Below are 57,528 nucleotides of genomic sequence, written 5' to 3'. Positions count from 1 at the left end.
CCCGACTTTTATCAAAATGGTGTGACGCGGAACATATTGACGCGTAGGCCAGTAGATTCGCGTGCTCCGGGAAGAAATTGCCGCACTAAGGGGGTGGGGTTCGGGGTGGGCGGTTAGATTGATTTTCATGAGCCCGTACATCCGCACTGTGCGCACCGCCTCCGGGGCGACTGCCGTGCAGGTCGTCTACTCGGAAAAGCGTGGCTCTAAGAGCATGAAGCACCTCGGCTCGGCGCACACCGACGAAGATCTTGCCCTGTTGAAGACCCAGGCCCGACGCCTGGTCGACGGCGACCAGATGAGCCTGGCTCTTGGTGTGGACACCACACCTTCCGGCAGCGGGTCGGTGGATGCGCCGGTCCCGATCACCTCGGAACGCGCTGGTCACCTCCTCGACGTCATCCACCATGCCTACACCGAACTGGGTTTGGATACAGCCACCGGCGGTGACCAGGTGTTCCGGGATCTGCTCATCGCCCGGATCGTGCAGCCAGGCTCAGTATTCGACAGCATCGAAACCCTCGCGGCACTCGGCGTGGCCTCCGCCAGCTATCCCACCATCAACCGGCGGCTACCGGCCTACGCGACCGGTGGCTTCAGGGATGCTCTCACCCGGGCCTGCGCCACGCATGCCGGTATCGGCCCCGGAGTCCTGGTTCTTTTTGATGTCACCACCTTGTATTTCGAAACCGACGAAGGTGATGACTTCCGCAAACCAGGCTTTTCCAAGGAACGCCGACTCGAACCGCAGATCACCGTCGGCCTGCTCTCCGATGCCCACGGCTTCCCGCTGGCCGTGGGTGCGTTTGAAGGGAACATGGCCGAAACCCGCACGATGCTGCCCATGATCAGAAACTTCCAGGATGCCTACGGCGTGGAGGATGTCACCGTCGTCGCGGACGCTGGGATGTTCTCTGCCGGTAACAAGGCCGCGATCATCGAGGCCGGCCTGCACTACATCCTCGGTGTGAAATTCAAAGACATCCCCTACCCGGTGGCGCAGTGGCGTAAACACCATCCCGGCCAGGACTACGAGGACAAACAGATCTGGACCTACGCCGACCGGACAGGGCGTGGCCCCGACGGCGTGCCGCACTCGGTTACCTACTACCAGTACTCCTGGGACAGGGCACGCCGCACGCTCAAGGGTATTGATGAGCAGGTCGCCAAAGCGGAGAAGGCCGTGGCCGGCAAGCTGCCAGTCAAGCGCAACCGGTTCGTGGATCTCAAGGCACCGAACAAACAGGTCAACTGGACGTTGGTGGACAAGAACAAAGCCCTGGCAGGGATCAAGGGGTACGAGACCTCCCGGGTGGACCTGCCCGCGGAACAGGTCATCCACGCCTACCGGCAGCTGCTCAAGATCGAGAAGGCTTTCCGGATGTCGAAGTCCGATCTCAAGGCCCGGCCGATCTACCACCACAAACGAGAATCCATCGAGGCACACCTGAGCGTGGTGATGGCCGCGATGGCTGTGGGCCATCTGCTGGAGGAACGCTCGGGGTTGTCGTTGAAGCGGCTGGTGCGGACGTTGAGGAAGTACCGGACCTTCCAGGTGCAGGTCGCGGGGCAGACGATCCACGCGGCGTCACCGGTGCCCACAGACATTGCCGAACTGATCGCCGGGATCCAGGGCGACTGACTTCCGCACTAATTTGATAAAAGTCGGGTAGTCTGACCGACAGTGCGCACCGCCCGCCGCCCCCTCGGGGTCGGCGGGCGTCGTCGTGTCCGCGGAAATCCGCTACAACGTCTGACACCGGCCCCGAATCCGTGGTGGATTCGGGGCCGGTGTCAGACGCTACTGCTGGTGGTGTCTCGTCGATCCCTAGTTGATCGGGGTGCGCTCCACCTTCCACACCTCGGTGGCGTAGTCGTTGATCGTGCGGTCGGAGGAGAACCGGCCCGACTCGCAGATGTTGACCCAGCACATCCGGGCCCAGTGGCGACGGTCTGCGACATAGTCGGCGGCCATCCGGTCCCGGGTCTCGCGGAAGTCGGCGAAGTCACCGAGGACGTAGTAGACGTCCGGGGTCTCGTAGCCGCCGCCGTCGAGCAGCGAGGACCGCAAATCGTGGAACAGGCCGGTGCCGTTGTCGTCCAGGGTGCCGTCGACGAGGGCGTCGATGGCGCGCTTGAGTCCCGGCACCGTCTCGTAGACCTGCCACGGGTTGTAGGAGGCTCGCAGGTCGGGCAGCTCCTCCTCGCGGGCACCGAAGATGTAGGCGTTGTCGTCGCCGACGGAGTCGTGGATCTCCACGTTCGCGCCGTCCATGGTGCCCAGGGTCAGGGCGCCGTTCATCATGAACTTCATGTTGCCGGTGCCGGAGGCCTCCTTGCCGGCGGTGGAGATCTGCTCGGAGATGTCGGTGGCCGGGATGATGTGCTCGGCGGGGGAGACGTTGTAGTTCTCCACGAACACGACGCGGAGGGTGTCGTTGACGTCCTCGTCGTTGTTGACCACGGCGGCGATCTCGTTGATGAGCTTGATGATCGCCTTCGCACGGACGTAGCCCGGGGCGGCCTTGGCACCGAAGATGAAGGTGCGCTTGGGCACATCCGTGAGACCGTCGTGCTTCATGCGCAGGTACAGGTCGAGGATGTACAGGGCGTTGAGCAGCTGACGCTTGTACTCGTGGAGGCGCTTGATCTGGGTGTCGAAGATGGACTCCGGGTCCACGGAGATACCCTGGCGGGCCTCGATCCACTCGGCGAAGTCGGCCTTGTTGGCGGCCTTGATGTCCATGAGCTCGTCCATGACGGCGTCATCGTCGAGGTGGGGCAGCAGGTCCTTGAGCTTGTCCATGTCGGTGACCCACTCGTCGGAGCCGACGAGGCGGTCGAGCAGGTCGGACAGGCGCGGGTTGCACATCCGCAGCCAGCGGCGCGGGGTCACACCGTTGGTCTTGTTGTTGAACTTCTCCGGCCACACCTCGTGCCACTCGCCGAGGGTGTCGCGCTTGATGATCTCGGTGTGCAGCGCCGCGACACCGTTGATCGAGTATGCGGCGTAGCAGGCGATCCACGCCATGTGGACGTGACCGTCCTGTACCGGGGCCATGTAGTTGATGCGCCCCTCGTCGAGGCCCGTGCCCCGCATCTCCTCGCGGAAGCGGCGGTCGATCTCCACGATGATCTCGAAGACGCGGTGGAACAGCTGCTGGAAGATGGAGACGTTCCACTGCTCCAGGGCCTCGGCCAGGACGGTGTGGTTGGTGTAGGCGAAGGTCCGGGTGACGATGTCCCAGGCCTCCTCCCAGCCCATGCCGTGCTCGTCGAGCAGCAGGCGCATGAGCTCCGGGATGGCCAGCACCGGGTGGGTGTCGTTGAGCTGGATGCAGTTGTACTCAGCGAAGGAGTCCAGGGAGCCGTGGTGCTCGAGATGGGACTCGATCATGGCCTGCAGGGAGGCGGAGACGAAGAAGTACTGCTGACGCACGCGCAGCACCTTGCCGGCGTAGGTGGTGTCGTTCGGGTAGAGCACGCGGCACAGGTCCATGACGGCCTCGCGCTCGACGATGGCGTCGGTGAAGCGCTGGGAGTTGAATGCGTCGTAGTCGAACTCCTCCAGCGGCTCCGCCTTCCACAGGCGCAGGGTGCCCACGTTGTCGGTGCCGTAGCCGGTGATCGGCATGTCGTAGGGCACCGCGGAGACGGTCATGTCGTCGAAGTGGACGGTGCGTGCCTGGTTCTCGCGGCGGATGTAGAAGGGGTAGCCGTCCTCCTTCCAGGCGTCCGGGTGCTCGGTCTGGAAACCGTTCTCGAAGGTCTGCTTGAACAGGCCGTAGCGGTAGAGGATGCCGTAGCCGGTGACCGGCAGGTCCTGGGTGGCGCAGGAGTCGAGGAAGCAGGCGGCGAGACGGCCGAGGCCACCGTTGCCCAGGGCGGCGTCATTCTCTGCCTCGAGGGTGTCCACCATGTTGTGGCCGAGTGCCTCGACGGCGGCCGCGGCCTCGTCGACGAGCCCGAGGTTGGTGAGGTTGTTCAGCAGGGCTCGGCCCATGAGGAACTCGGCGGAGAAGTAGTGCTGCTGGCGGGTGCCGGCGTAGGCCTCGGTGGTGGCCTGCCAGTTGTCGGCGATCCTCTCCATGATGCTGTGGGACAGTCCGAACCAGAATTTGCGGTCGGTGGCCGACTGCGGGGTGGATCCGGCGGCAGCACGGACGTGCCCTCCGACGGTCTGGCTCAGGGCGGGTGCCTGGTCACTCATGGGGGTAGCTCCTGATTGATAGAGGGGCACAGAAATGGGCGACGTCGTGGACTACCGCGACGCGCCGTCCCTGCCAGCATATCCGGGCCTGTGCCAATCGGCGCGACTGGCGCACACCTGCGCGTTGTCAAGTGTCGGGTCAGGTGCCCAGGTACGTCAGGACCGCCGCGGCGGCGGCCTTCGTCGCGGCGTCGACGGTGGGCTCGTAGTCGGGGAGGAAGGTGTTCATGTGGTTGACGGGCACATCCTCCTTGACCCGTTTCTCGGCCACCGCCTTGTCCCACACCTCGTGCGGGGTGCAGCCGACGACCCAGAAGAGGTAGGGCACGCCGAAGGCGCGGGGGATGTTGGCGAAGTCCTCGGACACGGTCGTGCGCTGGGCGTCGACGGACTCGTCGCCGAAGACGGCGTCGAAGGTCTCGCGCACCTCGCCGAACACGGTGGGATCATTGTCGATGAGCTCGCCGTGGGCGAAGAACTCGAAGGAGGGTTCGCCGTCGGCGCCGCTGGCCTGGCACTCGGCGACGACGACGCGCTTGATGGCGGCGTAGACGCGCCGCTTGACGGATTCGTCGTAGAAGCGGCAGTTGAGCACCAGTTCGGCGGAGGCGGGGATGATGTTGTTCGTCGAGCCGGAGCGCAGGGTGCCCACGGAGATGACGGCGAAGTCGTTGGGGTTGACCTCCCGGCCGACGATGCCCTGCAGGCGGATGACCACCATGGCGGCGGTGTAGGTCGGGTCGATCGCGTTGTGCGGCATGGAGCCGTGGGCGCTGCGGCCGGGGATGGTGATGCGGATGGAGTCGCAGGCGGCGAACTGGGGGCCGGCGGTGGTCTGGACCTCACCGGCGCGTCCGGGCATGACGTGCTGGCCCAGGCACACGTCGGGGCGGGGAATGCGGGTGAGCAGCCCGTCGGCGACCATCGCGTTCGCGCCCATGGCGTTTTCCTCCGAGGGCTGGAACAGGGCGAGGAAGGTGCCGTGCCAGGCGTCGCGGTGGGCGTCGAGAAGCGCGCAGGCGCCCAACAGTGCGGTGGTGTGCATGTCGTGCCCGCAGGCGTGCATGACGCTGGTCTGGACGCCGTCGGCGCCGGGGCGCAGGCGGGTGGAGGCGAAGGGGACGCCCGTCTCCTCCTTGATGGGCAGGGCGTCGAAGTCGGCGCGGAACAGGGCGGTGGGGCCGTCGCCGTTGCGGAAGACGGCGACGATGCCGAAGCCGCCGATGGGGGAGATCACCTCACAGTCGAAACGCTCGAGCATCGACAGGATCGTCGCGGACGTCTCCTGCTCGTGGCCGGACAGTTCCGGATGCTCGTGCAGATCCTCGTAGCAGGCGCGCTGCCAGGACAGATCGGCGTGGTGGTGGGCGAGCAGTCGAGCGATGTCGCTCATCGTGTGGGGTCACTCCTTGTGTGATTCGGGTGACCCCACCTTATAACGCCCGCCCGGGCCGTCAGGTGAGGAACGGATTGTACTTCAGGGAGTTGCGCTCCGCGCGGCACTCCATGGCGATGCGGATGTCCTCGGCGATGAGGCCCTCGTCGCGCAGGTCGTACATGGCGGAGACCATCCGGTCGCGGACGTTGACGGGGGAGAGGGTGTTGACGTAGATCTTCGACCCGCCCTCGAAACCCGCCAGGGTGGACACCCGCCACTTGATGTTCACCCGCCACGGCATCGGCAGGTCCAGGTCGACGGGCTTGTGGTGCCACTCCTCGTTGGCGGCCACGTCCGGGCCGGTGGCGGCGTGGCAGGCGTGGATGAGGTCACTCATCGCGCGGACCTCCTCGGGTGTCTGCCGCCAGGGTTCGGGGGTCGGGGACTTGGAGTAGATGGTGAGGGTGGGGTAGCGGTGCCCGTAGCCGGCGCACACGACCGCATGGTCGTTCTCCGCGATGATGAGGTTGTGGTAGCCGGCGTAGTCCACGCCCCACTCGTTGTACATGTTGATGTTGGTGCGCAGCCGGGAGATCTCCAGCTCGGCCTGGACGGAGCGTTCGTCGATGGCCACCAGCTGCTTGTGCAGGTGGTCGAAGGAGGCGCCGGCGGGTTTGAGCCAGTTCTGGAACGCCACCACGTACGGCGCGTAGCGGTTGCGGCGGTAGAGGTCCTCGATGGCGTCGATGGTCAGCAGCGTCATCCCGTGGTGCTCGTCGGGGGTGAGGGTGCCGGAGGAGGCGAGCTGGTTGTCGTAGCGGGCGCCGTCGACGAAGTGTCGGCGGCCGATGATGACGTCATGCCCGCCGGCGAAGTAGGCCCCGGCCATGTCCAGCAGTTCCTCCTCGGGCAGGTCCGCGTCGCGGCCGCCGGCGCGCAGGCGGGTGCGCACGATGTCGAGCACGTGCGCGCGGCCCGCCGGGTCGGCGAGGTAGGTGGCCATCCGCTCGGCGGTCTCCACGTCCATCTCGAAGCCGTAGTTCTGCCGCCAGTAGTCGTAGGAGATGATCTCGAAGAGGTTGGGCACCCGGCGGAACTCGGCGACCGTCTCGTCGAGCTGTTCGGGCAGCAGGCCACGCAGGATCTCCCACTCCCCGTCGTCACCGCGGACGATGCGCGCCTTCTCCGGCGGGGTGGCCAGGGGAGTGGCCGCGCAGAAGGCGCAGCGGTTGTCCAGGTCGTGCTCGCCCAGCGGGGTCGGGTCGGCCACGGGGGTGGACAGCGGCCGGTTACCGCGGCCGGGCACCGTCCACACCTCGGTGCCGGAGAAGGGGTTGACCTGCTTGATCGTCCCGTCGGACATGGTGGTGATGGGGTCGCGGTGGGCGTGCACGGGAAGGCTCATGGCTTCCAGATTAGACGCCTGCCCCATTGGCTAGGCTTGGCTCATGCCCGCGATCCTCTTCGATGTCCTCATCCCGCCCACGCCCGCCCGCCAACTGGAATCCGCCTTCGACGACGCGCTGACCCGCCTCGTGGCGGCCGGCAAACTCACCGGCGGCACCGTCACCGTCGACGAGAACCCGCCCCTGCAGGACGGGGTGGAGGAGGCACTGCGTCAGTCCTACCGCGACGAGCACGAGGACCTCGACCTCGAGGGCGCCTCCGTCATCCGCTACGCCCTGCGCGTCGAGGGCGCGACCGGCTCCATTAACCAGCTGACCATGGTCCTGTCCCGGTTCATGACCCCGCAGGCGACCCTCCCGGCCGACGCCGTCCTCCTCGAGGACGAGGTCTCCCACGAGGTCCCCGCGACCTACCCCTGGGCCGTGGAGATCCGCAGGTAGTCCGCGGCGATGCGCGCTCCCGCATCGAACAGCTGCTTATCGACGCCCCCGTCCCCCAGCTCCGCCGCAATCACCCCGTCACCGGGGTCGGCGTCCATCCGCCCGGCGGCGACGGCCAGCGTCGCCGGAGTGCCGGCCACCAGCTCGGCGACCGTGCCCACGACCTTGCCGGTCCGGGACTGATCGTCGAACGCCCCCTCCCCGGTGATGACCAGGTCCGCCTGCGGAATCGCCTCCGGCAGGCCGAGCGCGTCGGCGACGACCGGCGCGCCGGGCAGCACGTGGACGAAGGAGTCACTGCCGTGGAGCATCGTCGACAGCCAGTGAATGCTCACCGGGACCGCGCCGGCCGCCCCGTAGCCGGGGGTGGCGGGGTCGACGTCGAGGATGTCGCAGGTGTGGGCCAGGGCGGCGTCGAGAAGCGCGACCTCCTCGGGGGAGGCACCCTTCTGGGGGCCGAACACGTGGGCCGCACCCTGCGGGCCGGTGACCGGGGCGGTGACGTCCGTGAGCAGCACCCACTCCACCGCCGCCGCCGGAATGTTGAGCTGCGCCGTGTCGAACCCCGCCAGCTCACCCAACTGCCCGCCGCCCTTGCGCAGTCCCAGACCCTGCTCATTGTGGGGATTCGCCCCCAGGGCCACGAGAATGCCCGTGCCCGCGTCCACCGTCGCGGACCCACCCAGACACAGCACGATCCGCTCCGCCCCGCGGGTCTGGGCGTCCGCGATGAGCACCCCCGTGCCGTAGGTGTCCCCGCTGGTGGGCACCGGATCATCGGCCACCGCGGGCAGACCGGAGGCGGCCGCGATGTCGATGTAGGCCGTCTTCCCGGCGGCGTCGAACACATAGGAGGCCTCGGTCAGGCGACCGGCGGCGTCCGTCGTGGGAAGCGTCACCGTCTCGCCGCCGAACGTCGCCGCCGTGCCCTCCCCGCCGTCGGCCATGGGGGCGAGGGTGATGTCCGCGTCCCGGATGACGGAACGGACACCCTCCCCGAGCAGGCGGGCAGCCTCCGGGGCGGTGGCGGTGCCTTTGAAAGAATCGGGCGCGATGATGACGGAAACCATGAGCCACAGCATAGAACGGCGGGCGCAGGGGGTGGCGTGGGTGACATATCCAACAACCCGTTAACTTGCACCCGCGCCCTCCGGCGTGAAAACTGCTACTGGATAGAAATGTACGGACCCGGCGCTCCGGGACGAAAGGACTTACATGACTGTTGATGAGCAGGTCTCGACCTACTACAACATGCTCCTCAAGCGGAACGCCGGCGAGCCCGAGTTCCACCAGGCGGTCTCCGAGGTGCTGGACTCCCTCAAGATCGTCCTGGAGAAGGATCCGCACTACGCGGACTACGGACTCATCCAGCGTCTCTGCGAGCCCGAGCGCCAGCTCATCTTCCGCGTCCCGTGGGTCGACGACAACGGCGTCGTCCAGGTCAACCGTGGCTTCCGCGTCCAGTTCAACTCCGCCCTCGGCCCGTACAAGGGCGGCCTGCGTTTCCACCCGTCGGTCAACCTCGGCATCGTCAAGTTCCTCGGCTTCGAGCAGATCTTCAAGAACTCCCTGACCGGCCTGCCCATCGGCGGCGGCAAGGGCGGCTCCGACTTCGACCCCAAGGGCAAGTCCGACGCCGAGGTCATGCGCTTCTGCCAGTCCTTCATGACCGAACTCCACCGCCACATCGGCGAGTACCGTGACGTCCCCGCCGGTGACATCGGCGTCGGCGGCCGCGAGATCGGCTACCTCTTCGGCCAGTACCGTCGCCTGGCCAACCAGCACGAATCCGGCGTCCTCACCGGCAAGGGCCTGACCTGGGGCGGCTCCCTCGTCCGCACCGAGGCCACCGGCTACGGCTGCGTCTACCTCACCCAGGAAATGATGAAGGCCAACGGCGACGAACTCTCCGGCGCCGACGTCATCGTCTCCGGCTCCGGCAACGTCGCCATCTACGCCATCGAGAAGGCCCAGGAACTCGGCGCCAACGTCGTCGGCTTCTCCGACTCCTCCGGCTGGGTGGAAACCCCCAACGGCGTCGACATCGAACTGCTCCGCGACATCAAGGAGAAGCGCCGCGAACGCGTCTCCTGCTACGCCGAGGAGGCCGAGGGCGCCACCTTCCACGAGGACGGCTCCATCTGGGACCTCAAGGCCGACGTCGCCCTCCCGTGCGCCACCCAGAACGAGCTCACCGGCGACCACGCCACCACCCTCGCCGCCAACGGCATCCGCTACGTCGCCGAAGGCGCCAACATGCCCTCCACCCCGGAGGCCATCGAGGTCTTCCGCGACAAGGGCATCCGCTTCGCCCCCGGCAAGGCAGCCAACGCCGGCGGTGTGGCCACCTCCGCCCTCGAGATGCAGCAGAACGCCTCCCGCGACTCCTGGACCTTCGAGTACACCGACGAGCGACTGCACAAGATCATGTCCAAGATCTTCAAGAACATGTCCTCCACCGCCGCCGAGTACGGCCACGAGAACAACTACGTCGTCGGCGCCAACATCGCCGGCTTCAAGAAGGTCGCCGACGCCATGCTCGCGCAGGGCGTCATCTAGGTCGGTTCAGACAGTCGGTTCACTTACCGGGCAGCCCCCGGCCGCGCAGTCGTGCGGTCGGGGGCTGATCCGATTCTGGGGGTGGGTTCGGGGGGTCGGGGTATTCCGGTACGGGCATTCGAGCAGGGGCATTCATCGGGTGGCCGTGTCGAGAGTCCCGATGAATGCCCGTACTCGAATGCCCCTACTCATCTGCCCCTGCCCAGCGCCAGCCGTGGACACCAATTCGAGAAGACCAATTCCAGATCACCAATCAATCGAGTGGCTCGGATCGCGCACTCGATTCATTGGGGTTCTCGAATTGGGGTTTCACGGGGCTATTACTGGGCGGGCTCAACTTCCCCTGTATGGTCCTCGACCACCGGGGCCGGGGAGGTGGCGGAGGTGGAGTCCAGGCGTCCGAACACTGCTGGGTCCAACCGCTCGTGCCGTCCGTGAAGAAGGTGGTGCCCCGCTGGTGAATGTCTCCGCCGCACGATGCGATGGTCTTGTTGAGGGGGCGGGGAGTGTCGTGGCCGGGTGCTCCGGTCATGCCGATGACCGTGCCAGGCTGTTGGGTCGGTGCCGGGGCCGGGGCCGGAGGTGTTACCGGTGCGGGGGTCACTTCAGGCACCGGTTCGGGCGCAGCAGGGGTGGCGGGTTCGTCGACCTGTGAAGCCTCCGGAATGGATGACGTGGATGAGGACGACGTTGAGGTGGAACTGGACGCGCTCGATGAGGTCAAGGAGGTGGTCTCCTCGGTATCAGTCGGCTCAACCGGGGTGGTGCACCCCGAAAGTGTGAGCATCCCCGAAGCGAGGAGGGCCAGGGCAGTTCGAGAATTCATGGGGGAGTCCTTCGGACGGTGTAGCGGGAGAGGCGCAACAGCTCGCCTGTGACCCATCATCGCTGACCAGCGTCAGCTGTGGGTTGGTTTCCGGAAACCAGAGTGCCCCGTGCCCCCAACCTCAAGGTGACACGCCTACCTGCAATAACGGCACCTGAGCAGGTACGCCAGTACGCTGAATTTCATGTATCGCGTCTTTGAGGCACTAGATGAACTCGTCCAGACCGTGGAGCAGGCCTATGGCGTGCCCATGACCTCCAACTGCATGGTCCCGCGCAACGACATGCTGGCGTTGCTCGATGATCTGCGCAACGCGCTGCCCATCGAGATTGATGATGCCCAGGATGTCCTGGACAAGCAGGAACACATTCTGCGTGGTGCGGAGGATCGTGCCCGGGAGATGGTGACGGATGCGGAGGCGCAGGCGTCGGGGATCGTGGGGCAGGCGCAGGATCAGTCGGATGCCATGCTGGCGGATGCGCAGCAGCGGGCGACCGGCCTGGTGGCCAAGGCTGAGGATGACGCGGACCATATTGTCGGGTCGGCTCGTCGGGAGGCGGATGAGACCGTGGGTCGGGCGCAGTCTGAGGCGGATCGTCTCATCGCGGACGGCAACGAGTCCTACCGTCGGTCCGTTGATGAGGGCATGGCGGAGCAGGAGCGTCTGGTGTCCGAGTCGGAGGTCGTGCGTCGGGCGAATGAGGAGGCGCACCGGATCGTTGATTCGGCACATGCGGACTCGAACCGTCTGCGCAGTGAGTGTGATGATTTCGTGGACAGCAAGCTCGGTGAGTTCGAGGAGACTCTGACGGGTGTGCTGCGGACGGTGGGTCGGGATCGTCAGGCGTTGCGTCGTGGCGCCGGTGCGGCTGGTGCCGGTCCGGCGGGGGCCCCCGTGGCGGGTGACTACCCGCTGCGTCGCCGCCCCGAATAAGCCCCGAGTGGACCCCGAATACCTCTCCGGTATGTCAGGAATGAGAGATCAGGCAGACGCGGAGTAGACTCAGGCAGCGATATGACTTCACCGTTTGTGTTCAACATTGCCCGGCTCGCTGACTTTGATCAGCGCACTCAGACCGGCCCCACCCCGCTGCGCATCGGACCCGAGATGATCGGGATTCCGGAGGGTGGCGAGGTCACCGTCGACGCCACTCTCTCCGATCTCGGTGGGGGTGTGCTCGTCAATGCGGACGTCCGTGGCACCCTCTCCGGTCAGTGCGTGCGCTGCCTGCGGGAACTGCATCCGGAGATGGATCTGCGGGTCAGCCAGGTCTATGCCACCACCCCGGATTTCATCACGGGTGAGGAGGATGACGGGGAGGGGTCCGGTGATGATGTGCCGGTGGTGACCGGTGATGAGCTGGACATCATTCAGGCGGTCATCGATGAAGCGGGCCTGAATCTGCCGTTCAACCCGACCTGTGAGGGTGGGTGTGATGACGCGGAGACGCCGGCCCCGGACGGGGTGTCGGGTGAGGATGAGGGCAAGCTCCTTGATCCGCGGTGGGCTGACCTGGAGAAGTTCCTGTGAGTCGCAAGCGTCGGCCGACGGGGGAGGAGGCCCTGGACACGGCGTTCCGCGCCGTTGATCACGCTCCGCTGCTCAGGGCTCTCGGGGTGGAGCTCAGTGAGGAGAGTCTGCGCCTGGCGTTGACGCACCGCAGTTTCGCCAACGAGAACGGCAGTCTGCCGAACAATGAGCGTCTCGAGTTTCTCGGTGACGCCGTCCTCGGTCTGTCCGTGGCCACCCGCCTGTACCTGCAGTACCCGTCGCGGCCGGAGTCGGGCATCTCGAAGATGCGGGCGTCGATAGTCTCGCGTTACGGTCTGGCGGACATCGCCCGGGAGATCGACCTCGGTGCCCATCTGCTGCTCGGCCGTGGTGAGCTGGTGACGGAGGGGCGGAGCAAGGACTCCATCCTCGCGGACACCACGGAGGCGCTGCTCGGCGCGATCTACCTCGAGCACGGCTTCGAGGTCGCCCGGGACGTGGTGCTGCGCCTGTTCAAGGAGAAGATCGACTCGGCCTCGGCGGACAGTCTGCACCGGGACTGGAAGACGGCCCTGCAGGAGCGGGTCGCGGAGCTCAAGCTGCCGATGCCGGTGTATGCGGCGACGTCGACCGGCCCGGAGCATGAGCTCGTGTTCACGGCGACGGTCACGGTCAACGGCGTGGAGCTGGGGTCCGGTGAGGGGCAGAGCAAGAAGCTCGCCGAGCAGGAGTCCGCGCACCGCGCCTTCCGTGTCCTGCGCGAGAATCCGTTGGCCGCGAACGCGTAATGCCGGAACTGCCCGAGGTCGAGGTCGTCCGCCGGGGTCTCGCAGAGCACCTCTCCGGCGCGGTCTTCCAGGACGTCGATGTCCGCCATCCCCGCGCCAACCGTGGCCAGGACGCCCCGTTGCCGGACCTGCTCACCGGCGCGACCATCGTGGACATCCGCCGGCGCGGCAAATACCTGTGGCTCACCCTCGATGAGGCGTCGGCCCTGTTCGTCCACCTCGGCATGAGCGGCCAGATGCTCGTCGGCGATCCCGGCACGTGCACGTCACCGCATCTGCGCATCCGCGCCCTGCTTATCGACGCCGCCGGCTCACCCAGGAGCTCGCCTTCGTCGACCAGCGCACCTTCGGGCGCTGGCTGCACACCCCCACGGTCGACGGTATTCCCGCCCCGGTCACCCACATCGCGCTTGACCCGTTGGAGGCCGGGTTCGATCCGGTGGCGGTGGCCCGGCGGATCCGGACGAAGAAGTCGCCGATCAAGTCGGTGCTGCTCGACCAGACCGTGGTCAGCGGCATCGGCAACATCTACGCCGATGAGGCGTTGTGGGAGGCGGGGATCCTGCCGACGCGGCGGGCAGCCAGCCTGCGGCAACGGGACGTCGTCACGCTCCTGGCGGCGGCGGCGAACGTGATGCGGCGCGCATTGGCCGCGGGAGGGACGAGTTTCGACGCCCTCTACGTCAACGTCAACGGCGCCTCCGGCTACTTCTCCCGCTCGCTCAACGCCTACGGGCAGGAGGGTCGGCCCTGCCCGCGCTGCGGCACACCGATCCGGCGGGTGGCGTTCCAGAACCGGTCGACGCATTTCTGCCCCGCCTGTCAGACCATCTGAGACACGTACGCCACTGTTGTGACGCAGGGCACCCGAGGCGCTACGTTTAGAACATGGAAACTTTCGAGTCGTTCGTCACCGGGACGATCAACGACAACCTCTGGACCGTCGTGCCGTGGGTGCTCATCGCCGCCGGCATCTATTTCGGTGTCCGCACCCTGGTGGTCCAGGTGCGCATGCTGCCGGACATGTTCAAGGCGGTGGTGGAGAAGCCCGGCGGTGCCGGCAAGGACCATGACGCCGACTACGGCGGCATCTCCGCCTTCCAGGCGTTCACCATCTCCGCGGCCTCCCGCGTGGGCACCGGCAACGTCGCCGGTGTGGCCGTCGCCATCTCCCTCGGCGGCCCGGGCGCGGTGTTCTGGATGTGGATGATCGCCATCATCGGTGGCGCCACCTCCTTCATCGAGTCCACCCTGGCCCAGCTGTGGAAGACCCGCGACAAGGACGGCAACTACCACGGTGGCCCGGCGTACTACATGACCCGCGGCCTCAACGCCCGCTGGCTGGCGGTCATCTTCGCCGTCTTCATCTCCATCACCTACGGCTTCGTCTACAACGCCATCCAGACCAACTCCATCGTCGAGTCCGTCGGTGGTTCCCTCGAGCAGGACTCCCTCGGCTTCAAGATGATCGTCGGCGGCGTCCTCGCCCTGCTCACCGCGTCCATCATCTTCGGTGGCGTGCGCCGTATCGCCAACGCCACCCAGCTCATCGTGCCGTTCATGGCGGTGGCCTACATCGTCGTCGCCATCATCGTCGTCGCCCTGCGCATCGAGGAGGTCCCGGGTGTCATCGCCGACATCGTCGGCCACGCCCTCGGCTTCAAGGAGATCGCCGGTGCCGCCGTCGGTGCCGCGTTCATGAACGGCATGCGCCGTGGCCTGTTCTCCAACGAGGCCGGCATGGGCTCCGCCCCGAACGCCGCCGCCACCGCCACCGTCTCCCACCCGGTCAAGCAGGGTCTGGTGCAGACCCTCGGCGTGTACTTCGACACCCTGGTCGTCTGTTCCATCACCGCCTTCATCATTCTCCTGGGCAGCCAGGACATGAACTACGGCGAGGAGGTCCAGGGCGCATCGCTGACGCAGGCGGCCCTGGCCAGCGAGGTCGGAGCCTGGGGCACCCACTTCGTCACCTTCATCCTCTTCTTCCTCGCCTTCTCCTCCATCCTGGGCAACTACTACCTCGCCCAGGCCAACATCGAGTACCTGACCAAGTCCGGGGTGTGGCTCAACGTCTTCCGCGTCGCCGTCATCGCCTTCGTCTTCTTCGGCGCCGTCGGCTCCCTGCCGCTGGTCTGGGCCCTGGGCGACACCTTCGCCGCCACCATGGTCTTCATCAACCTCATCGCCATCGTCCCGCTCGGCGGCGTGGCCATCAAGCTGCTCAAGAACTACAACGAACAGCGCAGGAAGGGTGTGGACCCGGTCTTCCACCGCGACATGCTGCCCGAGCTCAAGAACGTCGAGGTGTGGGACGGCTCTGACCCGGTCACCCGCCGCAGCATCGAGGACCGCCAGACCCTCGAGGACCGCTCCTGATGAGCACCCGACTCACCGCCTTCGTCCACGGCCACGTCCAGGGCGTCGGCTTCCGCTGGTGGACCCGCTCCCAGGCCCTGGAACTGGGCCTGGCCGGCTCCGCCACCAATCGTGACGACGGCCGCGTCTGCGTCGTCGCAGAGGGTGACACCACCCAGGTCGAGGCGTTGCTCGCCCGCCTGGAGGAACAGCCCTCCCGCCACGGCCGCCCCGGCACCGTGGACACCGTGATCACCCAGTGGGGCGAGCCCAAGGGAGAATCGGGCTTCCGCGAGCGGTAGGCCGCTCTACAACCAACCCCGGTCCTCGGCTGACGCGGAAATGTCACGATGCGCCCCACCTGCGGTGATAATCTTGCCCGGTGCACCTGAAATCGCTGACGCTTCGAGGATTCAAGTCCTTCGCGTCTGCGACGACCCTGAAATTCGAGCCCGGTATCTGTGCGGTGGTCGGGCCGAACGGGTCGGGTAAGTCGAATGTCGTTGACGCGCTCGCCTGGGTGATGGGTGAGCAGGGGGCGAAGACGCTGCGTGGTGGGAAGATGCAGGACGTCATCTTCGCCGGTGCGGGCGACCGGAAGCCGTTGGGCCGGGCGGAGGTGACGTTGACCATCGACAACTCGGACGGCGCGTTGCCGATCGAGTACACCGAGGTCTCCATCACCCGCCGGATGTTCCGCGACGGGGCGAGCGAGTACGAGATCAACGGGTCGAAGGCCCGGCTCATGGACATCCAGGAGCTGTTGTCTGATTCGGGTATCGGCCGGGAGATGCACGTCATCGTCGGTCAGGGCCGGCTGGCGCAGATCCTCGAGTCGCGGCCGGAGGAGCGTCGCGCCTACATCGAGGAGGCGGCGGGTGTGCTCAAGCACCGGCGTCGCAAGGAGAAGGCGCAGCGCAAGCTGCTGGGCATGCAGGCCAACCTCGACCGCCTCACCGACCTGACAGATGAGCTGCGCCGCCAGCTCAAACCGCTGGCCCGGCAGGCTGAGGCGGCACAGCGTGCGGCGACGGTCCAGGCCACGCTTCGTGACGCCCGCCTCCGCCTCGCCGGCGACCGCGTCCACCGTCTGCGCCGCGAGTTCGAGGACACCGACCGTCGCGCCCGCCTCCTGGCCGAACAGGTGGAGGAGGTCACCGAACAGCTCGAGGAGGCCAGCGAGGTTCAGCTGGATCTGGAGGGTCGGCTCGAGGACCTCACCCCGCGCGCTGAGGCCGCCCAGCAGTTGTGGTTCTCCCTGTCCACGCTGACCGAGCGGGTGTCGGCGACCTCGCGCATCGCGGCTGAACGTGCCAGCAATGCCGGGGCACAGGTCGCCTACACCGGGCCTGATCCCGAGCAGCTGGAGCGCCGCGCTGAACAGGCGGAGACGGAGTTCGCCGAGCTCACCGAGGCTGTCGAGATCGCCCGCGAGCGCCTCGAGTCCATCCGGGAGGAGGTCGCCGACCGGGAGGAGGCGCGCCGGGAGGCGGAGGCCGAGCATCTCGCCCAGGTCCGCGCCATCGCCGACCGCCGGGAGGGCACCGTCCGGCTCATCGCCGCCGAGGAGTCCCTGGCAGGGCAGGTCGCCGCGGCCGAGGCGGAGATCGACCGGCAGTCGGAGACCCTCGCCGAGACCCTGGCCCGGACGAAGGCCGCGGAGGCCGAGTCCCGCGAGGTCACCGAGAAGATCGCCGCCCTGACCGCCGAGCGTGGCCCCCGGGAGGAGGCCCACGTCCGGGCCGCCAGTGAGGCCGGTGCCGCCGACAAACGCCTCGACCATCTGCGTGATGCCCAGCGCGAGCGGGAGCGGGCGGTGTACTCGCTGCAGGCACGCATCGACACGCTGCGTCAGAACGCCCCGACCACCAGCGCGGGAGAGCAGCTGGGGGAGTGGGACCCGCTCGCCGACCTGGTCACCACCGACCGGGAGCACGCCACCGCGCTGGCCGCCGCCCTCGGCGCCCACGCGGAGGCACTCGCCGGCCAGCTCTCACCGGCGCTCATCGACGAGCTGCGCGGCGCCACCCGCACCGTCCTCGTCGACACCACCGATTCGACCGCCCCCTGGCGTCTCGACGCGACCCTGCCCGACGGGGTGACCTGGCTGCTCGACCACGTCACCGTCGACCCGCGCGTCTCCGTGGCACTGACCCGCCTGCTCGCCGACGTCGCGGTGACCGCCACCGTGGACACCGCCCGCACCGTCGTCGCCGAGGACCCCCGCCTGCGGGTGGTCACCCTCGACGGAGTCCTGTGCGGGCAGGGCTGGGTCGCCGTGGGCACCGGCGCTGCGTCCCCGGTCGAGGTCAGTGCCCAGATCGCCGAGGCGGAGGAGGAGCTTGTCGACGCCCGCGCCGACCTCGACGAGCTCTCCGGCACCCTCGAGGGCGCCCGCATCGCCGCCGACGAGGCGCGTGTCGACGCCGCCGCCCGCAAGGCCGCACTCCGCGAACACGACCAGGCCATCACCGCCTGGCAACGCGACGCCGCGCGCCTGACCAGGCAGTACGAGGCGAACAAGGCCGAGCACCAGCGCGCCGCCGAACGCGCCACGGGCGCAGACGCCCGCCTCGCCGGCCTGCGCGACCAGCTCGCCGAGGCCCGCGACCGCCTCGCCCGCGTGGAGGACACCGACGCTCCCGAGGAACCGTCGACCGTCGCCCGCGATGAGGCCGCCACCGCGCTGACCCAGGTCAAGGCGATGGAGATGGAGGCCAACCTCTCGCTGCGCACCGCCGAGGAACGGGCGAATCAGGCCGCGGGGCGCGGTGAGGGGCTGCGCCGCCAGGCGGCGCACGAACGTCAGGCGAAGGCGCGGCACGACGAGGTGATGGCGCGGCGTCGAGAAGCAGCCGAACTCGCGGTGACGGTGGAAAAACATGCCCGCGACCTCGCCGCTCGCGTGGCGGACGCCACCGCCCGCGCCGCCACCGACCGCGACGACCTCGTCCGGCAGCGCACCGAGGTCTCCGCCCTGCTGGGACGGGCCAAGGACCGCGTCAACGCCGCCCGCACCCAGCTCAACCGGCTCACCGACAACGCCCACGCCGGCGAGATCGCCCGCTCGCAGGCACAGGTGCGCATCGACGAAGCCGAGGCCAAGATCGTCGAACAGCTCGGCCTGCCCATCGCCGACCTCATGGCCGACTACACCCCCGGCGAGGACTTCAACCGCCCCGAGGAGGAGAAACGCCTCAGACAGGCGGAGAAGGACCTCACCGCCCTGGGCAAGGTCAACCCGCTCGCCCTCGAGGAGTTCAAGGCACTCGAGGAACGCTACGAATTCCTCTCCACCCAGCTCGACGACGTCATCCAGGCCCGCGAGGACCTCTCCGGCGTGATCGAGGACGTCGACGCCCAGATCCTCCAGCTGTTCACCGACGCCTGGCACGACGTCGAGGCCGAGTTCCCCAAGGTGTTCACCACCCTGTTCCCCGGCGGCGAGGGCAGACTCATCCTCACCGACCCCGACGATCTTCTCACCACCGGCATCGAGGTCGAGGCCCGGCCCCCGGGCAAGAAGGTCAAGCGACTGTCCCTGCTGTCCGGCGGCGAGAAATCACTCACCGCCCTGGCCATGCTCGTCGCCATCTTCCGCGCCCGCCCCAGCCCCTTCTACGTCATGGACGAGGTCGAGGCCGCCCTCGACGACGTCAACCTGCGTCGCCTGATCAACCTCTTCGAGGAACTGCGGCAGGACTCGCAGCTCATCGTCATCACCCACCAGAAACCCACGATGGACGTGGCCAACGTCCTCTACGGCGTGACCATGCGTGGCGACGGCGTCACCCGCGTCATCAGCCAACGCATGAGCCCCGCCCAGTAGCCGCCTGATCTGGGCTGGTGCCGGACCTCCGCCGGGTTTCAGTCGTTCCGCCGGGATCAATCCCGGCGGAGCAACTCAGAGTAGGCGGGTCAATCAATCACTGAGCGTGAATATTGGCCCGGGTACTGACACTATGGAGTCCATGAACACCACGTATCTCATCATCGGCATAGCGGTCGTCGTCCTCCTGCTGATCATCCTGCTCATCGTCTTCGGGCTCAAGCGCAAGAAGGCGAAGACCGTCAGCTTCGAGAAGAAGGACGACGAGGCCCCCAAGGAACTGACCCGCGAGGAGAAGTCCGGCAACTACCAGGCCACCGGCGGCTTCAACTTCGCCCCCGCCAAGCAGACCGAGAAGGAACCCGACCTGCTGCCCGGCCAGGAACTCGGCTCCACCCCGGCCACTCCGCCGGTACAGCCCACCCGCGCTGCTGAGCCGGCGAAGTCCGCTGAGCCGGTGAATCCGCAGCCCACGCCGACCGTGGGGGAGACCGTCGGACACCCCGAGTCCGAGCCCGTTGCTGAGCCCGCCGCTGAGTCGAAGCAGCCGCGTGAGTTCGTCGATCCGGTGTCGCAGGGCATCGCCGAGCGTGACGTGCCGGTGGAGAATGAGACCCACCAGGTGATCGGGGAGCAGGACCCGGTCGTGCCGGGTGCTCCCGAGTCTGGGCAGCCGCGCGGGTTCGTCGATCCGGTGTCCGAGGGCATCGCCGAGCGTGACGAGCCGGTGGAGAACGAGACCCACCAGGTGATCGAGGAGCAGGACCCGGTCGCGGTCGAGGACGAGTCTGCGGTGGAGATCATCGAGGAGCAGGACCCGGTCGCGGTCGAGGACGAGTCTGCGGTGGAGATCATCGAGGAGCAGGAGCCCGTCGAGGTCGTCCATCCGGGCGCCCGCGTCGACGCGCAGGCTGCGTCTGCCGCCGCCGAGCCGGTCGTCGAGGAGGAGATCCTCCGGGAGGAGACCGTCGGTGAGACCCCCGCCGAGGACGCGGAGTTCGACCCCTCCACGGTGATCGTGGATGAGGAGGTCGCCGCCACCATTGAGGACAGCGTCGACCACACCCCGCAGCGTCCGGACGAGTTCGAGGCGGACCCGGCCGAGCCGGTCGATGAGGCACAGTTCGTGGCACCGGTCGAACCGGAGCAGGAGGCGGTGGAGGATCACGAGGCCGTCGAGGAGGAGGCCGAGGAGGCCGCCGCCGCAGCTCACGTCACCGCCGGAGCGGTCGAGGCCGCCCTGGAGCAGACCCCGGTGCCGGACGAGGTCGTCGAAACGGCCCCGGCTGCCGCACCGGTGGAGGACATCGCCCCGGCCTCGGGCCGGATCGGCCGCCTGCGTGGTCGGCTGTCGCGTTCGCAGAACGTCATCGGGCAGGGTGTGCTCGGTATTCTCTCCGCCGGTGATCTCGACGAGGACGCCTGGGAGGAGATCGAGGACACGCTCATCATGGCGGACCTCGGAACCGCGGTGACCATGCGTGTGGTGGAGTCGCTGCGCGAGAAGATCGCCGATCGGGGAGTGTCCAGTGAGGCGGAGGCCCGCGCCATGCTGCGGGAGACCCTCATCGAGGTCGGCCGTCCCGAGCTGGACCGCTCCATCAAGGCGATGCCGTACGAGGGCAAGCCCGCCGTCGTGCTTGTCGTCGGTGTCAACGGCACCGGTAAGACGACGACCACCGGCAAGCTCGCCCGGGTGCTCGTCTCCATGGGGCACAAGGTGCTTCTCGGTGCCGCCGACACCTTCCGTGCCGCCGCCGCCGATCAGCTGGAGACGTGGGGCCGTCGCGTGGGCGCCACCACGGTCCGCGGTGCGGAGGGTGCGGACCCCGCGTCCGTCGCCTTCGACGCGGTGGCCACGGGTATCGAGGAGCAGGCGGATGTGGTCATCATCGACACCGCCGGCCGACTGCACACCTCGACCGGCCTCATGGATCAGCTGGGCAAGGTCAAGCGGGTGGTGGAGAAGAAGGCCGTCGTCGACGAGGTGCTGCTGGTCCTCGACGCGACCGTCGGCCAGAACGGCCTCACCCAGGCCCGGGTGTTCCGCGATGTCGTGGACATCACCGGCGTGGTCCTGACCAAGCTGGACGGCACCGCCAAGGGTGGCATCGTCTTCCAGGTGCAGGAGGAGCTCGAAGTCCCGGTCAAGCTCGTCGGCCTCGGCGAGGGTGCGGATGACCTGGCCCCGTTCGAGATCGAGGGCTTCGTCGACGCATTGCTCGGTTAGCCACAGCGCAGACCGTCAGGCACCTGCTCCCGGTTCCGGGGCGGGTGCCTGTTCTGATTCGCGGCAGGACCGGATCCGCGCATCCTTGATTCGTCGTACCATTCTGAACTGCGAAAACGCCGGCACCGTCCGCCAGATGTGCGGACCCGGCGCCGCCGAACCCCGCGGGGGTGCGCCACCACCCCCGCGCTTACCTGTCGGACTATCGAAAGAGTTTCTATAGCTCTATAGTCAACGGTGTCGAACGAAAACGGTCGGCCAATAGAAAACCAGAGCCCGGGATCCACCGGCCCGGGCCCACAACACAAGGAGGCCCGCACATGAACGCGGAAGAAGTCGTGATGGCGTCCGGAAATGCGAGCTGGATGCTCATGTCGGCATCCCTCGTGCTGCTGATGACGCCCGCCCTGGCGTTGTTCTACGGAGGCATGACGGGACGGCGCTCGGCGCTGAACATGATGATGATGTCGTTCGGCACGCTCGGTGTCGTCAGCGTCGTCTACATCCTGTGGGGCTGGTCGATGTCCTACGGGGCCCAGTCCCTCGGCGGTATCGTCGCCAACCCCTTCGAGTTCTTCGGGCTGCGGAACTCGATCGTCGATGACGCCGGCAACTACATCGCCGGGGCCTCCGGGTACGCCAACATCATCGACGTCGCCTTCCAGCTCACCTTCGCGGTCATCTCCACCGCCCTCATCTCGGGTGCGCTGGCCGGGCGCGTGAAGTTCGGCACCTGGCTGGTGTTCTCCGGGCTGTGGGCCACCCTGGTCTACTTCCCGCTGGCGCACATGGTGTGGGGTGGGGGCCTGCTGTCGCACTCCGAGACCGGCATCGCGGCGCGGATGTTCGGCGTCACCGACGGGGAGGCCACCATTGCTCCGGTCGACTTCGCCGGCGGCACGGTCGTCCACATCTCCGCCGGTACCGCGGCACTGGTCCTGGCACTGCTCATCGGCCGCCGCCGGGACTTCCTCACCGCGGCGCAGCGGCCGCACAACCTGCCCTTCGTCATGCTCGGTGCCGCACTGCTGTGGTTCGGCTGGTTCGGTTTCAACGGCGGGTCGGCCTTCGCCGCCGACGGTGCGGCGGGTCTGGCGTGGCTCAACACCACCGCGGCCACCGCGGCCGCGATGCTCGGCTGGCTGCTGACCGAGCGCCTGCGAGACGGTAACCCGACGTCCCTCGGCGCCGCCTCCGGTGTTGTCGCCGGTCTGGTGACCATCACCCCGGCCGCGGGCGTGCTCACCCCGGCGACCTCCCTCATCCTCGGTGCCGTCGGTGGTGTCCTGGCCTGCCTGGGCGTGGGCCTGAAGTACCGCTTCGGTTACGACGACTCCCTCGACGTCGTCGGCGTCCACCTCGTCGCCGGCCTGTGGGGCACCGTGGGCCTGGCCTTCGTGGCCACGGACACCGGCGTGTTCACCGGCGGCGGGGTCGACGGCCTCAAGCTGCTCGTCGTGCAGATCGTCATCGCCCTGGTGGCCATGATTTTCGCGGGCGTGGTCACCCTCATCCTCGGTCTGCTGCTGCGCTCGACGATGGGCTGGCGCATCGACGACGACGCCGAGTCCACCGGCATCGACTACCACCAGCACCGTGAGTCCGCCTACGACGACCTGGTCGGCTCCGAGCCGCGCCCCATGGCAGTAGGATCTGCCACAGAGCGTCCGGAGCGCCCGTACCCCGGAACCTCGACCGCCACCGCCCCCACCGCCCCGACCTCCCAGGAGTAGAACCGATGAAACTCGTGACAGCCGTAGTCAAGCCCTTCACCCTCGGTGACGTGCGTGAGGCGCTGGAGTCGGTCGGTGTGCACGGCATGACCGTGACGGAGGCCCAGGGGTACGGCCAGCAGCGTGGCCACACGGAGGTCTACCGGGGTGCGGAGTACGCCACGGAGTTCGTGCCCAAGGTCAAGCTCGAGGTCGTCATCGCCGACAACCTGCTCGATGATGTCCTCGACGCCATCACCCGGGCCGCCTACACGGGTAAGACGGGGGATGGGAAGTTGTGGGTGACCTCCGTCGAGCACGTCATCCGGGTGCGGACGGGCGAGCGCAACGACGATGCCGTCTGATCGGACTGATCCCCACCGGATCAGGGCCGGGGCCGTCGCGCGGGCCCTCGACCTGATCGACTCACTGCCGGTGCCCGAGGGTTGTGCCCTCGTGGCCACCGGCTCTCTCGCGCGGGAGGACATGACCGCCTACTCCGATCTGGACCTGGTGCTGCTGCACCCGGCCGGGACGGAGCCGGGGGAGCCGGGGGACGTCGACAAGCTCTGGTACCCGATCTGGGACGCGAAGTTCCACCTCGACCACGCCGTGCGGACCCCGGAGGAGTGCGCGGACATGGTCGCCGCGGACTCGACGGCGGGGCTGGCACTGCTGGAGATGCGGCACCTGCGCGGGGACGCGGAGCTCAGCGAGCGGGCGACGGCGTTGGTGCGGCGGCGCTGGCGGGAGCAGATCTCCCGGAACTTCGACGCGGTGGTCGCCACCGCCGCGACCCGCTGGCGTCGCGCCGGGTCGGTGGTCACCATGACGCATCCGGATCTCAAGCACGGCCGCGGGGGCCTGCGCGACGCGGAGCTGCTCCGCGCGCTGGCGATGGCCAACCTCTGCGACGCCCCGCCATTGCACGCGCAGCGGCGGCTGCTTCTCGACGTCCGCACCCTCCTACATGCGCAGGCGCGGCGGCGTCGTGACGTTCTCGACCCCGAATTCGCGGGGGACATCGCCGAACTGGTCGGCATGGGGGACCGGTACGAGCTCTCCGCCGCCATCGCCGACGCCGCCCGCGCCATCGACCAGGCGCTGACCGTCGGCCTGGCCACCGCCCGCAGCGTGCTGGCGAGGTCGACCCCGCGGACCACTCGTCGCCCTCTCGACCTCGACGTCGTCGAATCCGGCGGGGAGATCGTCCTGTCGCGGAGCCCCGACCTCGGCGACCCCGCCCTGCTACTGCGCGTGGCCGCCGCGAGCGCGCGTACCGGGCTGCCCGTCTCGGAGCACACCTGGGCCCGGCTCGCGCAGCTGCCCGACCTGCCCGAGGTGTGGCAGCCGGCCGCCGCGGACGACTTCTTCTCCCTGCTGGCCCACCCCAACCACACAAGTGAGGTCATCGACGCCATGGACCGGCACGGCCTGTGGACCCGGCTCGTGCCCGAGTGGGACCACATCCGCGGCCGGATGCCCCGCGAACGCACCCACATCCACACCATCGACGCCCACTCCCTGGTCACCGTCGCCCACTGCGCCGCCGCCACCGTCCGGGTCGCCCGGCCGGACCTGCTGCTGCTCGGGGCGCTGTTCCATGACATCGGCAAGGGCTACGGCCGCCCGCACGAGCAGGTCGGCGCCGAGTTCGTCGCCCGTATGGCCCGCCGCCTGGGCCTCAACCTGCCCGACCGTTCCCGCGTGCAGACCCTCGTCGCCGAGCACACCACCGTCGCCCGGCTCTCCGCCACGCGCGACCCGCAGGCCGACGAGACCCGCGACGCGCTTCTCGACGCCCTCCACTACGACCTCATCACCGTCAACCTGCTCGAGGCCCTCACCGAGGCCGACGCGAAGGCCACCGGCCCCGGCGTGTGGAACCGGCGCCTGGAGACCGGCCTGCGGCAGCTGTCCACGCGCGCCCGCCGGGCCCTGACCGACCTGTCACCGGTGCGCCCCCTCGTCCACGCTCCGGACGACCTCGGCCTGCGTGCCAACGTGGAGGACGAGACGATCACCGTCTGGTGGCGGGGCACCTACCAGCGGGAGATCATCCGCATCCTCGCCGTCGCCGCCGCCAAGGCGTGGAGGATCGTCGCCGCCCGGCTGGCCACCGCCGACGACGGCACCATCCACCTCGAACTGGACATCCGGCCCACCCTCCAGACCCTCGACGAGGCCGCCGACGCCACCGCCCTCGCCCACGCCTACCACTCCGGCGTGTACTCCGCGGTCCCGCCGGCCGAGCCCGCCCCGACAGCCACGTACTGGAACGGCAACGTCCTCGAGGTGCGCACCACCCACCGGCCGGGCACCTTCGCCACCCTGCTCAGCGCCCTGCCGGACGTGACCTGGTTGAGCGCCCGGACCCCGGGCGCGACGATGATCGTGCAGGTCGCGGTGTCCGGCGGTGTCGACCGGTCGAAGGTGGGGCGGGATGTGACCCGCGTGCTGACGACCGGCTAGCATGGGGGAGTTAGAAAATCCCCTACCACCAGGGAGAGTGCCCCAGTGTTTGAGTCTCTGTCCGATCGCCTCCAAGGCGCGCTCACCGGGCTGCGCGGAAAAGGCAGGCTGACCGAGGCGGACATCAACGCCACCGCCCGGGAGATCCGCCTGGCGCTGCTCGAGGCGGATGTGTCGCTGACCGTTGTCCGGGGCTTCATCAAGCGGATCAAGGAGCGGGCCGCCGGCGCCGAGGTGTCCGAGGCTCTCAACCCCGCCCAGCAGGTGGTCAAGATCGTCAACGAGGAACTCGTCGACATCCTCGGCGGCGAGACCCGACGACTCCAGCTGGCCAAGAACCCGCCCACCGTCATCATGCTCGCCGGCCTCCAGGGTGCCGGTAAGACCACCCTCGCCGGCAAGTTGGCCAAGCACCTGACCAAGCAGGGCCACACCCCCATGCTCGTGGCCTGTGACCTGCAGCGCCCAGGCGCTGTCCAGCAGCTGCAGATCGTCGGCGAGCGCGCCGGTGTGCCCACCTTCGCGCCCGACCCCGGCACCTCCATCGACTCCCACGAGCACGAGATGGGGACCTCGCACGGTGACCCGGTGGACGTCGCGAAGCGGGGTATCGACGAAGCCCGCCGCACCCAGCACGACGTCGTCATCGTCGACACCGCGGGCCGTCTCGGCATCGACGAGACGCTGATGACCCAGGCACGCAACATCCGCGACGCCGTCAACCCCGACGAGGTCCTCTTCGTCATCGACGCCATGATCGGCCAGGACGCGGTCACCACCGCCGAGGCCTTCCGCGACGGCGTCGACTTCACCGGTGTCGTCCTGACCAAGCTCGACGGCGACGCCCGCGGTGGCGCCGCCCTGTCGATCCGTGAGGTCACCGGCAAGCCGATCATGTTCGCCTCCACCGGTGAGAAGCTCGAGGACTTCGACGTCTTCCACCCCGAGCGCATGGCCAGCCGCATCCTCGGCATGGGCGACGTCCTCAGCCTCATCGAGCAGGCCGAGGGCATCCTCGACCAGCAGAAGGCCGAGGAGACCGCCATGAAGCTCGGCTCCGGTGAGCTGACGCTGGAGGACTTCCTCGACCAGATGCTCATGATCCGACGCATGGGGCCGATCGGCAACCTGCTGAAGATGCTGCCCGGCGGCAAGCAGATGAACGAGATGGCCGACATGGTCGACGAGAAGCAGCTCGACCGCATCCAGGCCATCATCCGCGGCATGACCCCCGCCGAGCGCGAGGACCCGAAGATCCTCAACGCCTCCCGCCGCAAGCGCATCGCTGCCGGCTCCGGTGTGGCCGTCAGCGACGTCAACCAGCTCGTCGAGCGCTTCTTCGAGGCCAAGAAGATGATGGGCAAGATGGCCGGCCAGTTCGGCATGCCCGGCGGCGGCATGAACCGCTCCGCCACGAAGAAGAAGCCCAAGGGCCGCAAGGGCAAGGGCGGCAAGCGCAAGCCGGTGAAGAACAAGCCGACCCAGCCGCAGCTGCCCGGTGGTATGCCGGGCATGCCGGGCGGGGGCATGCCCGACATGGCCCAGCTGCAGAAGCTCCAGGAGCAGATGGGTGGCGCCGGCGGCGGCATGCCGGGAATGCCGAAGATCCCGGGCATGCCGAAGATGCCCAAGGGATTTGAGAACATCGACCTGGACAACCTCGACTTCGGTCAGGGCGGAAAGAAGTAGCCCGGACCGGGGGAGAGCGGAGTGTGGACGAGGCAGACGCTGACCGGGGTGGTCCTCGGGTTGCTCAGCGCCGCCCTCTTCACCTGGCTCGTCGGCTCCGTCATCCTGCCCGCACCGGCCCCGGTGACGGCGGCCACGTCGGCGATGACCATCACCCTGACGGTGGTGGTCATCCTGGCGCTGTGGACCGGGGCGGACACGGCGCACCGCCGGTGGGGGCATCGGCCCCTGGTGGCCCACGGACTGCGGATTCTCGCACTGCAGGTGGCGGCCACCCTCCCGTTGGCCGCCCAGCTCCGCGGGACCGGACGCTATCTCAACGGCACGCAGGGGGACCAGTCCTTCCGCCTGGCCCTGGCCGAGAAGTACTCCGCCTACTGGACCCCGGTGGACACCTACTTCTCGGATCTGCCGTCCTACTACCCCGGGCTGTGGTTCTGGGGGCTGGGCCGACTGTCCGCCGTCACCGGGTACGAGGTCATCGACCTGTACGCCTTCTACAACCTGGCCACCATGGCGGTGGCGGTCACGGTCAACTACCTGTTGTGGATCGCAGCCCGGGTCGAGCGGCCCGGCATCCACGCCCTCACCACCGCCGTCGTGGGGACCGCCTTCGCCGCCTATGAGCCGTACTCCTGGGTGCTCCTGGCCCAGTCGCTGCCGCTGATCCTGCTGCTGTTCCGGGTGCTGGATGACCACCACACCCACACCCGCCGCCAGCTCATCGTCGTCGGCCTCCTCGCGGGGCTCATCGCCGGCGTCGCGCTGTCCATGTACACGTTGGCCGCTCTCTTCGCGGCCCTCGTGGTGGTCATCGCCCTGCTCCTGCATCACGGGCGGATCCACTGGCGTTCCGCGGCCGTGGTGACGGCCGTCGGCGCGGTGGCCGCCGCCGTCATCGCCGCGCCGTGGTGGTGGGGCTTTCTCACCTATGACGGTGCCGGGGCGGGGCACGGAAATGCCGCGGCCGGGTACAACCCGATGGTCGGTGCCTCCCTGGCCACCGCCCTCCAGCAGCCCGTGCCCTGGATGATGCTCGCGGCCGCCGGACTCGTCGCCATCGCCCTGCTCCATGACCGCCATCCGGTGATGAAGGCGGCGTTCGTGGCGGTGGCCGCCGTGGCCGCCTGGTACGTGCTCAGTGCGGTGGTCCACCTGGCCACCGACCCCACGCTGCTGGCGTTCCGGGGAATCCCGGTGCTCTTCCTGGCCCTGGCCGCCGCGGCGGTCCACGGTGCCGGCACCCTGCCGGCAGCCGGGGGGCAGGCCCGGGTCGACGCCGGCCGGCATGCGGTGGCGGAGACCGGCCCCGGGGCGGGGAGCAGGTGGAGTGTCCCGGCCGTCATCACGGCGATCATCGGCACGGTCCTGCTGCAGGCGGTGCCGGGGGAACTGGCGACGGAGATCGAGGGGGCCAAGGCGAGTGCCGGGGCAGGTCACACGCGTGAGGTGGTGCGCTGTCTGCAGGAGGGGACCGGCGACGATGATCTGGCCGGATTGACGGTGGCGTCCACGGACATGCTGCTGGCGGCGTAGGCACCGGTGTGGACGGTGTCGGCACCGGTGGTCGAGTACACCAACCCGCACCGTGATCTGGCGGTGCAGAAGGAGTTCATCGACGTGCTCGCCCGGGACGGCGTGGACGCGGCAGCCCGGGAGTTCGGAGTGGATGCCTTCGTGTTCACCCGCTCCGGAGACCAGGCGGACGTGCTGACGATGTGGCTCGTGCAGGAGGGCAATGAGCCGTACGGGACCGACCTGCCCCGGTCGGCGATCCCCGCGGACTGGTGGACGGCCGACGACTGCGGCGGGTTCATCGTGACGGTCGTGCCGTGACCTCCCCGGGCACTGCCGAGACGGCGGATTTCGGATCGGGCGGACCAGCCGGTATAGTTGTCCGGGTTCCTGCGTAGCGCCGCCACCGACCACGGTCGACCGGACACGTCACACGCAGGTGAAACCAAGGGTTGAACCGGCCCGCCGGCACAAGGCGGGTGACTGAACTGCCCAGTGACTCACATGAAGGAGCCAACATGGCTGTCAAGATCAAGCTCCAGCGCCTCGGCAAGATCCGTACCCCGCACTACCGCGTGGTTATCGCCGACGCCCGCACCCGCCGCGACGGCAAGGTCATCGAGAACATCGGCATCTACGAGCCGAAGCAGGAGCCGTCCCTGATCAAGATCGACTCCGAGCGTGCCCAGCACTGGCTGTCCGTCGGCGCCCAGCCGACCGAGCCCGTCCTGGCCCTGCTCAAGGTGACCGGCGACTGGCAGAAGTTCAAGGGCATCGACGGTGCCGAGGGCACCCTCAAGGTGGCCGAGGAGAAGCCGTCCAAGCTCGACCTGTTCAACCAGGCTCTCGCCGAGGCCAACGACGGCCCGTCCGTCGAGGACATCACCGAGAAGAAGCGCAAGGCCAAGGAAGAGGCCGAGGCCAAGGCCCAGGCTGAGAAGGAGGCCGCCGAGAAGGCTGCCGCCGAAGAGGCCAAGGCTGCCGAGGCCGCTGAGGCTGCCGAGGCTGCCGAGGCTGACGCCGCAGAGGCCACCGAGGACGCCGCCGAGACCGAGTCCGAGGAGAAGGCTGCGGAGTAATTTCCGGGTCTGAGGAAACCGCACCCCACCGGGTGCGGTTTTTTTTTCGTGTCCGGGGCCTGGGCGCTGCTAGGATTCCGGACATGGATAGTAGAGATGAGCAGGCACTTCGAGCGGCGAAGCTCTACTACGAGTCGGAGATGAGCCAGGCGGAGGTCGCCGCGGAGATCGGGGTGTCCCGGCCGACGGCCGCGAAACTGCTCCAGCACGCCCGCGAACGTGGCTATGTCACCGTGGAGATCCACGATCCGCGGGAGATGGGCGGCGAGCTGGCGGAACGACTGAGATCGCGCTACTCCTCCTTCGGGCTCGTCGAGGTACGCGTGGTCGAGGTCGCCCGCAAGCGGGACGATGATCTGCTCCGTGAGCTCGGTCGCATGGGGGCGATGATCCTGGAGGAGCACGTCCAGGACGGTCAGCTGGTCGGGGTGTCCTGGGGCAACACCATGTACTCGGTGGCCAAGTCGCTGCACCACCGGGCGCATCAGGGGGTGGAGATCGTCCAGCTCAAGGGAGGTCTGAGCTACACGCAGTCCTCGACGAACGACATCGAGACGATCAACCTGTTCTGCCGTGCCTTCGACGCCTATGCGCGGACCCTGCCGCTGCCGGTCATCTTCGACAACGTGGCGGCCAAGCGCATCGTCGAGCAGGACCGTCACATCGCCCACCTGCTGGAACTGGGCCGGCGCACGGACGTGGTCATCTTCACCGTCGGTGCCACCACCCGGGAGTCGCTGCCGCTGACCATGGGGTACCTCTCCGAGGAGGAGACCGCCCAGCTGGTGGACCGGGCGGTGGGGGATGCGTGTTCGCGCTTTTTCACCCGCGACGGTGAGGTGGCGCTGCCGAGTGTCAACGACCGGACGGTGGGCATCTCCCTGACCGAGCTGGCTAGCCGGCCCACCCGGATCCTCGTGGCCGGGGGAGTGGACAAGGCCGAGGCCATCGACACCGCTCTGCGGATGGGCCTGGCCTCGCACCTGGTCATCGACGCGGACACGGCGCGCACGATCCTCGAGGGCTGAGAACGACGAGACCCCCGGACCGTGGGGTCCGGGGGCGTCGATAAGCGAGGGGTCAGAAGGCGACCACGCCGACGATGGCGGCGTTGAGCATGTTGGTGAGGAAGCCGGCGAACAGGGCCCGGAGGCCGAGCTGCGCGACATCCGACCGCCGCTCGGGGACCAGCGAACCGAAGGCGCCGATCTGGATGGCGATGGAGGAGAAGTTGGCGAAGCCCGCGAGCGCGAAGGTGGAGATCATCACGGCCTTCGGGCTGAGGGTGTCCACGTACTCGGAAAAGGACGTGTAGCCGACGAACTCGTTGAGGATCGTCTTCTGGCCGATGAAGTTACCGACCAGGTTGGCCTCCTCCCACGGCACGCCGAGAGCCCAGGCGAGCGGGGAGAAGATGAGGCCGAACAGGCCCTCGAGCGACCAGTTCTCCTGGCCGAAGATGTTGCCGATGCCGCCGAGCATCGCCGAGAGCATGGCGATCAGCGCGACGAAGGCGATGAGCATCGCGGCGACGGTGACGGCGATGCGGCCACCGGCCATGGCGCCGGAACCGAGGGCGTCGATGATGTTCTTGTTCTCCTCGTCGCGCACGTGGCGCACGTCCGCGGAGGCGACGGAGACCTCGGTTTCCGGGATGAGCGCCTTGGCCATGATGAGCGAGCCGGGGGCGTTCATGACGGAGGCGGCGAGCAGGAACGGCAGCGGGGCGCCGAGCAGCGAGTAGCCGATGAGGGTGGAGCCGGCGACGGAGGCGAAGCCACCGGTCATGCAGGCGTAGAGCTCGGAACGGGTGAGCTTGGGCAGCCACGGGCGGATGACCAGCGGCGCCTCGGACTGGCCGAGGAAGATGACCGTCGACGCCCACACCGACTCGACCTTGGAGGTGCCCAGCAGTTTGTTGAGCACCGTGCCGACGATCTCCACGAACCACTGCAGGATGCGCAGGTAGTACAGGGCGCCGATGATCGCACCGAGGAAGATGATGACGGGCAGCACGTTGAGGGCGAAGACGAAGCCGATGTTCTCACCGAACAGCGGGCCGAAGACGAAGGACGTGCCCTCGGCGGTGAAGTCGATGAGCTTCTGGATGACGTCCGCGGTCCAGCGCAGCGCCTGGAAGCCGGGCTCCCATTTGAGCACGAGGAGGGCGAAGGCGATCTGCATGAGCAGGCCCACGCCGAGGGTGCGCCAGTTGATCTTCTTGCGGTGCTCGGAGAGCAGGATGACCACCGCGAAGATGAGCGCGATACCGATGAGTCCCTGGAATCTGTCCATGACGGCTACCTCGCCTCGAGTGCGTCGGGGCCGAAGGAGTTCGGCAGGATCTGGTCGAAGGGCAGGCTGACGGGCTGGCCGTCCTCGCCTTCGACGATGACGCGGTCGCAGTGGAACTCGCGCAGCACCTGGCGGCAGGCGCCGCAGGGCCAGCAGGGGGCGGCCTTGAGTCCGATGACGGCGACGGTGGCCACCTTCGGGGATTCACCTGCGGCGATCATCGTGGTCACGGCGTTGCGTTCGGCGCAGATGGCCTCACCGTACGCGGCGTTCTCGACGTTGCAGCCAGTGAAGAGGGTGCCGTCGTCGGTGAGGACGGCGGCGCCGACGGGGAATGAGCTGTACGGCACGTAGGCGTGCTCGGCGGCGCGGCGGGCGGCGTCGAGAAGCTCAGTGTCACTGAGTGTGGTCATGGCCGGGTCCTTTCTTGAGGGGCAACCATGAGGCGGGAACAAAAGAAAAAATGTTGGTTGACAATTGTTCTACCCGTGATGATAATCGGGTCATAGGATCCAGTGCAAGTAGCCCAGATCACACACTGTCACACACTGTCACACACATTCATCCCGATCATAGGAGAACCCCGTGGCCCCCGAATCCTTCGACGCCGTCGACGTCATCCGCACCAAACGCGACGGGGGTGAACTCTCCCACGCCCAGATCGACTGGATCATCGACGCCTACACCCGCGGACAGGTCGGCGACGAACAGATGGCCGCCCTCAACATGGCCATCTTCCTCAACGGCATGACCCGCGCCGAGATCGCCCGGTGGACGCAGGCGATGATCGACTCCGGCGAGACCATGAGCTTCGCCACCCTGTCCAAACCCACCACCGACAAGCACTCCACCGGTGGGGTGGGCGACAAGATCACCCTGCCGCTCGGCCCGCTCGTCTCCGCCTTCGGCGTCGCCGTCCCGCAGCTCTCCGGCCGCGGACTCGGCCACACCGGCGGCACCCTGGACAAACTCGAGGCCATCCCCGGCTGGCAGGCCGACGTCCCCAACGACCGCATGATGCAGATCCTCGAGGACTCCGGCGCCGTCGTCGCCGCCGCGGGCGCCGGCCTGGCCCCCGCCGACAAGAAGCTCTACGCCCTGCGCGACATCACCTCCACCGTCGACAGCATCCCGCTCATCGCCAGCTCGATCATGTCCAAGAAGATCGCCGAGGGCACCGCCGCCCTCGTCCTCGACGTCAAGGTCGGCTCCGGCGCCTTCATGAAGGATCTCGACACCGCCCGCGAACTCGCCCGCACCATGGTCGACCTGGGCACCGACGCCGGCGTGAACACCCGGGCCCTGATCACCGACATGACCACCCCGCTCGGCCGCTGCATCGGCAACTCACTCGAGGTCCGCGAATCCGTCGAGGTCCTCGCCGGCGGTGGTCCCGCCGACATCATCGAGCTCACCTGCGAACTCGCCCGGAACATGCTCGACCTCGCCGGGGTCCACGACGCCGACGTCGAAGCCGCCCTCAAGGACGGCCGCGCCATGGACTCGTGGAAGAAGATGATCGCCGCCCAGGGAGGCGACCCGGACGCCCCGCTGCCCGTCGCCCCGCACACCCATGACGTCCTCGCCGAACACGACGGCTACCTCACCGAGCTCGACGCCCTCGCCGTCGGCGTCGGCTCCTGGCGCCTCGGTGCCGGCCGCGCCCGCAAGGAGGACCCCGTGCAGGCCACCGCCGGCATCGAACTCCACGCCGTCCTCGGCGACAAGGTGACCAGGGGCCAGAAGCTCATGACCCTGCACACCGAGACCCCCGAGCGCTTCGACCGCGCCCTCGAATCCGTCCTCCCCGGCATCACCATCGGCGAGACCGCCCCCGCAGCCCGCACCCTCATCCACGACCGCATCAGCTAGAAGGACCCACCATGAACCGCACTGAACTGGCCCAGACCATCGACCACACCCTGCTCAAGCCCGAGTCCACCCCCGAACAGGTCGCCGACCTCATCGCCGAGGCCGCCGACCTGGGCACCTACTCCGTCTGCGTCTCCCCGTCCCTCCTGCCGGTCTCCGCGCCCGAGAGTGTCAAGGTCGCCACCGTCTGCGGCTTCCCCTCCGGAGCCGTCCAGCCCGAGATCAAGGCCGCCGAGGCCGCCCTCTCCGCCCGACAGGGAGCGGATGAGGTGGACATGGTCATCAACATCGCCAATGCCGTGCGCGACGACTTCGACGCCGTCGAGGCCGACATTCGCGCCGTCCGCGACGCCATCCCGGACACCCTGCTCAAGGTCATCCTCGAGACCGCCGCCCTGTCCGACGAGCAGATCACCCAGTGCTGCCTCGCCGCCGAGCGCGCCGGCGCCGACTACGTCAAGACCTCCACCGGCTTCCACCCGGCCGGCGGCGCCTCCGTCCACGCCATCACCCTCATGCACGAGGCCGTCGGCGGTCGCCTGGGCATCAAGGCCTCCGGCGGCATCCGCGACACCGACACGGCCCTGGCCATGCTCGACGCCGGCGCCACCCGCCTCGGCTGCTCCTCCTCCGCGGCCGTCCTGGAGGGCGTGAAGTGAACCCACAGGACTGGGTGGACCACGACCCCGATCCGACCACCCGCGCCGAGATCCAGGAGCTTATCGACGCCGCGTCCCCCGCCCTCGCCGAACGCTTCGCCGGCCCCCTCGAGTTCGGCACCGCCGGCCTGCGCGGCCCCATCGCCGGCGGCGAATCCGCGATGAACATCGCCACCGTCACCCGCGCCTCCGCCGGGCTGGGGGCCTGGCTGCTGTCCAAGGTCTCCCGGCCGAAGGTGGTCGTCAGCTGCGACGCCCGCCACCGCTCCGCCGACTTCCAGCGCGCCACCGCCGAGGTGCTCGCCGCCGCCGGCTGCGAGGTCATCCTCCTGCCGGCCCAGCTGCCCACCCCGGTCACCGCGTTCGCCGTGCGCCACCTGGGCGCCGACGCCGGCGTCATGGTCACCGCCTCCCACAACCCGCCCCAGGACAACGGCTACAAGGTCTACCTCGGCGGCCGGGTCGTGGCAGGGGACAACGAGGCCGGTGTCCAGCTCATCTCCCCGGCTGACAAGGAGATCGCGGCGCTCATCGCCGAGGCCGGCTGGGCCGACGAGGTCCCCAGGTCGACCGACGGCGTCACGCCCGTCGACGTCCTCGACGACTATCTCGCGCGCGCCGTGTCCCTGGTGCCGTCTGAGGATCGGGATCTGCCGATCGTCATCACCGCCATGCACGGCGTCGGCGGTGAGGTCCTGCGCACCGTCCTCGAACGCGCCGGCTTCACCCGCGTCATCCCCGTGGCCGAGCAGTTCGCCCCTGACCCCGACTTCCCGACCGTCGCCTTCCCCAACCCCGAGGAGGACGGCGCCCTCGACCTGGCCATCGCCACCGCCGAACGTGAAGGGGCCCGGCTCATCCTGGCACTGGACCCGGACGCCGACCGCTGCTCCGTCGCCGTCCCGATCGATGGCCGCTGGGTCCAGCTGACCGGCGACCAGGTCGGCGGCCTCCTCGGTGAGGACGCCGCCCGACGGCATGACGCCGGAACCCTGGCCAGCTCCATCGTCTCCTCCCGGCTGCTGGCCCGCATCGCCGAGCACCACGGCCTGGACTTCCAGCCCACCCTCACCGGCTTCAAGTGGATCGGCCGCACCCCGGGCCTGATCTTCGGTTACGAGGAGGCTCTCGGCTACTGCACCGACCCGGAGTTCGTCCGCGACAAGGACGGCATCACCGCCTGCCTGCGCGTCGCCGACCTCGCGGCCCGGATCGACCTGGGGGAGTTCCTCGCCGAGATCGGCAGGCAGTACGGCTGGTACGTCACCGCCCCGCTGACCATCCGGATGGCGGACCCGGCCGACATCGCCGCCGCACTGGAGCGCCTGGCCGCCGAGGCGCCGAAGCAGTTCGCCGGCTCGAACGTCTTCCGTATCGACGACCTCTCCCTCGGTTACCTCGGCCTGCCCGGCACCCCGGGACTGGCCATGGTCACCGACGCCGACGACCGGATCATCGCCCGCCCCTCCGGCACTGAGCCGAAGCTCAAGTGCTACCTCGAGGTCGTCGCCTCCTCGCAGGAGGAGGGCCGTGCCCGCCTCGAGGTGATCACGCGCGAGCTCGCGGAGGCACTGGGCGTGTAACCGGGTGCCAGATTCGCGCATCTGTCCGCGGCCGCCCGGTATCACCGCAGGTGGCCGCGGGCCGGGTCTGCCAGATGCGCGGATCCGGCACGGGCAACGTACAGATCCGCGCATCTTGCCGGCGGCCCGAAATCTGACCTGCGGATTCACGGAGGTCGCTGCGCAGATGCGCGGATCCGGCACAGTCCGGCGAGGGTCAGTGGCGTTCGCCGGTGAGCATCGTCACCAGGAGGACGTTCGCCTCGTCCGGGGCGTCGGCGGGACAGTCCACCCGGTGGGTGATGTGCTCCCGCAGATGGATGACCACACCCGGATCCAACGGAGCGGTCTGGTCCCCGCAGGTGAACTCGAGGGATCCGGACAGGCACTGCACGGTGATGGGGTGCGCGGCCCGGTGGTCCGGCAGGGACTGGCCCGGGGCGAAGGTGAACACGATGAGGTTGGCGCCGTCCCCCTGCAGCAGGCGCTGCACCGCCGGGCGGGGTCGCTGCGGGGCGGGGGAGGGGGCGATGTCGAGAAGCGAGAGGGTGGTCATCGCATCGGAATCGTGCACCTCGGCCTCGCCGAAGGTGGCGGGGGAGTTGACGGGGACGTGGGCATCGCTCATGGCCTCGAGGCTACCGGCTAGCATCGGGTGCGTGACTGAGAATGATGTGCAGATCGGGCGGGTGATCAAGCCCCACGGCGTGCGCGGCGAGATCGTCGTCGACCCCACCACAGATGACCCGACCGGGCGTTTCGCCGTCGGCGAGGTGCTCACCGGGAAGCAGACCGGCAAGACGCTGACCCTGACCGTGACGGCCGTGCGCCCGCACCAGGGGCGTCTGCTGGTCACCTTCGAGGAGATCCCCGGCCGCACGGAGGCCGAGTCGCTGCGTGGCGTGCGATTCTTCGCCCCGCCGGTGGTCGACGAGGACGAGGACGCCTACTACGACCATGAGCTCGTCGGCCTGCGCGTGCTCAACGTCGGTGACGTCACCGAGGAGGAGGCGCACGCGCGAGCCTACGAGGGGGCGCAGCCGGAACCCGAGGACATCGGTGAGATCATCGGCGTCGTCCGCGGCCCGGCGCAGCGGCTGCTCGAGGTCGCACTGGACAACGGCGGTCAGGCGCTGGTGCCGTTCGTCCACGCCATCGTGCCGATCGTCGACGTGGACAATGAGGCGATCGTGATCACGCCGCCGGAAGGACTGCTGGACCTGTGAGACTCGACGTCGTCACCATCTTCCCCGAGTACCTCGACCCGCTGCGCCACGCCCTGCTGGGCAAGGCCATCGAGCAGGGCATCCTCACCGTCGGCGTCCACGACCTGCGCGGCTGGGCCACCGACGTGCACAAGTCCGTCGACGATTCCCCCTACGGCGGTGGACCCGGCATGGTGATGAAGCCCGAGGTCTGGGGCCCGGCGCTTGACGACGTCGCCGCCGGCACCGCCGAAGGCCAGGTCCTGGACAGCTCCCTCCCGCACCTGGCCAAACCCCGCCACGATGACATCGAGGGCGTGGCTGCCCGGACCTATGAATCGGGGGAGGACTCCGACCTTCCCCTGCTCATTGTCCCCACCCCGGCCGGACAGCCCTTCACCCAGGCGGACGCCCAGGCCTGGTCGAACGAGGAGCACATCGTCTTCGCCTGCGGGCGCTACGAAGGTATTGACCAGCGCGTCGTCGACGACGCCGCCCAGCGCTACCGGGTCCGCGAGGTCTCCATCGGCGACTACGTCCTCATCGGCGGGGAAGTCGCCGTGCTCGTCATCGCCGAGGCCATCGTCCGCCTCATCCCGGGCGTCCTGGGCAACCGGCGCAGCCACGAGGAGGACAGCTTCTCCGACGGCCTGCTCGAGGGACCCTCGTACACCAAACCCCGGGTGTGGCGCGGGCTCGAGGTCCCGCCGGTGCTGTTCTCCGGCAACCACGCACTCGTCGACCGGTGGCGCCGCGATCAGGCCCTGCTGCGCACGCAGGCCGTCCGCCCCGAGCTGCTCAACCACGTCGCCCTGACCCCGCAGGACCAGGCGGTGTTGGACTCGGGCAGGTGAGGACGGGCATTCGGGTACGGGTATCAACCAGGTGGCCCGGTGCGGCCTCCCGATTCATCCCCCTGCTCGAATGCCCCTGAGCCCGCGTACCGTGGTGCCATGACCCCCGCGACGACCCCCGCGCCCCGTACCATCTCCACCGACCTCAACCTGCTCATCCGCCCCGCGGAGTGGCAGCAGCTCGCGCACGGACTGCCGGCCGCCCTGGCCGCGTCCGGGTACACCGTCACCAGCATCCACGGTGACGTCGTCGACCTCACCTGCGAGCCCGACAACATGCTGGTCACCCAGTTCGAGCAGGTCGAGGGGCATCAGCCGGTGGTGGAGGCGCTGCACCGGGTGATCATCAACGGCACCTCTGGCCTGCCGCTGCGGGAGGCGACCCAGGCCGTGGTGGCCGCGCTGCCGGACAACTCGTACTGGTACGGCACCTCATCGGAGGGGCCGACCGAGCCCGGGGTCTCTGCCGCCTGCGCCTGGCAGGACCGTTCCTGACCATGGCTGTCTACGACCCGGCATCGGCAGCCTCCAGCCTCATGAAGCACCCAGGGAGTATCCGATGAAACGACTCATCAGCGCCGACACCTCCGAGGTGCTCGGCTGGACGGCCGCGCAGCTCGCCCAGGCCATCCAGGCCAGCGAGGGGCGGGTGGTGCTCTCGGAGAACATCGCCCCCAAGCCGCCGATCATCGACGACATCACCAGCTCCGAGATCGCCCGCGCCTTCGGTGCCGACCTCGTCCTGCTCAACGGTGTCGACGTGTTCGACCCCGCGGTCCACGGCCTGGTCAGCGGGGAGGACATCATCCGGCGGCTCCGGCAGCTCATCGGCTGTCCCGTCGGCGTCAACCTCGAACCCGTGGACACGGATGCCGCGATGCTCGAGGACCGTCTCGACATCGCGCCCGGCCGCCAGGCCGGCGCGGAGACCGCCCGGCGCGCCGCCGAGCTCGGCGTCGACTTCCTGTGTCTGACCGGCAACCCGGGCACCGGGGTGTCCAACGCCCGCATCGCCGAGGCCGTCGGGGAGGTGTCCGAGGTGTTCGACGGTCTGCTCATCGCCGGGAAGATGCATGGTGCGGGCGTGGGGGAGAGGGTCGTCGACAAGCAGACGGCCGAGGCGTTCCTCGACGCGGGGGCGGACGTCCTGCTCGTGCCCGCCGTCGGCACCGTCCCCGGATTCAGTGCCGCCGAACTCACCGACATCATCCGGGCGGTGCACGCGCGGGGCAGGCTGGTGATGACGACCATCGGCACCAGCCAGGAGACCTCCGACCCCGCGACCGTCCGCCGCATCGCCCACGACAACAAGATCTGCGGCGCCGACATCCAGCACATCGGCGACGCCGGCCCCGGTGGCCTGGCGGACCCGATGAACATCGTCACCCTCAGTGAGACGATCCGCGGCCGACGACATACCATCTCCCGCATGGCACGATCGGTGAACAGATGACGCAGACCCACGACGAGACCGGCGGGTCCACGAGGGCGGACACGACGGGGAACCCGGAGGACAACCTCCCACGCTTCATCACCCACCCCGAGAAAGCCGACAAGTGGCTGCTGTTCGCCCTGTTCGCCATGGGCGCGTTCTCCCTGGCGATGATCCCGCTGCGCGCCTGGATGCTCTCCCACCCGGCGGTGTACACCCTCGCCGTCGGCGGCTACACCAGTGCCGTCGTCTCCGGCGCCAACGCCTCCGTGGGCAACGGTCACTGGCTGATCTTCCTGCTGGGCACCGTCATCGGCGCCACCAAGTTCCTGCCCATCTACTGGCTCATGGGCAAGCGCTGGGGCATGGAGTTCATCGACATGTCCCTGCAGTACATGCCCCGCGCCCACCGCTTCTTCCACCGCGCCGTGGAGAAGGAGACCGGGAAGACGAGGGCTCTGACACTGTCCCTCATCCCCCTGGGGTTCGCGCCGGGCCCGGTGCCGGGCACCATCGTCAACGCCGTCGCCGGCCTGCTCCGCATCAGGTTCTGGCTGGTCATGCTCATCAACGTGATCAGCGTCCTGGTGATCAACGGCATCATGATGTGGCTGGGCTTCCGTTACGGGGACGCGGTCCTCGACGTCGTCGAGGTGGTCAACCGCTACCTGCTGTGGATCACCCTCGGACTGCTGGCCCTGGTGTTCTTCCGGGCGTGGCGGCAGAACCGGAAGAAGCCGGCGTGACGGGACGGCGCGGTGAACGGAGACGACGTGAACCGTTGACCGAGGAACAGTGGCAGGCGCGCCGGGCTCGGCGCCGTGCCGACGACTACGCCCTCCTCGACCCGGACCGGGAGCCCTCCCTGCAGGACCACGATGTCGAGGACACGGGCCGTTCAGTGCGGGCACGGAACGGCGGCCTGCCGGGGACGGGGAGACGGCGCCGTTGAGGGTCAGTGCTGCCGGTAGGCTGAGGACGAAACTTCACGAATCGGGGGATTCTTATGGGGGCTACGATGCCCGTGTGGGGTGCGGTCGCACTCGCACTAGGGGTGGCACTGGTGACACAGATTGGCGCGCTGCTCCTGCAATGGCAACGACATGCACATGAGTGTGAAGTGAAGCGAGCGGAGGAGTGGCACCGCAATCTGAGATGGGGGACCGATCACATCGTCGCCGGTGGTGACGTCGGTCTGCTTGTCGGGGTCAGTGTTCTGGATGCTCTTGACGATGAACCCGACCTGCCGAAGAGTGATTCTGCTCTGATCGATTCGATCCTGGCAGGCGTGTTCCCCGACACCAGTGACTCCGGGGCCGAGGAGAATTACAATCACCAGCAGGAAGAAGGAGGTGCACCAGATGACCCAGACCACTAAGGCCGCCGACAAACCGCGCCGGTTCCGCACGCCCACGAAGGGGAAGTGGCTGCCGCCCGCCTCATCCTCAAGCGCGACCGCGAAGGCCGGGGACAGGTGCGCATCACCCCGCGCATGCGCGAGTACGCGGCGTACAACGGCTACGACGACTGACTCGCAGGTCCCGGGCACCGGCGGGGTCTCATGTTGTCCCCGCGTAGACTGTCCCGAATGATCGTCACCACCATCGCCCGTGAACTCGGCGTGCGCGAGGACCAGATCCGCGCCGTCCTCGACCTGCTCGCAGAGGGCAACACCGTCCCGTTCATCGCCCGGTACCGCAAGGAGGCCACCGGCGGCCTCGACGACGCGCAGCTGCGCACCATCGAGGAGCGCGTCACCTACCTGCGGGAACTCGAGGAGCGCAAGCAGGCTGTCCTCGACGCGATCGACGAGCAGGGCAAGCTCACCGATGATCTCCGGGCGCTGATCCTCGCGTGCGAGACCAAGGCCCGCCTGGAGGATCTCTACCTGCCGTTCAAGAAGCGCCGCCGCACGAAGGCCGACATCGCGCGCGAGGCAGGCCTGGAGCCGCTCACCGATGCGCTTATCGACGACCCCGCCGCCTCACCGCAGGCCCTCGCCGCACGGTTTGTCACCGAGGGCGTCGGTGATGAGGCGGCGGCCCTGGAAGGTGCCCGCCACATCCTCATCGACCGCTTCGCCCTCGACGCCGACCTTGTCGGTGAGGTGCGCGAGCGCATGTACTCCACCGGATCCATGACCGCCTCGGTGGTCGCCGGTAAGGAGACGGAAGGGGCCAAGTTCAAGGACTACTTCGAGTTCTCCGAGCCTTTCCACAAGCTCCCGTCCCACCGCATCCTCGCGCTCCTGCGTGGCGAGTCGGAGGGCATCCTCCACCTCGACCTCGACGCCGGCGACGACACCATCTACGAGGGCATGATCGCCGACCGCTTCGACCTGGCCACCCACGCCTCCACCTGGCTCGCCGACGCCGTCCGCCGCGGCTGGCGCACCAAACTCGCCGTCTCCTCCGGCCTCGACGTCCGCATGCGCCTCAAGGAGAAGGCCGAGGAAGGTGCCCTGCAGGTCTTCGCCACCAACCTCCGCGACGTCCTGCTGGCCGCCCCGGCGGGCCAGCGTGCCACCCTCGGCCTGGACCCGGGCTTCCGCAACGGCGTCAAGTGCGCGGTCATCGACCCGACCGGCAAGGTCCTCGACACCGCCATCGTCTACCCGCACCAGCCGCAGAACCGCTGGTCCGAGGCCGTCCAGACCCTCGCCGGCCTGTGCGCCACCCACGGCGTGGACCTCCTGGCCGTGGGCAACGGCACCGCCTCCCGGGAGACCGAGAAACTCAGCACCGAGATCGCGGACCTCATCGCCCAGGCCGGCGGCAAGCGCCCCACCCCGGTCGTCGTGAGCGAGTCAGGCGCCTCCGTCTACTCCGCCTCCGAACTGGCGTCCAGGGAGTTCCCCGACATGGACGTTTCCTCCGCGGGGCCGTCTCCATCGCCCGCCGCCTCCAGGACCCGCTGGCCGAACTGGTCAAGATCGACCCCAAGGCCATCGGCGTCGGCCAGTACCAGCACGACGTCAACCAGGCCGCCCTGGCCCGTACCCTCGACGGCGTCGTCGAGTCCGCCGTCAACGCCGTCGGAGTGGACCTCAACACCGCCTCCGTCCCGCTTCTCCAGCGCGTCGCCGGCGTCACCGGGACCCTGGCCACCAACATCGTCGCCCATCGCGACGCCAACGGTGCCTTCGTCTCCCGCAAGGGACTGCTCAAGGTCCCGCGCCTGGGCCCGAAGGCCTACGAACAGTGCGCCGGCTTCCTCCGCATCACCGGTGGCAGGGATCCTCTCGACGCCTCCGCCGTCCACCCCGAGGCCTACCCGGTCGTCGCCCGCATCGCCGCGGCCACCGGTCTCGACGTCGCCGACCTTATCGGCAACACCCGCGTCCTGTCCTCCCTGCGCCCGGCCGACTTCGCCGATGAGACCTTCGGAATCCCCACCGTCACCGACATCATCGCCGAGCTGGACAAGCCCGGCCGCGACCCGCGCCCCGAGTTCAGGACCGCCACCTTCAAGGAGGGCGTGGAGAAGATCTCCCACCTCACCCCGGGCATGATCCTCGAGGGCACCGTCACCAACGTCGCCGCCTTCGGAGCCTTCGTCGACGTCGGCGTCCACCAGGACGGCCTCGTGCACGTCTCCGCCATGTCCGACCGGTTCGTCTCCGACCCTCACGAGGTCGTCCGCTCCGGGCAGGTGGTCAAGGTCAAGGTCATGGAGGTCGATGTCGACCGCCAGCGCATCGGCCTGTCTCTGCGCCTGGACGATGAACCCGGCAAGCCCGGCACGAAGCCGCAGCGCGGTGGCCGCGGTGGCGACAACCGGGGTGGTGGCCAGCGTGGTGGTGGCAACGGGCGTGGCCAGCAGCGCCCGGCTGCCGGTGGCAGCATGGCCGACGCTCTCAAGCGCGCCGGGCTGGGCGGCTGACCCGGCCGGAGGGTTTGAGTCGTTCCGCCGGGATCAATCGCGGCGGAGCTGCTCACAGTCGGCGGGGGATTTGGTCGACCACCGAGACCTGTGGCACACTATCCCGGTTGACCGTGACCTTGACTGGTTGCGGTGGCGCTACTTTGTAACGGGCATGAACCGGCCGAGCGCTCCAGTAGGAGAGATGCCGCCAGGGTCCTCTGTCCAGAACTGAAAAGGAACAAGTTCCATGAACATTCTCGACAAGGTTGATGCAGCACAGCTGCGCGATGACGTCCCGGCTTTCCGCCCGGGCGACACCCTCGACGTGCACGTCAAGGTCATCGAGGGCAACAACCAGCGTACCCAGCTGTTCAAGGGCGACGTCATCCGTCGTCAGGGCTCCGGCATCCGGGAGACCTTCACCGTCCGCAAGGTGACCTTCGGCATCGGCGTGGAGCGTACCTTCCCGGTGCACTCCCCGAACATCGACAAGATCGAGGTCGTCCGCAAGGGTGACGTTCGTCGCGCCAAGCTGTACTACCTGCGCGATCTGCGCGGTAAGGCTGCCCGCATCAAGGAGAAGCGCTAGTCTTCAGCGCCCTCGGCCCCGCTCAACCACTGGTTGGGCGGGGCTTTTCCGTGCCTGCACCTAGCTCAGCAGCTGCCGGCTGGCCAGGTCACGGTACATCGAACTCGACGCCAGCAGCTGGGCGTGTGTGCCGGTGGCCTCGACCTCCCCGTCCCGCATGACGATGATGCGGTCGGCGTCGGTGACGGTGGACAACCGGTGGGCGACGATGACCAGGGTGCGTCCCTGGGCGGTGGCGTCGATGGCGTCGAGGATGAGTTGTTCATTCCGGGAGTCGACGGCGCTGGTCGGCTCGTCGAGCAGGAGAATCGGGGTGTCCATGAGCAGCATGCGGGCCAGGGCGAGGCGTTGGCGTTGTCCTCCGGAGAGACTGACGCCCCGGTCCCCGAGGACGGTGTTCAGACCATCGCTCTCCTCGAATCGGGAGCGCAGATTGACCTGGTCCAGGGCCCACCACAGACGGTCGTCGTCGACGTCGGCGGAACCGAGCCGCAGGTTCTCCCGGACCGTGCCGGCCAGGACCGCCGCCTCCTGCTCCACCAGGCCGACCACGGAACGAACCGACGCGGGAGTCAGGTCGGCGATGTCCTGGTCGCCGAGGAGTATCCGTCCCGAGGTGGGGTCGTAGAAGCGTTGGAGGAGGGCCAGGACCGTGGATTTGCCGGACCCGGAGGGGCCGACGATGGCGGTCTTGGATCCCGGTTCGATCCGGAAGTTGACGTTGCGGAGGACCGGGGTGGCGCCGTCGTAGGTGAAGGACACGGCGTCGAAAAGCAGGGAGCGGGCGGGGACGGCAACCTCGCCGTCGGTGGTCTCGGGTTCCTGGTGGAGCACGTCCTGGATGCGCTGGATCGCGCCCATCGCCTGCCGGATGCTGGTCACTGCGCCGAAGATGGCCCCCAGGGGCATGGAGACCATGAAGAGGTAGAGGACGAAGGTGACGAGGTCGGCGACGGAGATGGTGCCGGCGGCGACCCGTGCACCGCCGACGCCGAGCACGACGAGAAAGCTGCCCTGCATCGCCAGGCCCGTGGCGGGGAAGAGGAGGGCCTCCACGCGGGCGATCTTGACACCCTGATGGAAGGCGTCGGCGGCGCTGTCCTGCAGCCCGGTCTCCACCTGGTCCTGGGATCCGGTGGCCCGGATGGTCCGTACTGCTCCGAGGGCCCGGTCCATGCCGGCGCCGAGGGCACCGACCGCCTCCTGCGCGCGGGTGGTGTAGCGCTCGATGAAGGTGGAGGTGGTGGTCACGGCGACCAGTGCGACGCCGACGACGGCCAGGACGATCAGCAGCATCATCGGGTCGATCAGCGCCATGAGGACGACGGCGCCGGCCATGGTGGCCACGCCGCCGACGGCGTCGACGAGGCCGCCGGTGAAGGCGGAGCGGACCAGGGTGGTGTCGGATCCCAGGCGGGTGACCAGGTCTCCGGTGCGGTGGGTGTCGTAGAAGGGGACCGGGAGACGGAGCATGCGGGCGATGAGGCTGCGGCGGGTGCCCAGGACCGCGGCCTCGGCGGTACGGGTCATCACGTAGATCTGCGCGGCAGCGGCCACGGAGGAGACGAGGAGCAGTCCGACGAGGATCCACACGAGTCCGGCGATTCCGCCCTCGCCGATCCGGCTGATGATGGCGTTGATCACCATCGGCTGGGCCAGGCCCAAGGCGGCACCGATCAGGGAGAGTAACACTGCGAGGGCGAGGGTGCCGCGGTGGTGGCCCAGCATGGCGACAAGTGCGCGGAATGGTGAGGTGGGTGTGGACATGATGAGACAAGTGTAGGTCGTCGTGCCCCCACGGTCCCGGGACCCGCGGCTGGTAGCATCTCCACCCGTGACTGAATCAGAGAAGACGGACGCAGGCAGCACCGCTGCGGGGGCAGAGAAGAAGGCGGCCCCGTGGTACATCGAGATCCCCGTGGTCATCGTGGTGACGCTGCTGGTCATCTTCCTCATCCAGACGTTCGTCGGCCGGGTGTACATGATCCCGTCGCAGTCGATGGAGCCGACGCTCCACGGCTGTGAGGGCTGCACCGGTGACCGCATCGTCGTGGACAAGATCTCCTACCGCTTCTCTGATCCGGAGCCGGGGGACGTGGTGGTGTTCAAGGGCACCGATTCCTGGAACTCCGGGTTCGTGTCCCAGCGGTCGGACAACGATGTCGTCCGCACCCTGCAGAACCTCGGTTCCTATGTTGGGCTGGTGGCCCCGGACGAGAATGACCTGGTCAAGCGCATCGTCGCCACCGGTGGCCAGACCGTGTCGTGCCAGGCGGGCGACCCGGCGGTGATGGTGGACGGCGCGCCGATCGACCAGTCCTACACGCTGCAGCCGGCCGCCTACCCGGTGGATCCGGCGATCGGTTCGGAGGCCTGCGGTGGCGCCTACTTCGGCCCGGTCCAGGTGCCGGACGGCCACTACTTCATGATGGGTGACAACCGCACCAACTCCGCCGACTCCCGCGCCCACCTGGGGGATCAGTTCCAGGGCACCATCCCGGAGGACCACATCCGCGGCAAGGTCCAGGCCATCATCTTCCCCTTCAACCGCATCGGCGGTGTTGAGGACCCGGACATCCAGTAGTGGAGTCCCTCCTGGTCGCGCACGGTCTCGGCCCGGTCGCCGGGGTCGATGAGGCCGGCCGTGGCGCCTGCTGCGGGCCCATCACCATCGCGGCGTGCATCCTGCCGGACGGTGACATCCCGGAACTGGCGGGACTGACGGACTCGAAGAAACTCACGGCGAAGGCACGCGAGCGCCTGTTCCCGCTCATCACCGAGGCTGCGCTGGCGTGGTCGGTGGTCTCCATCGACGCCCCGCTCATCGACGCCCGCGGTATCCAGCACGCGAACATCTCGGGGATGCGACGCGCCGTCGCGAAGCTGGATGTGCGCCCCGGGTACGTCCTGACGGACGCATGGCGGATCCCCGGGCTCACCGTCCCCCACCTGCCGGTGGTCGGCGGGGATCTCGCCGCGCGCTGCATATCCGCGGCGAGCGTGCTGGCCAAGGTGACCCGGGACCGGCACATGGTCGAGCTGGACGAGCGGTACCCGGAGTACGGGCTGGTCTCGCACAAGGGCTATTCCACGAAGGTGCATCTGGCTGCGGTGCGCCGCCACGGTGGTACCGCGCACCATCGTTACACTTATGCCAACGTTGCGGCGGCCCACCGAGAGTGGCTACAGGAAGGCACAGCATGAGCGCTGAAGAACTCGACAACTACGAGGCCGAGGTCGAACTCTCCCTCTACCGCGAATACCGGGACGTGGTCAGCCAGTTCTCCTATGTGGTGGAGACCGAGCGACGCTTCTACCTGGCCAACGCCGTCGAGCTCATCCCGCACAGCGACGGCAAGGACGTCTACTACGAGATCCGCATGTCGGATGCGTGGGTGTGGGACATGTACCGCTCCGCCCGTTTCGTGCGCTACGTCCGCGTGATCACCTACAAGGACGTCAACATCGAGGAGCTGGACAAGCCGGATCTCATCATGCCGGAATAGATGGCCGACCACAGTCTCAAGCGGCATTTCACGGGGCAGTGCGCCCGGCGCATCGCCGACCTGGTGGGGGACCGGGTGGACGGGGAGGAGTTCGCCCGCGCCGTCGACGCACGTATCGGCGACCTCGAGCTGAAGGACCGGGTCCTGGTCATCGCCCGGGAACTGCGGGAGCAGCTGGGGGAAGACTACGTGGACTCACTCAGCGTCCTCGTGGATTCCCTCGGGCCTGAGCTTCGCGAGGACCAGGGCATGTTCACCGAATCCTGGTACCTCATGCCCGTGGCCCGGTTCGTGGAGGAATTCGGGCTCGATCACCCGCGGGAGTCGCTCGCCGCGATCGAGCAGATCACCCGCCGCCACACCGGCGAATACGCCATCCGCCCCTATCTCGCCCAGTGGCACGAGATGACCATGGGCGCGGTCCGGGACTGGGCCCGGTCCGACAGCCACAACGTCCGCCGGCTGGCCTCCGAGGGCATCCGACCGCGGTTGCCCTGGGCAGGACAGTTCGCCCCGTTCATCGCCGATCCGCGGCCGGTCATCGAGGTCATCGACCTGCTCATCGACGACCCGTCCCTCTACGTCCGCACCTCCGTGGCCAACAACCTCAACGACATCTCCAGGGACCATCCCGAGCTCGCGGTGGACACGGCCGTCCGGTGGCTGGCGGCGGGTTCCGAGCGGACCTCGTGGATCGTGACCAAGGGCCTGCGCACGCTGGTGAAGAAGTGCCATCCTGGTGCCCTCGAGCTCCTCGGCGCAGCCCATGACCCCGCCATCATGGTACGTGACGTCGCGGTCACCCTGACCGGCTCCGCATCGGCGAAACGCTGGCGGTCACCGTGACCGTGGCCAACGAGTCCGGCACCGAGCGTGACGTCATCGTCGACTACCAGATCCATTTCCGCCGCCCCGACGGTTCGCTTCGTCCCGCCACCTTCAAGGCCGGCCGGGTCCCGGTTGCGCCCGGGGCGACGGCCGAGGTGCGCGCACGCCGCCCCCTCAGACAGCTCACGACCCGGACCCTGCACCCCGGCGAGCACCTGGTCACCGCGCAGGCCAACGGCAACCCCGGCGGACGGGCAACCTTCCAGTTACTACCCGCTGCCCCCGAGTAGTCAAACGCGGCCCGGCCCCAGCTGTGGATAACCAGGGTTGTCCACAGCCTCAGAGCTGGCCTGCCCGTCCGGCGCTGTCTTCTCGCCGCGCGCCCGTTCACCCTTGAGTCACACACAACTGCAAGGGGGAATCATGACCATCACACTGCGCACCCGCCTCGGCCGCCGCGGGGAGGACCGAGCCGCCGACCTCTACCGACGCCGCGGCGCCGAGATCATCGACCGCAACGTCTACTATCCCGTCGGCGAACTCGACCTCATCGCCCGGGAACCGGACGGCACGATCGTCTTCGTGGAGGTCAAGACCCGTACCGGCGTGGCGTTCGGCGGCGCCGAAGCCGTCACCGACCGCAAGCTCGCCCGCATGCGCCGCGCCGCCACCGCCTGGCTCGCCGGGCGCCCGTACGTCCCCGTGCGTTTCGACGTCGTCGTGCTCACCGCCATCCGCGGCGGCACCGACTTCGAGGTCGCCGTCTACGAGGGGGTCGAGCATGGCGCTCGGTAGATCCTTCACCGCCGCCCTCGAGGGGGTCACCGCCCGCATCGTCACAGTGGAGGCGAACATCGGCCCCGGCCTGCCCGGCATCCACGTCGTGGGGCTTGGCGACGCCGCCGTCTCCGAATCCCGCGACCGCATCCGCACTGCGGTGGCCAACTCCCGGTTGTCCTGGCCCAGGACCAAGATCGTCGTCTCCATGTCACCGGCCTCACTGCGTAAAGCCGGCTCCCACTTCGACCTGCCCACGGCGCTCGCCGTCCTCGCCGCCCGCGTCCCCGACATCGCCCCGGTCCTCGACTCCACCCTCATCATCGGCGAACTCGGCCTCGACGGGGGCGTCCGTGAGGTCCCCGGAGTCCTTCCCGCCCTGCTCGCCGCCCGGGAACACGGCTTCACCAAGGCGCTCATCCCACCGGGCAACGCCGCCGAGGCCACCCTCGTCGACGGTCTGGCCGTCTTCGTCGCCCCGACCCTCGCCGGGGCATGGGACTGGGTGCTCGGCGAAGGAACGTTACCCATGGCCGACGGGGGAGTGTCCACCCAGGAGCGCCGCATCCCCGACTTCGCCGACATCGCCGGCCAACCCCAGGCGCGCCTGGCGGCCGAGGTCGCCGCCGCCGGCGGGCACCACATGTTCCTCATCGGCCCGCCCGGTTCCGGCAAGTCCATGATCGCCACCCGCCTGCCCGGCATCCTCCCGCCGCTGACCCCTGACCAGTCTCTGGCGGTCACCGCCGTCCACTCCGTGTCCGGCCACCCCGGCGTGGTCCGGCAGGCACCGTTCGTCGCCCCACACCATTCCGTCACCCGCCCGGCCCTGCTCGGCGGCGGATCAGGCCTGCCACGGCCCGGAGCCGTGAGCCTGGCCCACCACGGGGTTCTCTTCCTCGACGAGGCCTCCGAGATCTCCGCCGCCATCCTCGACGGCCTGCGCACCCCGCTCGAGGACGGCCACGTCCGACTTCTCCGCTCCCGCCGGGAGGTCATCTTCCCCGCCCAGTTCCAGCTCGTCCTCGCCGCCAACCCCTGCCAGTGCGCCGCCGACGACCCCGCGGCCTGCCGCTGCTCCTCCAGCGTCCGCGCCCGCTACCTGGCCAACATCTCCGGACCGCTGCGCGACCGCCTCGACCTCATCGTCCGGCTCCGGTCCACCGGCGCAGTCCTGTCCACCGAGGGCGCGGAGCCCTCCGCGGCCATCGCCGAGCGGGTGTGCGCAGCGCGGGACCGGGCGATGTTCCGGTGGCGGCGGCACGACAGGGGGTGCGACATCAACGCCCACATGGATCCCCACCTGCTGCGCCGCCACCACCCGGCCGACGACGCCGGCATGGCACTGCTCGGTGTCCTGCTTGCCGACGGCACCCTCACCCAGCGTGGCGTCGACCGCGCCCTCAAGGTCGCCTGGACCCTCGCCGACCTAGCTGGAGTGGACCAACCCGACCTCGGTCACATCGCCGCCGCCGTAGATCTCCGCGGTGATGAGGACGCGAGGGCCGCCGCATGAGCAGCAGAGAATCCTGGGCCTACCTCAACCGGGTGGTCGAGGGCCCGAGCCGACCACTCCAGGCACTGCTCACCGCCGGCCGCGGCGCCGACGAGATAGCCCACGGCGTGCGCACCCGCGCCTCCTGGCTCGGCGACCTGGCCGGGCAGACCGCCTCCCGCTACGACTGGGAACGCGCCGAGGAGGACCTCGCGATCGCCGAATCCGCCAGTGCGCGCCTGGTCACCCCGGAGGATGATGAGTGGCCCGCCGACGAACTGGCACAGTCCTTCGGCTTCGCCGCCACCGGACGCAGCGACCACCTCCGCAGTTACCAGTCCGACGCCGTCGAACCCCACGCACTGTGGGTTCGGGAGCTCCCCTGTCCGGCGCGGTGGCACAGTCGGTCGCGGTCGTGGGCACCCGCGCGGTCACCCGCTACGGGGTGGAGGCCACCCGCCAGATCGTCAGCGGGCTGGCCGCCCACCAGTGGACGGTGGTCTCCGGCGGCGCCCTGGGTATCGACACCGCCGCCCACGAAGCAGCCCTCTCCGCCGGCGGCCGCACCGTCGCCATCGCCGCCTGCGGCATCGACCGCGCCTACCCGGCCCGCAACGCCACCCTTCTCGACCGGATCGCGGACCAGGGCTGCGTGGTCACCGAGTACCCGCCCGGCGTCCCGCCCCAACGCCATCGTTTCCTCACCCGCAACCGGCTCGTCGCCGCACTGACGAGGGGCACCATCATCGTCGAGGCCGCCTGGCGATCCGGCGCCCTCAACACCCTCAGCTGGGCCGAGGGGCTGGGGCGGATCACCATGGCCGTGCCCGGCCCCATCACCGGCAGCGGTTCACTCGGCTGCCACGAACGCATCCGGGCCGGCAGGGCCCAACTGATCACCGGCGCCGACGACGTCCGTGCCCTCCTCGGCGCAGCAGGGGCGATGGATGTGGGGGAGCAGTACGAACTCGCCTTCGCCGCCACCCCGGTTCAGGGCTTGTCACGCAATGAGCTCCGGGTCTACGACGCCTGCGCCGCCGACGGCGTCACCGCCCAGGACGTCGCGGCGGCTGCGGGCCTGCCCTTGCCGCTGACCGTCCATCTGCTCATGGATCTGGTCAACCGGGGCCTGATCACCCGGGAAGGGACCGCCTGGTCGCGCCGGGAGGAATGACCGGAACCGTCAGGTGAACATGCCCGTGACCGGTGGACGTTCCACCTTCGGCGGGCGACGGGAGCGGCGGAAGGAGTGACGGACGACGACGGCGGTCATCACCGCGTACATCACCAGGAACGGCCAATCGTTCGCGAGGGACCACTGCTCGAATACATCCACGCCTGCTCCTTCCTGCTCAGATCTCCGACATCACCCTCAGAATAACCGGGGTAGCATTCCACGCATGAGTACTCAGGTGGTGGAGGCGATCGAGGACTTCGCCGACCACTCGCGCCTCGTGGCTGGCCGGTCCGAGGCGACCGTCCGCGGGTACCGTTCGGACCTTCTCGACCTGGCGACCAGGGTGCCCACCTTCGCCGACTTCACCCTCAACGCCCTGCGCGGCTGGCTCGGGCAGGCCGCCACGGACGGGAAATCGCGGGCGACGCTGGCCCGGCGGACCGCCTCGGCGCGGGCCTTCTCCTCCTGGGCGGTACGACAGGGGCACCTGGACTCCGATGTCGCCGCCCGCCTGGTCACTCCCAAGGTCAACCGCCATCTCCCGGAGGTGCTGGGAACGAAACAGGCGGGAGAGTTCGTCGGCAACGCGGCCTCCGCTGACGAGCCGGAGTTCCTCCGTGACACCGCGATGCTGGAACTGCTCTACGCCACCGGGATGCGAGTCTCGGAGCTGACTGGCCTGGATGTCAAGGACGTGGACTTGAAACGGGGAGTGGCCCGCGTGCTGGGTAAGGGCAACAAGGAGCGCACCGTCCCTTTCGGGAACGCAGCTGTTGATGCCGTCCGGCAATGGATCGACCAGGCCCGCCCCGGCATGGCAGGGGCGGACGAGCCAGCTCTCTTCGTCGGAGTCCGGGGAAAGCGAATTGATCCCCGTCAGGTCCGGCGGGTCGTGGAGAAGGCGGGCGTGGTCACCGGGCAGTCCGTCACCCCGCACGAGATCCGGCACACCGCCGCCACGCATCTGCTCGAAGGGGGAGCGGACCTCCGTATCGTGCAGGAGCTGCTCGGGCATTCGTCACTGCAGACCACGCAGATCTACACTCACGTGTCGGCGGAGCGTCTCAAGGACGTGTTCAAGCAGGCGCATCCGAGGGCCTGAGCGGTTTCAACCGGATTGTCGGGGCATCGAGCAGTGCGAGGGGATTGATGTACTCGTCGCGCCCGGTGCGCGCACCCCACTGCAGTCCCGGCCACTGGTCGGTGGGATGGCCGAGGGTGGCCACGACCTGGCCTTCGCGGACCTCATCACCCACGGCCACCCGGGCGTGGACCGGCTGGTAGGTGGTGCGGATCCCCTCGGGGTGGTCAATGGACAGCGTCGGTGTACCCGCGACGACGCCGACGAAAGCGACCACTCCGTCGCCTGCGGCCAGCACCTCCGCGCCGACCGGCAGGCGCAGGTCGACGCCGCGGTGACCGGGCAGCCAGTTGCGCTCCGGGTTGTCGAAGGCCCGGATCACTCCGGTGGCGGTGGGATCGCCGGTGGTGGGGTCGACGTAGGCGTCGGCGGGCGCCGCGCCCGCCACCAGGCACACCGCCAACGTGACCAACCCGAACAGCCCTCGTCTCATACGCCGCACGTTAGTGCGGAGGTGGGGGAGGAGGGGCGTCGACAAGCGGGAAGCTGTGGATGGTGGGACGGATGAGGTGCCTGGGATGACGCCTGTGGAGAACTCTCCGTGTCATTTTGGCAGTCGGTAATACGGGGTCTATGCTGGGCGACAGCAGTGTGTCCTGTCCAGGACGCGCTGACTACGCGCGGCGGGGATCCCGGCAGCTCATGCCAGGAGACACCAACGCCGACCTGGTCCCGGATACGTCCGGGTGTCGGCGCGGGCCCGTCGCTAGGGTGCAGGACAAAAACCTGCACATCAAGCACAGGAAAACCGAAACTCTTACAGAAAGTGAGCGTGACATGGCAGTCGTAACCATGCGCGAACTCCTCGACGCCGGTGTCCACTTCGGCCACCAGACCCGTCGCTGGAACCCGAAGATGCGTCGTTTCATCTTTACCGATCGCAACGGCATCTACATCATTGACCTGCAGCAGACCCTGACCTACATCGACGCAGCGTTCGAGTTCGTCAAGGAGACCGTCGCCCACGGCGGCAACATCCTGTTCGTCGGCACCAAGAAGCAGGCCCAGGAGGCCGTCGCCACCGAGGCCACCCGCGTCGGCATGCCGTACGTCAACCACCGCTGGCTCGGTGGCATGCTCACCAACTTCCAGACCGTCTCCAAGCGCCTGCACCGCATGAAGGAACTGCAGGCCATGGACGCGGCTGAGGACGGCTACGAGGGCCGCACCAAGAAGGAAATCCTCATGCTGACCCGCGAGCGCACAAAGCTCGAGCGCGTCCTCGGCGGCATCGCCGACATGTCCCGGATTCCGTCCGCTCTCTGGGTGATCGACACCAACAAGGAGCACATCGCGATCAACGAGGCTCACAAGCTCAACATCCCGGTCGTCGCCATCCTGGACACCAACTGTGACCCGGACGTCGTCGACTGGCCGGTGCCGGGCAACGATGACGCCATCCGCTCCACCGCCCTGCTGTCCCGGGTCATCTCCACCGCCGTGGAAGAGGGCAAGAAGGCCCGCGAGGAGCGTCAGCTCGCCGCCGCCAAGGACGCCGCCGGCGACACCGAGGAGAAGGCCACCGCCGACGCCGAGAAGGCTGCCGCTGAGGCTGCCCAGGCTCAGTCCGCCGAGACCGCCGAGACCGAGTCCCCGGCCCAGGTCACCGAGTCCACCCCGGCTCCGGCCGCCGAGGCTGCTGAGGCCACCGAGGCTTCCGCTCAGGCCGAGGCCACCGCTGAGGCCACTGAGTCCGAGGCCACCGAGAAGTAGGCTGAAGTAGGCTTCGCCCACACTTCTCCCGGCTTCACCGGCCCCCGCCGTCGTGCACACGCGGCGGGGGCCTTTCCCATCGAGTACTCTCGTTGAACGAATACTTTTCCTACTAGAGGAGGATCGCCCGAACTATGGCGAACTACACTGCAGCAGACGTCAAGAAGCTCCGCGAAGTCACCGGCTCCGGCATGATGGACTGCAAGAAGGCCCTGGAAGAGACCGGCGGCGACTTCGACAAGGCCGTTGAGCTCCTGCGCATCAAGGGTGCCAAGGACGTGGGCAAGCGCGCCGAGCGCAACGCCACCGAGGGCCTCATCGCCGTCTCCGGCAACACCATGGTCGAGATCAACTCCGAGACCGACTTCGTGGCCAAGAACGCCGAGTTCAAGGACGTCGCCGCCCAGATCGCCGAGGGTGCCGCCAAGGCCAAGGCCAACTCCGCCGAGGAGCTCGCCGCCGCCGACGTCAACGGCAAGTCCGCCGTCGACGTCCTGCAGGAGCTCTCCGCCAAGATCGGCGAGAAGCTCGAGCTGCGTCGCGCCGCCACCGTCGAGGGTGACAAGGTCGCCGTCTACCTCCACCACCGTTCCGCTGACCTGCCGCCGTCCGTCGGCGTGCTCGTCGCCTACACCGGTGAGGGTGCCGAGGCCGAGGCCGCCGCCAAGGCCGCCGCCATGCAGGTCGCCGCCCTCAAGGCCGGCTACCTCACCCGCGAGGACGTCCCGGCCGAGGTCGTGGACAAGGAGCGTTCCATCGCCGAGCAGATCACCCGCGAGGAGGGCAAGCCGGAGCAGGCCATCCCGAAGATCGTCGAGGGTCGTCTGAACGGTTTCTACAAGGACGTCGTCCTCCTGGAGCAGGCTTCTGTCGCCGACTCCAAGAAGAACGTCAAGCAGCTCATGGATGACGCCGGCGTCACCCTGACCGCTTTCAAGCGCTTCGAGGTCGGCCAGGCCTAACCGCCTCCGCCCCGCGCTTGTCGACGCCGCGCCTTCCCCACGGGAGGGCGCGGTGTCGTCGTCTGTCCGGGGCAGGGTGGCAGGGTGGCACGGTGGCGGGTGGCGCGCTCGGGGTGCGTCGTAAAAGTGTGTGTCGTAATTACGAGCGCAACGTCGGCCATCTTGGTGACGCGACCTGGGGAAACGGTCCGACGCCGGCGGTCGGGTGCGTCGTAATTACGAGATGGCCTGCTACACCGCGGAGAACGTCACCACGTCGACCTCGACATCGGCCGCCAGCCCGGGGTAGTGGGTGTCCAGGGCCTTGTGCAGGTCGGCCAGGGACTCGAACCCGTCGGCCAGGGCGTCGTCCTCGGTCAGTTCGTCGCGGCGGACGGTGCGGACCCCGGTCACCCGGGCGGGGATCTCGGTCACCGCGCCACTGTCGCGTTCGAAGACGATGACCGCGTCGCCGACGTCGAAGGGGTCCCGGTAGCGGACGGTCTGCTTCTTTACGCCGGAGCGGATGAGGGACTCGTAGCCCTCCCACATGGAGATCTGCTGGGTCATGCGGCCGACGCTACCGGAGACGTTCACCGGTCGGGGAGCGGGGAGACTGTAGGATGAATTCGATCCGTCTCACCGACCCACAAGGAGACCTCACGGTGACCACCGCTGACAGCCCCCGTTCCAGCTACAAACGAGTGATGCTGAAGCTGGGGGGTGAGATGTTCGGCGGCGGGAATGTGGGCATTGACCCTGATGTCGTGGAGAACGTCGCCCGCCAGATCGCGGAGGTCGCCCGCACCGGTGCGGAGATCGCCGTGGTCATCGGTGGCGGCAACTTCTTCCGCGGGGCACAGCTGCAGCAGCGTGGCATGGACCGGGCACGCTCGGACTACATGGGCATGCTGGGCACGGTGATGAACTGTCTGGCGTTGCAGGACTTCCTCCAGCAGGAGGGGGTGGACTGCCGGGTGCAGACCGCCATCAACATGGCCCAGGTCGCGGAGCCCTACCTGCCGCTGCGCGCGGTGCGCCACCTGGAGAAGGGGCGCGTGGTCATCTTCGGTGCCGGTATGGGTATGCCGTACTTCTCCACCGACACCACGGCCGCGCAGCGGGCCCTGGAGATCGGTTGCGATGTGCTGTTCCTGGCCAAGGGCGTGGACGGGGTGTACTCGGATGATCCGCGCACGAATCCGGATGCGGAGCTGTTCCACGAGATCACGCCGCGTGAGGTCATCGAGAAGGGTCTCAAGGTCGCGGATGCGACGGCCTTCTCGCTGTGCATGGACAACAACATGCCCATCCTGGTGTTCAATCTGCTCACCGAGGGCAACATCGCCCGTGCGGTGGCGGGCGAGCAGATCGGCACGCTGGTCCGGTCCTGACCCGATCACCTGGTAAATTGGGGCAGGATTGTCCCGTTGAACTGACAACTTTGAAAAGGAATCCTCCCCATGATCGATGAGATCCTCCTCGAGTCCGAGGAACGCATGTCCAACTCCGTCGAGCACACCCGTGAGGACCTGACGACGATCCGTACAGGCCGCGCCAACCCGGCGATGTTCAACGGGGTCATCGCCGAGTACTACGGCGTGCCCACCCCGATCACCCAGATGGCCACCATT

53 protein-coding genes and 3 pseudogenes (1 of these 56 only partly in view) are annotated in these 57,528 nt (G+C 68.4%); 45 read left to right on the top strand and 11 right to left on the bottom strand.

Features of this window, described 5'->3' with window-relative positions; genetic code table 11:
- Positions 1-127: 127 nt before the first annotated feature.
- The gene (locus QP029_RS12800; protein ID WP_432418685.1) at positions 128-1,642 is read left to right on the top strand and encodes an IS1634 family transposase; all 1,515 of its coding nucleotides are present in this window, start codon (positions 128-130) and stop codon (positions 1,640-1,642) included.
- A gap of 186 nt (positions 1,643-1,828) precedes the next feature.
- Here QP029_RS12800 and QP029_RS12795 read toward each other — a convergent pair whose 3' ends face one another.
- The 3 genes from QP029_RS12795 to QP029_RS12785 form a co-directional block, all read right to left on the bottom strand.
- Complete coding sequence (locus QP029_RS12795) at positions 1,829-4,210, bottom strand: glycogen/starch/alpha-glucan phosphorylase (RefSeq protein WP_284874641.1); 2,382 nt, start codon at positions 4,208-4,210, stop codon at positions 1,829-1,831.
- Between the two features lie 139 nt (positions 4,211-4,349).
- Entirely contained in the window at positions 4,350-5,603 is a 1,254-nt protein-coding gene (locus tag QP029_RS12790) for an amidohydrolase (protein ID WP_284874640.1), read from the bottom strand.
- Positions 5,604-5,664: 61 nt separating this feature from the next.
- Positions 5,665-6,993, bottom strand: a complete 1,329-nt coding sequence (locus QP029_RS12785; protein ID WP_284874639.1) for a DUF4921 family protein — start codon at positions 6,991-6,993, stop codon at positions 5,665-5,667.
- Between the two features lie 43 nt (positions 6,994-7,036).
- Between QP029_RS12785 and QP029_RS12780 the strand changes: the two genes are divergently transcribed.
- Positions 7,037-7,435: a hypothetical protein gene (locus QP029_RS12780; protein ID WP_284874638.1), complete on the top strand. Its 399-nt coding sequence runs from the start codon at positions 7,037-7,039 to the stop codon at positions 7,433-7,435.
- Here the strand turns inward: QP029_RS12780 and QP029_RS12775 are convergent.
- Positions 7,405-8,505 carry a glycerate kinase family protein gene (locus QP029_RS12775; RefSeq protein WP_284874637.1) on the bottom strand — a complete coding sequence of 367 codons (1,101 nt, stop codon included), beginning with the start codon at positions 8,503-8,505 and terminating at the stop codon, positions 7,405-7,407. The genes QP029_RS12780 and QP029_RS12775 overlap by 31 nt on opposite strands.
- A 145-nt stretch (positions 8,506-8,650) precedes the next feature.
- On the opposite strand from QP029_RS12775, the gene gdhA reads away from it, so the two are divergent.
- The 18 genes and pseudogenes from gdhA to QP029_RS12685 all read left to right on the top strand — a co-directional run bounded on the left by gdhA (position 8,651) and on the right by QP029_RS12685 (position 31,012).
- Positions 8,651-9,994: an NADP-specific glutamate dehydrogenase gene (gdhA, locus tag QP029_RS12770; protein ID WP_284874636.1), complete on the top strand. Its 1,344-nt coding sequence runs from the start codon at positions 8,651-8,653 to the stop codon at positions 9,992-9,994.
- Between the two features lie 674 nt (positions 9,995-10,668).
- Complete coding sequence (locus QP029_RS12765; protein WP_284874635.1) at positions 10,669-10,872, top strand: hypothetical protein; 204 nt, start codon at positions 10,669-10,671, stop codon at positions 10,870-10,872.
- Between the two features lie 132 nt (positions 10,873-11,004).
- A complete protein-coding gene (locus tag QP029_RS12760; RefSeq protein WP_284874634.1) occupies positions 11,005-11,754 on the top strand; it encodes a DivIVA domain-containing protein in 750 nt (249 codons plus the stop codon).
- Between the two features lie 81 nt (positions 11,755-11,835).
- Positions 11,836-12,351, top strand: coding sequence for a YceD family protein (locus tag QP029_RS12755; protein WP_284874633.1), 516 nt, complete (start codon positions 11,836-11,838; stop codon positions 12,349-12,351).
- Positions 12,348-13,100 carry a ribonuclease III gene (gene rnc, locus QP029_RS12750; RefSeq protein ID WP_284874632.1) on the top strand — a complete coding sequence of 251 codons (753 nt, stop codon included), beginning with the start codon at positions 12,348-12,350 and terminating at the stop codon, positions 13,098-13,100. The genes QP029_RS12755 and rnc overlap by 4 nt, the downstream gene beginning before the upstream one ends.
- Positions 13,100-13,935 (top strand): annotated as a pseudogene (gene mutM / locus QP029_RS12745) (bifunctional DNA-formamidopyrimidine glycosylase/DNA-(apurinic or apyrimidinic site) lyase). The gene rnc and the pseudogene mutM overlap by 1 nt, the downstream one beginning before the upstream one ends.
- Before the next feature lie 53 nt (positions 13,936-13,988).
- Positions 13,989-15,479: an alanine/glycine:cation symporter family protein gene (locus QP029_RS12740; RefSeq protein WP_284874631.1), complete on the top strand. Its 1,491-nt coding sequence runs from the start codon at positions 13,989-13,991 to the stop codon at positions 15,477-15,479.
- Positions 15,479-15,760, top strand: a complete 282-nt coding sequence (locus tag QP029_RS12735) for an acylphosphatase (RefSeq protein ID WP_284874630.1) — start codon at positions 15,479-15,481, stop codon at positions 15,758-15,760. Before QP029_RS12740 ends, QP029_RS12735 begins: the two co-directional genes overlap by 1 nt.
- An 80-nt stretch (positions 15,761-15,840) precedes the next feature.
- Positions 15,841-19,287 carry a chromosome segregation protein SMC gene (gene smc / locus QP029_RS12730; protein ID WP_284874629.1) on the top strand — a complete coding sequence of 1,149 codons (3,447 nt, stop codon included), beginning with the start codon at positions 15,841-15,843 and terminating at the stop codon, positions 19,285-19,287.
- Between the two features lie 142 nt (positions 19,288-19,429).
- Entirely contained in the window at positions 19,430-21,517 is a 2,088-nt protein-coding gene (ftsY, locus tag QP029_RS12725; RefSeq protein ID WP_284874628.1) for a signal recognition particle-docking protein FtsY, read from the top strand.
- A 320-nt stretch (positions 21,518-21,837) separates the two neighbouring features.
- On the top strand, positions 21,838-23,250 hold the full coding sequence (locus tag QP029_RS12720; RefSeq protein WP_284874627.1) for an ammonium transporter: 1,413 nt from the start codon (positions 21,838-21,840) through the stop codon (positions 23,248-23,250).
- 5 nt (positions 23,251-23,255) lie between these two features.
- Complete coding sequence (locus tag QP029_RS12715; RefSeq protein WP_284874626.1) at positions 23,256-23,594, top strand: P-II family nitrogen regulator; 339 nt, start codon at positions 23,256-23,258, stop codon at positions 23,592-23,594.
- Positions 23,584-25,701 (top strand): [protein-PII] uridylyltransferase, encoded by a 2,118-nt coding sequence (locus QP029_RS12710; RefSeq protein WP_284874625.1) that lies wholly within the window; start codon positions 23,584-23,586, stop codon positions 25,699-25,701. The genes QP029_RS12715 and QP029_RS12710 overlap by 11 nt, the downstream gene beginning before the upstream one ends.
- A 45-nt stretch (positions 25,702-25,746) precedes the next feature.
- Positions 25,747-27,390 carry a signal recognition particle protein gene (gene ffh / locus QP029_RS12705; protein WP_284874624.1) on the top strand — a complete coding sequence of 548 codons (1,644 nt, stop codon included), beginning with the start codon at positions 25,747-25,749 and terminating at the stop codon, positions 27,388-27,390.
- A gap of 21 nt (positions 27,391-27,411) precedes the next feature.
- Entirely contained in the window at positions 27,412-28,926 is a 1,515-nt protein-coding gene (locus QP029_RS12700; RefSeq protein ID WP_284874623.1) for an arabinofuranosyltransferase, read from the top strand.
- Positions 28,927-28,941: 15 nt separating this feature from the next.
- On the top strand, positions 28,942-29,226 hold the full coding sequence (locus QP029_RS12695; RefSeq protein ID WP_284874622.1) for a hypothetical protein: 285 nt from the start codon (positions 28,942-28,944) through the stop codon (positions 29,224-29,226).
- Positions 29,227-29,423: 197 nt separating this feature from the next.
- On the top strand, positions 29,424-29,984 hold the full coding sequence (gene rpsP / locus QP029_RS12690; RefSeq protein WP_284874621.1) for a 30S ribosomal protein S16: 561 nt from the start codon (positions 29,424-29,426) through the stop codon (positions 29,982-29,984).
- 83 nt (positions 29,985-30,067) lie between these two features.
- The gene (locus QP029_RS12685) at positions 30,068-31,012 is read left to right on the top strand and encodes a sugar-binding transcriptional regulator (protein WP_284874620.1); all 945 of its coding nucleotides are present in this window, start codon (positions 30,068-30,070) and stop codon (positions 31,010-31,012) included.
- A 52-nt stretch (positions 31,013-31,064) separates the two neighbouring features.
- Here QP029_RS12685 and QP029_RS12680 read toward each other — a convergent pair whose 3' ends face one another.
- A complete protein-coding gene (locus QP029_RS12680) occupies positions 31,065-32,279 on the bottom strand; it encodes a NupC/NupG family nucleoside CNT transporter (protein ID WP_284874619.1) in 1,215 nt (404 codons plus the stop codon).
- 5 nt (positions 32,280-32,284) lie between these two features.
- Positions 32,285-32,692 (bottom strand): cytidine deaminase, encoded by a 408-nt coding sequence (locus tag QP029_RS12675; RefSeq protein WP_284874618.1) that lies wholly within the window; start codon positions 32,690-32,692, stop codon positions 32,285-32,287.
- A gap of 172 nt (positions 32,693-32,864) precedes the next feature.
- Between QP029_RS12675 and QP029_RS12670 the strand changes: the two genes are divergently transcribed.
- From QP029_RS12670 to QP029_RS12660, 3 genes are read left to right on the top strand one after another with little or no spacing between them, the layout of a single operon-like run.
- Positions 32,865-34,151, top strand: a complete 1,287-nt coding sequence (locus QP029_RS12670; RefSeq protein ID WP_284874617.1) for a thymidine phosphorylase — start codon at positions 32,865-32,867, stop codon at positions 34,149-34,151.
- Between the two features lie 11 nt (positions 34,152-34,162).
- The gene (deoC, locus tag QP029_RS12665) at positions 34,163-34,810 is read left to right on the top strand and encodes a deoxyribose-phosphate aldolase (protein ID WP_284874616.1); all 648 of its coding nucleotides are present in this window, start codon (positions 34,163-34,165) and stop codon (positions 34,808-34,810) included.
- Positions 34,807-36,393, top strand: coding sequence for a phospho-sugar mutase (locus QP029_RS12660; protein WP_284874615.1), 1,587 nt, complete (start codon positions 34,807-34,809; stop codon positions 36,391-36,393). The genes deoC and QP029_RS12660 overlap by 4 nt, the downstream gene beginning before the upstream one ends.
- Positions 36,394-36,589: 196 nt before the next feature.
- Here the strand turns inward: QP029_RS12660 and QP029_RS12655 are convergent, their stop codons facing one another.
- On the bottom strand, positions 36,590-36,928 hold the full coding sequence (locus QP029_RS12655; RefSeq protein WP_284876254.1) for a cupin domain-containing protein: 339 nt from the start codon (positions 36,926-36,928) through the stop codon (positions 36,590-36,592).
- Between the two features lie 70 nt (positions 36,929-36,998).
- Here QP029_RS12655 and rimM point away from each other — a divergent pair, with 70 nt between their 5' ends.
- The 9 genes and pseudogenes from rimM (at position 36,999) to rplS (ending at position 44,316) form a co-directional block, all read left to right on the top strand.
- Positions 36,999-37,598 carry a ribosome maturation factor RimM gene (gene rimM / locus QP029_RS12650; protein ID WP_432418684.1) on the top strand — a complete coding sequence of 200 codons (600 nt, stop codon included), beginning with the start codon at positions 36,999-37,001 and terminating at the stop codon, positions 37,596-37,598.
- Positions 37,595-38,431, top strand: a complete 837-nt coding sequence (gene trmD / locus QP029_RS12645) for a tRNA (guanosine(37)-N1)-methyltransferase TrmD (protein WP_284874613.1) — start codon at positions 37,595-37,597, stop codon at positions 38,429-38,431. The genes rimM and trmD overlap by 4 nt, the downstream gene beginning before the upstream one ends.
- Before the next feature lie 99 nt (positions 38,432-38,530).
- Positions 38,531-38,926 carry a hypothetical protein gene (locus QP029_RS12640; RefSeq protein ID WP_284874612.1) on the top strand — a complete coding sequence of 132 codons (396 nt, stop codon included), beginning with the start codon at positions 38,531-38,533 and terminating at the stop codon, positions 38,924-38,926.
- A 64-nt stretch (positions 38,927-38,990) separates the two neighbouring features.
- Positions 38,991-39,884 carry a DUF7916 family protein gene (locus QP029_RS12635; protein WP_284874611.1) on the top strand — a complete coding sequence of 298 codons (894 nt, stop codon included), beginning with the start codon at positions 38,991-38,993 and terminating at the stop codon, positions 39,882-39,884.
- Complete coding sequence (locus QP029_RS12630) at positions 39,881-40,609, top strand: DedA family protein (protein WP_284874610.1); 729 nt, start codon at positions 39,881-39,883, stop codon at positions 40,607-40,609. Before QP029_RS12635 ends, QP029_RS12630 begins: the two co-directional genes overlap by 4 nt.
- 35 nt (positions 40,610-40,644) lie before the next feature.
- Positions 40,645-40,815 (top strand): hypothetical protein, encoded by a 171-nt coding sequence (locus QP029_RS12625; protein WP_284874609.1) that lies wholly within the window; start codon positions 40,645-40,647, stop codon positions 40,813-40,815.
- A 111-nt stretch (positions 40,816-40,926) separates the two neighbouring features.
- The gene (locus QP029_RS12620) at positions 40,927-41,241 is read left to right on the top strand and encodes a hypothetical protein (RefSeq protein ID WP_284874608.1); all 315 of its coding nucleotides are present in this window, start codon (positions 40,927-40,929) and stop codon (positions 41,239-41,241) included.
- A gap of 210 nt (positions 41,242-41,451) precedes the next feature.
- A pseudogene (locus QP029_RS12615) lies at positions 41,452-43,745 on the top strand (Tex family protein).
- A gap of 229 nt (positions 43,746-43,974) precedes the next feature.
- Positions 43,975-44,316 (top strand): 50S ribosomal protein L19, encoded by a 342-nt coding sequence (rplS, locus tag QP029_RS12610; RefSeq protein ID WP_284874607.1) that lies wholly within the window; start codon positions 43,975-43,977, stop codon positions 44,314-44,316.
- Positions 44,317-44,376: 60 nt separating this feature from the next.
- On the opposite strand, the gene QP029_RS12605 is transcribed toward rplS, so the two are convergent.
- Positions 44,377-46,083 carry an ABC transporter ATP-binding protein gene (locus tag QP029_RS12605; protein WP_284874606.1) on the bottom strand — a complete coding sequence of 569 codons (1,707 nt, stop codon included), beginning with the start codon at positions 46,081-46,083 and terminating at the stop codon, positions 44,377-44,379.
- Between the two features lie 67 nt (positions 46,084-46,150).
- Here QP029_RS12605 and lepB point away from each other — a divergent pair, with 67 nt between their 5' ends.
- From lepB to dprA, 8 genes and pseudogenes are all read left to right on the top strand, one after another.
- Positions 46,151-46,900, top strand: coding sequence for a signal peptidase I (gene lepB, locus QP029_RS12600; protein WP_284874605.1), 750 nt, complete (start codon positions 46,151-46,153; stop codon positions 46,898-46,900).
- Positions 46,900-47,520, top strand: a complete 621-nt coding sequence (locus tag QP029_RS12595) for a ribonuclease HII (RefSeq protein ID WP_284874604.1) — start codon at positions 46,900-46,902, stop codon at positions 47,518-47,520. Before lepB ends, QP029_RS12595 begins: the two co-directional genes overlap by 1 nt.
- Positions 47,517-47,822 carry a DUF2469 domain-containing protein gene (locus tag QP029_RS12590; protein ID WP_284874603.1) on the top strand — a complete coding sequence of 102 codons (306 nt, stop codon included), beginning with the start codon at positions 47,517-47,519 and terminating at the stop codon, positions 47,820-47,822. The genes QP029_RS12595 and QP029_RS12590 overlap by 4 nt, the downstream gene beginning before the upstream one ends.
- Complete coding sequence (locus tag QP029_RS12585; RefSeq protein ID WP_284874602.1) at positions 47,823-48,668, top strand: hypothetical protein; 846 nt, start codon at positions 47,823-47,825, stop codon at positions 48,666-48,668. It begins immediately after the preceding gene.
- On the top strand, positions 48,665-48,940 hold the full coding sequence (locus QP029_RS12580; RefSeq protein WP_284874601.1) for a hypothetical protein: 276 nt from the start codon (positions 48,665-48,667) through the stop codon (positions 48,938-48,940). Before QP029_RS12585 ends, QP029_RS12580 begins: the two co-directional genes overlap by 4 nt.
- 133 nt (positions 48,941-49,073) lie before the next feature.
- Positions 49,074-49,445, top strand: a complete 372-nt coding sequence (locus QP029_RS12575; protein WP_284874600.1) for a YraN family protein — start codon at positions 49,074-49,076, stop codon at positions 49,443-49,445.
- Positions 49,432-50,943, top strand: coding sequence for a YifB family Mg chelatase-like AAA ATPase (locus QP029_RS12570; protein ID WP_284874599.1), 1,512 nt, complete (start codon positions 49,432-49,434; stop codon positions 50,941-50,943). Before QP029_RS12575 ends, QP029_RS12570 begins: the two co-directional genes overlap by 14 nt.
- Positions 50,940-52,096, top strand: a pseudogene (gene dprA / locus QP029_RS12565) (DNA-processing protein DprA). The gene QP029_RS12570 and the pseudogene dprA overlap by 4 nt, the downstream one beginning before the upstream one ends.
- A 9-nt stretch (positions 52,097-52,105) precedes the next feature.
- Here dprA and QP029_RS12560 read toward each other — a convergent pair.
- Positions 52,106-52,258 carry a hypothetical protein gene (locus tag QP029_RS12560; RefSeq protein ID WP_284874598.1) on the bottom strand — a complete coding sequence of 51 codons (153 nt, stop codon included), beginning with the start codon at positions 52,256-52,258 and terminating at the stop codon, positions 52,106-52,108.
- A gap of 64 nt (positions 52,259-52,322) precedes the next feature.
- Between QP029_RS12560 and QP029_RS12555 the strand changes: the two genes are divergently transcribed.
- Positions 52,323-53,201 carry a tyrosine recombinase XerC gene (locus tag QP029_RS12555; protein WP_284874597.1) on the top strand — a complete coding sequence of 293 codons (879 nt, stop codon included), beginning with the start codon at positions 52,323-52,325 and terminating at the stop codon, positions 53,199-53,201.
- Here QP029_RS12555 and QP029_RS12550 read toward each other — a convergent pair.
- A complete protein-coding gene (locus tag QP029_RS12550; protein ID WP_284874596.1) occupies positions 53,176-53,673 on the bottom strand; it encodes a M23 family metallopeptidase in 498 nt (165 codons plus the stop codon). The two genes, QP029_RS12555 and QP029_RS12550, sit on opposite strands and share 26 nt — an antisense overlap.
- A gap of 344 nt (positions 53,674-54,017) precedes the next feature.
- Here QP029_RS12550 and rpsB point away from each other — a divergent pair, with 344 nt between their 5' ends.
- The gene (rpsB, locus tag QP029_RS12545; protein ID WP_284874595.1) at positions 54,018-54,953 is read left to right on the top strand and encodes a 30S ribosomal protein S2; all 936 of its coding nucleotides are present in this window, start codon (positions 54,018-54,020) and stop codon (positions 54,951-54,953) included.
- A gap of 134 nt (positions 54,954-55,087) precedes the next feature.
- Positions 55,088-55,915, top strand: a complete 828-nt coding sequence (gene tsf, locus QP029_RS12540) for a translation elongation factor Ts (protein WP_284874594.1) — start codon at positions 55,088-55,090, stop codon at positions 55,913-55,915.
- Between the two features lie 231 nt (positions 55,916-56,146).
- Here the strand turns inward: tsf and QP029_RS12535 are convergent, their stop codons facing one another.
- Positions 56,147-56,464 (bottom strand): ASCH domain-containing protein, encoded by a 318-nt coding sequence (locus QP029_RS12535; protein ID WP_284874593.1) that lies wholly within the window; start codon positions 56,462-56,464, stop codon positions 56,147-56,149.
- 137 nt (positions 56,465-56,601) lie between these two features.
- On the opposite strand from QP029_RS12535, the gene pyrH reads away from it, so the two are divergent.
- Together pyrH and frr are read left to right on the top strand one after the other, a co-directional pair.
- Entirely contained in the window at positions 56,602-57,288 is a 687-nt protein-coding gene (gene pyrH / locus QP029_RS12530) for a UMP kinase (RefSeq protein WP_284876253.1), read from the top strand.
- 69 nt (positions 57,289-57,357) lie between these two features.
- Positions 57,358-57,528, top strand: partial view of a ribosome recycling factor gene (gene frr / locus QP029_RS12525; RefSeq protein ID WP_284874592.1) — the 5' end (the start) only. It continues 387 nt past the right edge of the window; 171 of the gene's 558 nt are visible here — the first part of the coding sequence; its start codon is at positions 57,358-57,360; its stop codon lies beyond the right edge, outside the window.

Source organism: Corynebacterium suedekumii (assembly GCF_030252185.1).
GTDB classification, from domain to species: domain Bacteria; phylum Actinomycetota; class Actinomycetes; order Mycobacteriales; family Mycobacteriaceae; genus Corynebacterium; species Corynebacterium suedekumii.
The sequence above is the reverse complement of the archived record's forward strand: the minus strand, read 5'-3'. Positions and strand labels throughout refer to the sequence as shown.

Bases quoted from the DNA above. Each gene is read 5' to 3' on its own strand.
- QP029_RS12570 (WP_284874599.1), top strand. From the start codon at position 49,432: ATGGCGCTCGGTAGATCCTTCACCGCCGCCCTCGAGGGGGTCACCGCC.
- QP029_RS12635 (WP_284874611.1), top strand. From the start codon at position 38,991: ATGAAACGACTCATCAGCGCCGACACCTCCGAGGTGCTCGGCTGGACG.
- deoC (WP_284874616.1), top strand. From the start codon at position 34,163: ATGAACCGCACTGAACTGGCCCAGACCATCGACCACACCCTGCTCAAG.
- rimM (WP_432418684.1), top strand. From the start codon at position 36,999: ATGGCCTCGAGGCTACCGGCTAGCATCGGGTGCGTGACTGAGAATGAT.
- QP029_RS12760 (WP_284874634.1), top strand. From the start codon at position 11,005: ATGTATCGCGTCTTTGAGGCACTAGATGAACTCGTCCAGACCGTGGAG.
- QP029_RS12710 (WP_284874625.1), top strand. From the start codon at position 23,584: ATGCCGTCTGATCGGACTGATCCCCACCGGATCAGGGCCGGGGCCGTC.
- QP029_RS12575 (WP_284874600.1), top strand. From the start codon at position 49,074: ATGACCATCACACTGCGCACCCGCCTCGGCCGCCGCGGGGAGGACCGA.
- QP029_RS12640 (WP_284874612.1), top strand. From the start codon at position 38,531: ATGACCCCCGCGACGACCCCCGCGCCCCGTACCATCTCCACCGACCTC.
- QP029_RS12715 (WP_284874626.1), top strand. From the start codon at position 23,256: ATGAAACTCGTGACAGCCGTAGTCAAGCCCTTCACCCTCGGTGACGTG.
- QP029_RS12685 (WP_284874620.1), top strand. From the start codon at position 30,068: ATGGATAGTAGAGATGAGCAGGCACTTCGAGCGGCGAAGCTCTACTAC.
- rplS (WP_284874607.1), top strand. From the start codon at position 43,975: ATGAACATTCTCGACAAGGTTGATGCAGCACAGCTGCGCGATGACGTC.
- QP029_RS12740 (WP_284874631.1), top strand. From the start codon at position 13,989: ATGGAAACTTTCGAGTCGTTCGTCACCGGGACGATCAACGACAACCTC.
- QP029_RS12655 (WP_284876254.1), bottom strand. From the start codon at position 36,928: ATGACCACCCTCTCGCTTCTCGACATCGCCCCCTCCCCCGCCCCGCAG.
- QP029_RS12720 (WP_284874627.1), top strand. From the start codon at position 21,838: ATGAACGCGGAAGAAGTCGTGATGGCGTCCGGAAATGCGAGCTGGATG.
- rpsB (WP_284874595.1), top strand. From the start codon at position 54,018: ATGGCAGTCGTAACCATGCGCGAACTCCTCGACGCCGGTGTCCACTTC.
- QP029_RS12755 (WP_284874633.1), top strand. From the start codon at position 11,836: ATGACTTCACCGTTTGTGTTCAACATTGCCCGGCTCGCTGACTTTGAT.
- pyrH (WP_284876253.1), top strand. From the start codon at position 56,602: ATGCTGAAGCTGGGGGGTGAGATGTTCGGCGGCGGGAATGTGGGCATT.
- QP029_RS12780 (WP_284874638.1), top strand. From the start codon at position 7,037: ATGCCCGCGATCCTCTTCGATGTCCTCATCCCGCCCACGCCCGCCCGC.
- QP029_RS12795 (WP_284874641.1), bottom strand. From the start codon at position 4,210: ATGAGTGACCAGGCACCCGCCCTGAGCCAGACCGTCGGAGGGCACGTC.
- gdhA (WP_284874636.1), top strand. From the start codon at position 8,651: ATGACTGTTGATGAGCAGGTCTCGACCTACTACAACATGCTCCTCAAG.
- QP029_RS12605 (WP_284874606.1), bottom strand. From the start codon at position 46,083: ATGTCCACACCCACCTCACCATTCCGCGCACTTGTCGCCATGCTGGGC.
- QP029_RS12790 (WP_284874640.1), bottom strand. From the start codon at position 5,603: ATGAGCGACATCGCTCGACTGCTCGCCCACCACCACGCCGATCTGTCC.
- ftsY (WP_284874628.1), top strand. From the start codon at position 19,430: ATGAACACCACGTATCTCATCATCGGCATAGCGGTCGTCGTCCTCCTG.
- rpsP (WP_284874621.1), top strand. From the start codon at position 29,424: ATGGCTGTCAAGATCAAGCTCCAGCGCCTCGGCAAGATCCGTACCCCG.
- QP029_RS12555 (WP_284874597.1), top strand. From the start codon at position 52,323: ATGAGTACTCAGGTGGTGGAGGCGATCGAGGACTTCGCCGACCACTCG.
- QP029_RS12585 (WP_284874602.1), top strand. From the start codon at position 47,823: ATGGCCGACCACAGTCTCAAGCGGCATTTCACGGGGCAGTGCGCCCGG.
- QP029_RS12800 (WP_432418685.1), top strand. From the start codon at position 128: ATGAGCCCGTACATCCGCACTGTGCGCACCGCCTCCGGGGCGACTGCC.
- QP029_RS12630 (WP_284874610.1), top strand. From the start codon at position 39,881: ATGACGCAGACCCACGACGAGACCGGCGGGTCCACGAGGGCGGACACG.
- QP029_RS12785 (WP_284874639.1), bottom strand. From the start codon at position 6,993: ATGAGCCTTCCCGTGCACGCCCACCGCGACCCCATCACCACCATGTCC.
- QP029_RS12550 (WP_284874596.1), bottom strand. From the start codon at position 53,673: ATGAGACGAGGGCTGTTCGGGTTGGTCACGTTGGCGGTGTGCCTGGTG.
- QP029_RS12590 (WP_284874603.1), top strand. From the start codon at position 47,517: ATGAGCGCTGAAGAACTCGACAACTACGAGGCCGAGGTCGAACTCTCC.
- QP029_RS12680 (WP_284874619.1), bottom strand. From the start codon at position 32,279: ATGGACAGATTCCAGGGACTCATCGGTATCGCGCTCATCTTCGCGGTG.
- QP029_RS12775 (WP_284874637.1), bottom strand. From the start codon at position 8,505: ATGGTTTCCGTCATCATCGCGCCCGATTCTTTCAAAGGCACCGCCACC.
- QP029_RS12535 (WP_284874593.1), bottom strand. From the start codon at position 56,464: ATGACCCAGCAGATCTCCATGTGGGAGGGCTACGAGTCCCTCATCCGC.
- QP029_RS12735 (WP_284874630.1), top strand. From the start codon at position 15,479: ATGAGCACCCGACTCACCGCCTTCGTCCACGGCCACGTCCAGGGCGTC.
- QP029_RS12675 (WP_284874618.1), bottom strand. From the start codon at position 32,692: ATGACCACACTCAGTGACACTGAGCTTCTCGACGCCGCCCGCCGCGCC.
- tsf (WP_284874594.1), top strand. From the start codon at position 55,088: ATGGCGAACTACACTGCAGCAGACGTCAAGAAGCTCCGCGAAGTCACC.